36 protein-coding genes and 1 pseudogene are annotated in these 42,289 nt (G+C 70.7%); 30 read left to right on the top strand and 7 right to left on the bottom strand.

All coding sequences use genetic code 11. The features are described 5' to 3' along the window. Positions 1 to 98, top strand: a pseudogene (locus ACLF5H_RS27410) (IS982 family transposase); the annotation flags it as partial. An 86-nt stretch (positions 99 to 184) separates the two neighbouring features. Here ACLF5H_RS27410 and ACLF5H_RS27405 read toward each other — a convergent pair. Beyond that, entirely contained in the window at positions 185 to 1,717 is a 1,533-nt protein-coding gene (locus ACLF5H_RS27405; RefSeq protein ID WP_421678676.1) for an FAD-dependent oxidoreductase, read from the bottom strand. 103 nt (positions 1,718 to 1,820) lie between these two features. Between ACLF5H_RS27405 and ACLF5H_RS27400 the strand changes: the two genes are divergently transcribed. Continuing rightward, the gene (locus ACLF5H_RS27400; RefSeq protein ID WP_421678675.1) at positions 1,821 to 2,441 is read left to right on the top strand and encodes a TetR-like C-terminal domain-containing protein; all 621 of its coding nucleotides are present in this window, start codon (positions 1,821 to 1,823) and stop codon (positions 2,439 to 2,441) included. A gap of 66 nt (positions 2,442 to 2,507) precedes the next feature. On the opposite strand, the gene ACLF5H_RS27395 is transcribed toward ACLF5H_RS27400, so the two are convergent. Next, the gene (locus tag ACLF5H_RS27395; RefSeq protein WP_421678674.1) at positions 2,508 to 3,710 is read right to left on the bottom strand and encodes an amino acid deaminase/aldolase; all 1,203 of its coding nucleotides are present in this window, start codon (positions 3,708 to 3,710) and stop codon (positions 2,508 to 2,510) included. A 196-nt stretch (positions 3,711 to 3,906) separates the two neighbouring features. Between ACLF5H_RS27395 and ACLF5H_RS27390 the strand changes: the two genes are divergently transcribed. Genes ACLF5H_RS27390 through ACLF5H_RS27380 form a run of 3 tightly spaced genes read left to right on the top strand, consistent with a single transcriptional unit; the run spans position 3,907 to position 7,282 of the window. Continuing rightward, the gene (locus ACLF5H_RS27390; RefSeq protein ID WP_421678673.1) at positions 3,907 to 5,337 is read left to right on the top strand and encodes a hypothetical protein; all 1,431 of its coding nucleotides are present in this window, start codon (positions 3,907 to 3,909) and stop codon (positions 5,335 to 5,337) included. After that, a complete protein-coding gene (gene mycP, locus ACLF5H_RS27385; protein ID WP_421678672.1) occupies positions 5,334 to 6,494 on the top strand; it encodes a type VII secretion-associated serine protease mycosin in 1,161 nt (386 codons plus the stop codon). The genes ACLF5H_RS27390 and mycP overlap by 4 nt, the downstream gene beginning before the upstream one ends. A 56-nt stretch (positions 6,495 to 6,550) precedes the next feature. Further along, on the top strand, positions 6,551 to 7,282 hold the full coding sequence (locus ACLF5H_RS27380) for an SseB family protein (protein ID WP_421678671.1): 732 nt from the start codon (positions 6,551 to 6,553) through the stop codon (positions 7,280 to 7,282). A 1-nt stretch (position 7,283) separates the two neighbouring features. Here the strand turns inward: ACLF5H_RS27380 and ACLF5H_RS27375 are convergent, their stop codons facing one another. Further along, on the bottom strand, positions 7,284 to 7,640 hold the full coding sequence (locus ACLF5H_RS27375) for a DUF1844 domain-containing protein (protein WP_421678670.1): 357 nt from the start codon (positions 7,638 to 7,640) through the stop codon (positions 7,284 to 7,286). A 382-nt stretch (positions 7,641 to 8,022) separates the two neighbouring features. Here ACLF5H_RS27375 and infC point away from each other — a divergent pair, with 382 nt between their 5' ends. The 10 genes from infC to ACLF5H_RS27325 all read left to right on the top strand — a co-directional run bounded on the left by infC (position 8,023) and on the right by ACLF5H_RS27325 (position 18,949). After that, positions 8,023 to 8,697, top strand: coding sequence for a translation initiation factor IF-3 (gene infC, locus ACLF5H_RS27370; protein WP_421678679.1), 675 nt, complete (start codon positions 8,023 to 8,025; stop codon positions 8,695 to 8,697). A 114-nt stretch (positions 8,698 to 8,811) separates the two neighbouring features. Then, positions 8,812 to 9,006, top strand: a complete 195-nt coding sequence (gene rpmI, locus ACLF5H_RS27365; protein ID WP_004933563.1) for a 50S ribosomal protein L35 — start codon at positions 8,812 to 8,814, stop codon at positions 9,004 to 9,006. Positions 9,007 to 9,104: 98 nt separating this feature from the next. Beyond that, positions 9,105 to 9,488, top strand: a complete 384-nt coding sequence (gene rplT, locus ACLF5H_RS27360; RefSeq protein WP_037651207.1) for a 50S ribosomal protein L20 — start codon at positions 9,105 to 9,107, stop codon at positions 9,486 to 9,488. A gap of 204 nt (positions 9,489 to 9,692) precedes the next feature. After that, a complete protein-coding gene (locus tag ACLF5H_RS27355; protein WP_421678669.1) occupies positions 9,693 to 10,553 on the top strand; it encodes a TrmH family RNA methyltransferase in 861 nt (286 codons plus the stop codon). A 50-nt stretch (positions 10,554 to 10,603) separates the two neighbouring features. Continuing rightward, positions 10,604 to 11,734: a sensor histidine kinase gene (locus tag ACLF5H_RS27350; protein WP_361680191.1), complete on the top strand. Its 1,131-nt coding sequence runs from the start codon at positions 10,604 to 10,606 to the stop codon at positions 11,732 to 11,734. Positions 11,735 to 11,866: 132 nt separating this feature from the next. Then, complete coding sequence (pheS, locus tag ACLF5H_RS27345) at positions 11,867 to 12,988, top strand: phenylalanine--tRNA ligase subunit alpha (protein ID WP_421678668.1); 1,122 nt, start codon at positions 11,867 to 11,869, stop codon at positions 12,986 to 12,988. Further along, positions 12,988 to 15,504 (top strand): phenylalanine--tRNA ligase subunit beta, encoded by a 2,517-nt coding sequence (pheT, locus tag ACLF5H_RS27340; RefSeq protein WP_421678667.1) that lies wholly within the window; start codon positions 12,988 to 12,990, stop codon positions 15,502 to 15,504. The genes pheS and pheT overlap by 1 nt, the downstream gene beginning before the upstream one ends. A gap of 258 nt (positions 15,505 to 15,762) precedes the next feature. Further along, positions 15,763 to 16,812, top strand: coding sequence for a PP2C family protein-serine/threonine phosphatase (locus ACLF5H_RS27335; RefSeq protein WP_421678666.1), 1,050 nt, complete (start codon positions 15,763 to 15,765; stop codon positions 16,810 to 16,812). 194 nt (positions 16,813 to 17,006) lie between these two features. Continuing rightward, on the top strand, positions 17,007 to 18,347 hold the full coding sequence (locus ACLF5H_RS27330) for a transcriptional regulator (protein ID WP_421678665.1): 1,341 nt from the start codon (positions 17,007 to 17,009) through the stop codon (positions 18,345 to 18,347). Positions 18,348 to 18,412: 65 nt separating this feature from the next. Further along, entirely contained in the window at positions 18,413 to 18,949 is a 537-nt protein-coding gene (locus ACLF5H_RS27325) for an NUDIX hydrolase (protein WP_421678664.1), read from the top strand. Positions 18,950 to 18,975: 26 nt separating this feature from the next. On the opposite strand, the gene ACLF5H_RS27320 is transcribed toward ACLF5H_RS27325, so the two are convergent. Continuing rightward, positions 18,976 to 19,236: a hypothetical protein gene (locus ACLF5H_RS27320; RefSeq protein ID WP_037651194.1), complete on the bottom strand. Its 261-nt coding sequence runs from the start codon at positions 19,234 to 19,236 to the stop codon at positions 18,976 to 18,978. A 536-nt stretch (positions 19,237 to 19,772) separates the two neighbouring features. Between ACLF5H_RS27320 and ACLF5H_RS27315 the strand changes: the two genes are divergently transcribed. From ACLF5H_RS27315 to ACLF5H_RS27305, 3 genes are all read left to right on the top strand, one after another. Beyond that, positions 19,773 to 22,940 carry an amino acid adenylation domain-containing protein gene (locus tag ACLF5H_RS27315; RefSeq protein WP_421678663.1) on the top strand — a complete coding sequence of 1,056 codons (3,168 nt, stop codon included), beginning with the start codon at positions 19,773 to 19,775 and terminating at the stop codon, positions 22,938 to 22,940. Then, complete coding sequence (locus ACLF5H_RS27310) at positions 22,937 to 24,190, top strand: MFS transporter (protein ID WP_421678662.1); 1,254 nt, start codon at positions 22,937 to 22,939, stop codon at positions 24,188 to 24,190. Before ACLF5H_RS27315 ends, ACLF5H_RS27310 begins: the two co-directional genes overlap by 4 nt. A gap of 148 nt (positions 24,191 to 24,338) precedes the next feature. Further along, positions 24,339 to 25,646, top strand: coding sequence for an NtaA/DmoA family FMN-dependent monooxygenase (locus tag ACLF5H_RS27305; RefSeq protein ID WP_421678661.1), 1,308 nt, complete (start codon positions 24,339 to 24,341; stop codon positions 25,644 to 25,646). 130 nt (positions 25,647 to 25,776) lie between these two features. Here ACLF5H_RS27305 and ACLF5H_RS27300 read toward each other — a convergent pair whose 3' ends face one another. Next, on the bottom strand, positions 25,777 to 26,115 hold the full coding sequence (locus ACLF5H_RS27300) for a DUF190 domain-containing protein (RefSeq protein ID WP_421678660.1): 339 nt from the start codon (positions 26,113 to 26,115) through the stop codon (positions 25,777 to 25,779). A gap of 472 nt (positions 26,116 to 26,587) precedes the next feature. Between ACLF5H_RS27300 and ACLF5H_RS27295 the strand changes: the two genes are divergently transcribed. The 8 genes from ACLF5H_RS27295 (at position 26,588) to ACLF5H_RS27260 (ending at position 36,390) form a co-directional block, all read left to right on the top strand. Beyond that, positions 26,588 to 27,343 carry a HalD/BesD family halogenase gene (locus tag ACLF5H_RS27295; RefSeq protein ID WP_421678678.1) on the top strand — a complete coding sequence of 252 codons (756 nt, stop codon included), beginning with the start codon at positions 26,588 to 26,590 and terminating at the stop codon, positions 27,341 to 27,343. 25 nt (positions 27,344 to 27,368) lie between these two features. After that, positions 27,369 to 28,421 (top strand): iron-containing redox enzyme family protein, encoded by a 1,053-nt coding sequence (locus ACLF5H_RS27290; protein ID WP_421678659.1) that lies wholly within the window; start codon positions 27,369 to 27,371, stop codon positions 28,419 to 28,421. Positions 28,422 to 28,449: 28 nt separating this feature from the next. Beyond that, positions 28,450 to 29,961, top strand: a complete 1,512-nt coding sequence (locus ACLF5H_RS27285; RefSeq protein ID WP_421678658.1) for an FAD/NAD(P)-binding protein — start codon at positions 28,450 to 28,452, stop codon at positions 29,959 to 29,961. After that, positions 29,954 to 31,147: an alpha-hydroxy-acid oxidizing protein gene (locus ACLF5H_RS27280; protein WP_421678657.1), complete on the top strand. Its 1,194-nt coding sequence runs from the start codon at positions 29,954 to 29,956 to the stop codon at positions 31,145 to 31,147. Before ACLF5H_RS27285 ends, ACLF5H_RS27280 begins: the two co-directional genes overlap by 8 nt. A 44-nt stretch (positions 31,148 to 31,191) precedes the next feature. Beyond that, positions 31,192 to 32,580, top strand: coding sequence for an NAD(P)/FAD-dependent oxidoreductase (locus ACLF5H_RS27275; RefSeq protein WP_421678656.1), 1,389 nt, complete (start codon positions 31,192 to 31,194; stop codon positions 32,578 to 32,580). A 25-nt stretch (positions 32,581 to 32,605) separates the two neighbouring features. Further along, positions 32,606 to 33,370, top strand: coding sequence for a pyridoxamine 5'-phosphate oxidase family protein (locus tag ACLF5H_RS27270; RefSeq protein WP_421678655.1), 765 nt, complete (start codon positions 32,606 to 32,608; stop codon positions 33,368 to 33,370). A gap of 114 nt (positions 33,371 to 33,484) precedes the next feature. Further along, the gene (locus ACLF5H_RS27265) at positions 33,485 to 35,056 is read left to right on the top strand and encodes an FGGY family carbohydrate kinase (protein WP_421678654.1); all 1,572 of its coding nucleotides are present in this window, start codon (positions 33,485 to 33,487) and stop codon (positions 35,054 to 35,056) included. Next, on the top strand, positions 35,056 to 36,390 hold the full coding sequence (locus ACLF5H_RS27260) for a cation:proton antiporter (protein ID WP_421678653.1): 1,335 nt from the start codon (positions 35,056 to 35,058) through the stop codon (positions 36,388 to 36,390). Before ACLF5H_RS27265 ends, ACLF5H_RS27260 begins: the two co-directional genes overlap by 1 nt. Here the strand turns inward: ACLF5H_RS27260 and ACLF5H_RS27255 are convergent. Continuing rightward, positions 36,338 to 37,402 carry an AraC family transcriptional regulator gene (locus tag ACLF5H_RS27255; protein WP_421678652.1) on the bottom strand — a complete coding sequence of 355 codons (1,065 nt, stop codon included), beginning with the start codon at positions 37,400 to 37,402 and terminating at the stop codon, positions 36,338 to 36,340. The two genes, ACLF5H_RS27260 and ACLF5H_RS27255, sit on opposite strands and share 53 nt — an antisense overlap. Positions 37,403 to 37,910: 508 nt before the next feature. Between ACLF5H_RS27255 and ACLF5H_RS27250 the strand changes: the two genes are divergently transcribed. The 3 genes from ACLF5H_RS27250 to ACLF5H_RS27240 are packed head-to-tail and all read left to right on the top strand — an operon-like array spanning position 37,911 to position 41,079. Next, positions 37,911 to 38,183, top strand: a complete 273-nt coding sequence (locus ACLF5H_RS27250) for a hypothetical protein (protein ID WP_421678651.1) — start codon at positions 37,911 to 37,913, stop codon at positions 38,181 to 38,183. Beyond that, positions 38,180 to 39,556 carry a cation:proton antiporter gene (locus tag ACLF5H_RS27245; protein WP_421678650.1) on the top strand — a complete coding sequence of 459 codons (1,377 nt, stop codon included), beginning with the start codon at positions 38,180 to 38,182 and terminating at the stop codon, positions 39,554 to 39,556. Before ACLF5H_RS27250 ends, ACLF5H_RS27245 begins: the two co-directional genes overlap by 4 nt. A 5-nt stretch (positions 39,557 to 39,561) precedes the next feature. Next, positions 39,562 to 41,079, top strand: a complete 1,518-nt coding sequence (locus ACLF5H_RS27240) for an FGGY family carbohydrate kinase (protein ID WP_421678677.1) — start codon at positions 39,562 to 39,564, stop codon at positions 41,077 to 41,079. A gap of 53 nt (positions 41,080 to 41,132) precedes the next feature. Here ACLF5H_RS27240 and ACLF5H_RS27235 read toward each other — a convergent pair whose 3' ends face one another. Beyond that, positions 41,133 to 41,789 (bottom strand): peroxiredoxin-like family protein, encoded by a 657-nt coding sequence (locus ACLF5H_RS27235; RefSeq protein WP_421678649.1) that lies wholly within the window; start codon positions 41,787 to 41,789, stop codon positions 41,133 to 41,135. A 377-nt stretch (positions 41,790 to 42,166) separates the two neighbouring features. Here ACLF5H_RS27235 and ACLF5H_RS27230 point away from each other — a divergent pair. Next, on the top strand, positions 42,167 to 42,289 hold a 123-nt coding region (locus tag ACLF5H_RS27230), incomplete at its 3' end, for a 1-deoxy-D-xylulose-5-phosphate synthase N-terminal domain-containing protein (RefSeq protein WP_421674429.1).

The following is a 42,289-nucleotide window of genomic DNA, read 5'->3' as shown; positions in this document are numbered from 1 at the left end:
GCACCGGACAACGACTCCTCGCCCTGGCAGCCGGCATCTGGCACAACTGGACCACCGGCGCCAAGATCAAACGATCCCTGATCGCCTACGACCACTGAGAACATCGGACTCACTCATCTAGGCGCATTCGGCGCCGCTCATCGGCCCGGTCCGGCCGGTCGTAGGGCCGGGCCGACCGGGGCGCTCAGCGAACCGGTGCGGCAAAGGGAAGGGCGCCGAAGAGGTCGGCCGCGCGGTCGTGGGGGACACGGGCGGCGATGTGGCCGTCCGGACGGATGAGGACGAGCTCGCCCCGGCTCGGCGCGTATATCCGTCGGTATGCGCCGGCGCCGTCGAGAATCCCGTCGGCGGTGTCGATCCTGTGCACGTGCAGGGGGAAGGATCCGGCACGGTCGGTGAGGGCCGGGTCGTCGTTGTCGAAAGCGATCAGAGTCCACTGCGGGCCGCGGGTGAGGTCGAACAGATCCCCGGAGAAGCCGGGGCCGCGCAGACCGGTGGCGTTTGGTGCCCGGTCTCCGGCGACCGGCCCCTCGGCGCGATCGTCCAAGCGGCTGCCGTAGCGGATGCCGAGGCCGGTCGTCAGGGCGTCGTCGGCGAGTTCTGCGAGGGCCGCGCCCAGCTTGTCGGCGTCGTCGCCGAGCCGCAGGGTCGTCCGGTCCAGCTTGTGCGTGCTCGACGCGAGCACGGTCCGCGCGACGGGCGCCCGCTCGGCGGAATAGGTGTCCAGCAGGTCGGGGTGCGCGCCGCCGAGGACCGCGCCCAGCTTCCAGCCGAGATTGTAGGCGTCCTGGATGCCGGTGTTCATGCCCTGGCCGCCGGCGGGCGTGTGCACATGTGCGGCATCACCCGCGAACAACACCCGTGCCCTGCGGTAGTCGTTGAGCATGCGGATGTTGACGCGGTAGACCGAGAGCCAGGTCGCGCTCGTCAGCGTGACTCCGGCGTTCCGCTCGTCCAGCAGCCGTTGGTAGAGCTCGCGGGTCGGGGTGCCCGGCTGTGTGCCTGCCGGGACGGGGGCTTGCAACTGCCACAGGTCGCTGTGGGGCAGCGGCGTGAGGGCGAGCATCCCCTCGTCGGAGGTCCAGACGTGCATATGGTCGCGGGCCAGGCCGTCGACGGTGACGTCGCCGATGTACCAGCGCTCTGTCTCGCGGGTCTCCCCCTCCAGACGGAGACCGAGCAGCCTGCGGACCGTGCTCTTACCGCCGTCGGCTGCCACGACGTAGCGTGCCCGCAGCCTGCGGGCGCCGTCCGGCGTGCGGAGGGTGGTGGTGACGCCGTCCCGGTCCTGCACGAGGCCGACCGCTTCCGCCCGGTGCTCCACCGAACCGCCCAGTTGGCGCAGTCGTTCGCGCAGCGCGTGCTCGACGTCGAACTGGCCGATCCAGAGCGGATCGGGATAGGGCGTCTGGAAGGAACTCCTGGCGCGGAGTGTGATCGAGGGGCGGTCGACGACACGGCCGGACGAGTCGTGGAAGCGCAGCGGCAGACCGGCGACGCCATGGCGCACGACGTGCTCGACGGCGCCGAGGTCATCGAGCACCTCCAGGGAGCGGGGCTGGATCGTCTTGGCCTTGGACGCGCGGCCGGCGGTCGCCTCCCGCTCGACGATCTCGCAGCTGACGCCGCGTCGAGCGAGGTCGCAGGCCAGCGTGAGGCCCACTGGGCCGGCTCCGACGATGAGGACGTCTGTCCGGAGCGCGCCGTGCTCGTTCATGTCGAGCCTCCCCGAAGTGTCGACGCAGGGCATCGAACGGCTTATTAGATGCAGAGCCGCATCTTCTGAGGGTGAGGCTATGCGCGGCTGTTAAGATGCGCAAGTGCATCCTAAAGAGAATGGGCCGGTCCAGCGTCGGCGCGGCGCGGAGCTGGAGAAGGCACTGCTCACCGCGGCATGGGCGGTGCTGCGTGAACACGGATACGCCGGCTTCACCCTCGAAGCCGTGGCCGGCCGGGCAGCCACCAGCCGACCGGTCATCGCCCGCCGGTGGGCGACCCGCAACGACTTGCTGCGCGCCACCATCACGCACGCCGGCGTGACCCGGCGCACCCCGATGCCGGACACCGGCAGCCTGCGCGGTGACCTCGTCGCCTTCCTGCGTGAGCTCAACCGCTCGCGTCTGGACTTCGCGGTGGTCCTGGGCGTGCAGCTCGGCGGCTACTACCAGGAGACCGGCGAAACCCTGTCCGAGCTGCGCGATGTCCTGCTCAAGGAGCAGGAACCGGTACTCGACCAGATCCTCGCGGCGGCCGCCGAGCGCGGCGAACTCGATCCTGACCGGCTGACCGCGCGTATCCGGTCCCTGCCGGTGGACCTACTGCGCCACCACGCCTTCATGACCTTCCAGGCGATGCCGGACGACGGCATCGAAGAAATCGTCGACACGATCTTCCTGCCCCTCGTCCGTCCCCCTCGGCCCGTGCCGGGCGGCGGCTCGTGACGCGACGGCTTGAGCGGAGTCGTTCCGGGCGCCCTTGACGATTCCGCTGTCGCCCCCGCGTTCCGCTCAGAGGAAGGTGTGCCCCTCGCCCCGGTACGTGGGCACGGTCGCCGTCACCTCGTCGCCCTGGACGAGGTGCAGCGACGCGAACCGTTCGCACAGCTCGCCCGCCTTGGCGTGCCGGAACCACACCCGGTCGCCGATCAGCAGGTCGTCGGCGGGCGAGCCGAGCAGCGGGGTCTGCACCTCGCCCGCGCCCTCCTGCGGGTCGTACGCGAGGCCCTCCGGCAGATACGGCACCGGCGAGCGGTCGGGGCCCGCCGCGCCGGAGGCCGGGTAGCCGCCGCCGAGCACGGTGACGACGCCCACGCCCGGCCGCCGTACCACCGGCAGCGCGAAGAGCGCCGCCGGACGGCCGCTGAAGGACGTGTAGTTGTCGAACAGCCGCGGCACATACAGCCCGGATCCCGCCGCGATCTCGGTGACCGCGGACTCGGCGGCGGTGTGCTGCACACTGCCGGTGCCACCGCCGTTGACGAACTCCAGGTCCGGCGCGACGGCCCGCACCGCGCGCACCGCCGCACCGCGCCGCTCGGCCAGCTCCCGGCGGGCGGCGGCCTGCATCAGCCGGATCGCCCGCGACCGCAGCGGCCGCCCGGCGACGGCGTCACCGACCCCCGCGACATGCCCCTCGTACGCCATCACCCCGACCAGCCGGAACCCGGGGCGTTCGGCCACCACCCGGGCGACCTCGGCGAGTTGGGCGGGGGAGTGCAGCGGGGAGCGGCGGGCGCCGATCCGCACCCGGCCGCCGAACAGCTTCAGGGCGGTGTCCAACTCCAGGCATATCCGCACCACTTCGCGTCCGCCGTCGCGGGCGGCGTCGATCAGGTCGAGCTGGGCGGGGTCGTCCACCATCACGGTGACGGCGGCGGCGAGCTTGGGATCGGCGGTCAGTTCGGCGAATTTGGAGCGGTCGGCGGAGGGGTAGGCGAGCAGGATGTCGTCGAAGCCCGAACGCGCCAGCCACAGCGACTCGGCGAGGGTGAACGACATGATGCCCTGGAAGCCGTCCCTGGCCAGCACCCGCTCCAGCAGGGCACGGCAGCGCACGGACTTGCTCGCGACCCGAACCGGCTTGCCGCCGGAGCGGCGGACCAGATCGGCCGCGTTGGCGTCGAAAGCCTCCAGGTCCACGAGCGCCAGCGGCGCTTCGAGATGGGCGGTGGCCCGGTCGTACCGGGCCCGGTCGGCGGCACGCGCAGTCATGCCGGAAGCCTGCCAGAAGGGATTACCGCAGGGTAGAGGGACGTTCCGGGCAAGTGCCCCGGCCTCCCCCACTGGTTCCGCCCCGGCCCCCGACAACCCGTAGAGTGACGCGCACGTACGACGGACCCGCCCGGGATGGGGGCCCGGTCGTACGGGTACGAGGAGACGGCCCGGGTCGCGAGGAAACGGGGAACGCATGACCACGGAAGCACGCCACTCCTCCCTGCCGCCGGGCCCGTCGCCCTCCTCCGGCCCCCGCGCGGGCGCCGGTTGGAGCGCGGGCAGCGGCATCCCGGCCGGCGTTCCCGGCAGGGCAAGCGCGGACGGTGCCCGGGTCACCGCCGCCGCACCCCTGGGGGACGACCCCGGTGACGAGCCGTCCGTCTTCACCCCGCGCGGCCCGGCCGACGCCGAAAGACCGGCCGACGGCACGTCCCGCGGCCGTACCGTCCCCGAGGCCGTCGACTCCGTGAGCCCGCCGCCACCCCCCGCCTCCGCCCGCTTCCCCGACGCCCCGCCCCGCGCGGCCCGCCCGCGCACGGAGACCGACGCGCCGCGCCCCGCGTACGCCGACGCGAGCGGGGGGAGTACGAGCACGGGGGGTACCGGAAGCGGCCCCGGTGACGGCGGCATCAGCACCGCCAGCACCCAGATCACCCGGATCGACCTGGAGGTTCCGCTCTGGCTCAACGCCTGGCTGGACGCTCCCGCGCGCCCTCCCACGGGCGTGTCGGCGCACGCGACCCGGCCCACCACCCGCTGGCACCCCCAGCCGCCCGCCCCGCACGCCCCCGACCCGGCCCGGACCCGGCAGAGCGCCGCCCGGCCCCATGTCACGTTCGGGGAACCCGACCTGTTCCGGGTGCGCAGGCGGGGGCGGGCCGTCGTCGCCGGGGTCTGCCTGGTGCTCGGGATCGGGCTCATCGGCGGCGCCGCGGCCGGGAGTTGGATCGCGGAGGAGCACGAGGACAGCGCCGCGCAGGGCTTCGCCGCGGCCGTGCCCGCATGGCACAGCGTGCCCGTCGACACCCTGTTCCCGCCCGTCGTACAGGGGGCGGGGGACGGGCCCGGCGGGGCGGACCGGACCTGGACGCGGATCGCCGTCGCCCCGGACGGCGGCTGCGCCGACGGGTTCGACCCGCTGCTGTGGAAGGTCCTCGCCGACGCCGGCTGCCGTCGGCTGCTGCGCGCCACCTACACGGACGCCACCCAGAGCTATGTGACCACCGTCGGCCTGCTGTTCACCAAGGCCGACCCCGCGGGCATGTCCGCGCTCGCCACCCGCTTCCGCACCCAGCACCTCGCCGAACGCCCCGATCTGATGCCCCGCCCGTATGCCGCGCGGAACACCCCCGCGGCCGGTTTCGGCGACGACCAGCGCGCCACCTGGACCATCTCCGTGCGCACCGACGCCCCCGTCGTCGTGTACGCCGTCTCGGGCTGGGCGGACGGCCGGAGCGTGGACACCCCCCAGCCCGCCGCCGACGCCGTACGGGCCGGTGCCACCACCGCGCAGGCCCAGTCCGGTCTCGGCGACGAGGCCCAGGGACTGTCCGGACAGATAGCGCGGCGGCTGCGCCGGACCGTCGGCTCCACCGCCCCGAACGCCACGAAGAGACCCTCATGAAGCGTGCCGCCGGGGCCGCGGTGAGCGCCCTGCTCGCCGGTGCCCTCACCCTGCTGCCCACCGCCGCCGCCCACGCCGACGGCATCCGCGCCCAGCAGTGGGGCCTGTCCGCCCTCCACCTCGACCAGGCCTGGCACACCACCAGGGGCCAGGGCGTCACCGTCGCCGTCCTCGACACCGGCGTCCAGGAGGACCACCCCGACCTCGTCGGCAATGTGCTGCCCGCCAAGGACATGATCGGCTTCGGCGCCCGGCCGGGCGATCGCACCTGGGGGCGGCACGGCACCGCCATGGCCGGGATCATCGCCGGACACGGCCATGGACCCGGCGGCTCCGACGGCGTCATGGGCGTCGCCCCCGAGGCGAAGATCCTTCCCGTACGGGTGATCCTGGAGGACAGCGACCCCGCCCGCGCCAAGGCCCGCACCACCCGCGGCAGCGCCCTCGCCGACGGCATCCGCTGGGCCGCCGACCACGGCGCCGACGTCATCAACCTCTCCCTCGGCGACGACTCCGCCTCCGCCCACCCCGAACCCGGCGAGGACGAGGCCGTGCAGTACGCCCTGAAGAAGGGCGTGGTCGTCGTCGCCTCCGCGGGCAACGGCGGCGACAAGGGCGACCACGTCTCCTACCCGGCGGCCTACCCCGGCGTCGTCGTCGCCACCGCCGTCGACCGCTACGGCACCCGCGCCGCCTTCTCCACCCGCCGCTGGTACGCCGCGGTCAGCGCGCCCGGTGTCGACGTCGTCATCGCCGACCCCGACCACAAGTACTACGAGGGCTGGGGCACCTCGGCCGCCTCCGCCTACGTCTCGGGGGTCGCCGCCCTGATCAAGTCGGCCCACCCGGGGCTGGGCCCGGCCCAGATCAAGACGCTCCTCGAGGACACCGCCGACGCCCCGCCGGCCGGTGGCCGCGACGACTCCCGGGGCTACGGCACGATCGACCCGGTGGCCGCCCTTACCGCCGCCGACCGCCTCAAACCCGAGAAGCTGAGCCCGGCGTCGTACCCCCGTGAGTACTTCGGCCCCGGCCCCGACGCGCCCAGGGCGACCGGATCCGCCGCCGACTGGGCGGCGCCCCTCGCGGGCAGTGTCGGCGGGGTGCTGCTGGTCGTGGGCGTGATCCTGTGGCGCGGCCGCAGACAGCCCTTCTGAGGCGGGCACCGGGCCGCCGCCGAGCCGTGCCGTTTCCCCCGATAGGGTCGGTGACCGTGGCGAACAAGAACATCCCCGACTCCGGCTACTCCGACGACGACGGCTCCGCCGACCCCCGGCTCGGTGCCGCGCTCGCCGCGTGGGCCGAGGACCGCACCGCCGTCGGACCGGTCCTCCAGGCGCTGAAGGGCGCCCGGCTGCTGGTGCCGGTCGTCGCCGTCCTCGGTGAGGTGGAGGAGGACGAGAACGGGCTGCGCCGTGAGAAGACCAGCGACATGGCCGTACCCACCCTCAAGGCCGGTGGTCGTACCGCGCTGCCCGCCTTCACCTCCACCGACTCCCTCGCCCGCTGGGACCCCGCGGCCCGGCCGGTCGCCGTACCCCTGCACCAGGCGCTCCAGGCCGCCGCGCACGAGAAGGCCGACACGGTGGTGCTGGACCTCGCGGGACCGGTGCCGTTCGAGCTGACCGGGCCCGCGCTGCTCGCCCTCGCCGAGGGCCGTACCAGCACCGACCCGCTGGCCGACCCGGCCGTGACCGCGGCCGTGCGCACGGCGGTGGCGGCCGAGCCCGCCGTGCGGCGGGCCCATCTGGTGCCCGGCCCGGCCGACGGCACCCTCGCCCTCGTCCTGGACCCGGCCGCCCCGCCCGCCGAGACCGCCCAGGCGATCGCCGGCCGGCTCGCCGCCGACGAAACACTGAGGGCCCGCCTGGTGCGCGGCCTCGACCTGGCACTGCTGCCGGCCGGGACGACGCCTCCGGGCGAGCCCCTGTACGTGAAGGAGTAGCTCAGCTGTAGATCGGGCCGGTGTACTTCTCGCCCGGCCCCTGGCCCGGCTCGTCCGGGACGATCGAGGCCTCGCGGAAGGCCAGCTGGAGCGACTTCAGGCCGTCGCGCAGCGGGGCCGCGTGGAAGGAGCTGATCTCGGTCGCGCCGCCGTCCAGCAGACCGGCGAGGGCGGTGATCAGCTTGCGCGCCTCGTCCAGGTCCTTGAACGTGTCGCCCTCCTCGCTGAGCCCGAGCTTCACGGCGGCGGCGCTCATCAGGTTGACGGCGACCGTCACGATCACCTCGACGGCGGGGACCTCGGCGATATCGCGGGCCATCGCGTCGAAGTCGGGGTTCTCGGCAGGGGTCTCACTCATGTCCCACACCCTAAGCGGCCCGTCGCCCTCCCGATGACGCCCGCCCGATTAGCCCTTGTCAAGCCATCCTGCTAATCTGGTGGGCGACCGGCCGGACGTAGGTACACACCTATCGCTCGGCCCACAAGTGGAGGCTCCGATCTCCCACCCGCACCGTCCCCCGGGACGGCGGGTCTCCGGTCAGGCGGCCGCCATCGTTCCGTACGGACGATGGAGTCGCCCGATTCGCGCCCCGCGTCCATCGCGGCGGTGCTCCGGTAATCAGGAGCCCCGCCTGTGATCGTCCGGGGCATTTTTTGTGCTTCGGCGCGGTTGGTCTGACGAACACAGACGTTACGCGGCAGTCCGCCAGGCCGTCGCGTGGTGCTATCGAGGAGGATCCATCAGCGCCGAGCCCCGCATCAACGACCGGATTCGCGTTCCCGAGGTGCGACTTGTCGGTCCCAGTGGCGAGCAGGTCGGCATCGTGCCGCTCGCGAAGGCACTGGAGCTTGCGCAGGAGTACGACCTGGACCTGGTCGAGGTGGCGGCGACCGCCCGTCCGCCCGTGTGCAAGCTCATGGACTACGGGAAGTTCAAGTACGAGTCGGCCATGAAGGCCCGTGAGGCGCGCAAGAACCAGGCGCACACGGTCATCAAGGAGATGAAGCTCCGGCCGAAGATCGACCCGCACGACTATGACACCAAGAAGGGTCACGTCGTCCGGTTCCTCAAGCAGGGCGACAAGGTCAAGATCACGATCATGTTCCGTGGTCGCGAGCAGTCCCGGCCCGAGCTGGGCTACCGACTGCTGCAGCGCCTCGCGGAGGACGTCCAGGACCTCGGTTTCGTCGAGTCGAACCCGAAGCAGGACGGCCGAAACATGATCATGGTTCTCGGTCCGCACAAGAAGAAGACCGAGGCGATGGCCGAGGCCCGTCAGGCGCAGGAGGCCCGCAAGGCCGACGCGAAGGCGAACCCCGGCAAGTCGCAGAACCCGGCCGAGGCATCGTCCGAGGAACTCGCCGAGGCCGAGGAGTCGTCCGAGGCATCGTCCGAGGAACCCGCCGAGGCGTGATCCCGGGGAGCCCCACGGCTCCCAAGGATGTAACCGAAACAAGAGCGACGCTCCACCGTGCCCGGTTTTCGCGACCGGGCACCGGAGCGCCACCGACGAGGAGAGAACGGCGCTATGCCGAAGAACAAGTCGCACAGCGGTGCCAGCAAGCGCTTCAAGGTCACCGGCTCCGGCAAGGTGCTCCGCGAGCGCGCCGGCAAGCGCCACCTGCTTGAGCACAAGTCGTCCCGCGTGACGCGTCGCCTCACCGGCAACGCCGAGATGGCCCCGGGCGACGCCGCGAAGATCAAGAAGCTTCTCGGCAAGTGACGCCGCGGCGCTCGTCGAGCGCCGTGCGTCTGGACCGGGACCCAATCGTTTCCGGGTCGTGTGAGGACACCCACGACCCCGCTACAAGGAGTTAACAAGTGGCACGCGTCAAGCGGGCAGTCAACGCCCACAAGAAGCGCCGGGCGATCCTGGAGCAGGCCTCCGGCTACCGTGGTCAGCGTTCGCGCCTGTACCGCAAGGCCAAGGAGCAGGTCACCCACTCGCTGGTCTACAACTACAACGACCGCAAGAAGCGCAAGGGCGACTTCCGTCAGCTGTGGATCCAGCGCATCAACGCCGCTGCCCGCGCCAACGGCATGACCTACAACCGCTTCATCCAGGGTCTGAAGGCCGCGAACGTCGAGGTCGACCGCAAGATCCTGGCCGAGCTGGCCGTCAACGACGTGAACGCGTTCGCCGCGCTCGTCGAGGTCGCGCAGAAGGCGCTGCCGTCGGACGTCAACGCGCCCAAGGCCGCGTGACGCCGCGCTGAGCTTCAGCCGAAATAACACCGGGACCCGCAGGCTGTCGGCTTGCGGGTCTCGCTGTTGAGGTCCCCCGGCGCGTTTTCGGCCGCGGTGCGTCGTGGTTGCTCGCGCCCGCGCGGCGGAGCCGCAGATCAGGCACAGCCCCGCGCCCCTTCGGGGCGCGACACCATCACGTCTCTCCGGAAAGCGAAGAAGAGCATGGTCCCCGTCAGCCCCGAGCTGATCTCTCCCCGTTCCGCCCGTGTCGCCGCAGCTCGGCGGCTCGCCAAGCGGAATTTCCGGGGGAAGGACCGGCTGTTCCTCGCGGAGGGGCCGCAGGCCGTGCGGGAGGCGGCGGCGCACCGGGACGGCGGGCAGGCGACGCTGGTCGAGCTGTTCGCCACGGTCGAGGCCGCGGAGCGGTACGCCGACATCGTCGGTGAGGCCCGTGCCGCAGGCGCCCGGGTGCATCTCGCCGCCGAGGACGTCATCGCCGACATCTCCACCACGGTCACCCCGCAGGGGCTCGTCGGCGTCTGCCGGTTCCTGGACACCCCGTTCGAGGACGTCCTCGCCGCCCGCCCCCGGCTGGTCGCCGTGCTCGCGCACGTGCGCGACCCCGGCAACGCGGGCACCGTGCTGCGCTGCGCGGACGCCGCGGGCGCCGACGCCGTCGTCCTCACCGACGCCTCCGTGGACCTGTACAACCCCAAGGCCGTGCGCGCCTCCGTCGGCTCCCTGTTCCACCTCCCGGTCGCCGTCGGCGTCCCCGTGGAGCAGGCCATCGAGCGGCTCAAGGACGCCGGGGTGCGCATCCTCGCCGCCGACGGCGCGGGCGATCACGACCTGGACGAGGAACTGGACGAGGGCACCATGGGCGGGCCCACCGCCTGGGTGTTCGGCAACGAGGCATGGGGACTGCCGGAGGAGACCCGGGACCTCGCCGACGCCGTCGTACGGGTGCCCATCCACGGCAGGGCCGAGAGCCTGAACCTGGCCACGGCCGCCGCCGTCTGCCTGTACGCCTCGGCTCGCGCGCAGCGCGCCCGCGGAGGGTGCCGTTCCGTCACCCAGAGCTAGTAGGGTGGCCAGCTCGGGGCCCTGCGCCGTATGAGAGGTGGGGTACGGGGATGAGTGTGGCCGGCACGAGCACCGGGCCGGAGGGACGGGACACGCGGGGGGCACCCGCGTCCTCGTGCGGTGCGGGCGGGCTCGATCCCGACCAGCTCCCCGACGGACTGGTGGTCGCCGACGAGCGGGGACGCGTCGTCGGGTTCAACGCGGCCGCGGAGCGCATCACCGCCGTACCCGCCGCCGAGGCCCTCGGACAGCCGCTGGAGAAGGCGCTGCCGTTAGAGGACCTGGAGGGGCGCCGCTGGTGGCAGCTCACCGATCCCTACGGGGGCCTCTCCACCCGGACCCGGCAGCCCGAGCGCAATCTGCTGCTGCCCGGCGGCCGTGAGGTGCTCGTCACCGCCCGGTACGTCCGCACCGCGCCCCTCGGCCCCGTGCACCGTCTGATCATCTGCCTGCGGGACACCGAGGCCCGCCGGCGCACCGAGCGCAGCCACGCCGAGCTGATCGCGACCGTCGCCCATGAGCTGCGCTCCCCGCTGACCTCCGTCAAGGGTTTCACCGCCACGCTGCTCGCCAAGTGGGAGCGGTTCACCGACGACCAGAAGCGGCTGATGCTGGAGACCGTCGACGCGGACGCCGACCGGGTCACCCGGCTCATCGCCGAGCTGCTGGACATCTCCCGGATCGACTCGGGGCGCCTGGAGGTGCGCAGGCAGCCCGTCGACATAGGGGCCGCCGTCTCCCGCCACATCCAGGCGTACGTCGCCGCCGGACAGAGCGCCGGACGCTTCCTGCTGCGCATCGAGCAGCCGCTGCCCGATCTGTGGGCCGACCCCGACAAGATCGACCAGGTGCTCAGCAACCTGCTGGAAAATGCCGTGCGGCACGGCGAGGGAACCGTCACCATTGACATCACGCCCACGGCGTCCCCCCGCGAGGGCGAGGAAGCCGGCACATCGGTCACGGTGAGCGACGAAGGGCCCGGCATCCCGGAGGAGTCCATGAACCGCGTCTTCACCCGCTTCTGGCGGGGCAGCAAGCGCGGTGGCACCGGACTGGGGCTGTATATCGTCAAGGGCATCGTCGAGGCCCACGGCGGCACCATCACGGTCGGCCGCGCCCGCGGCGGCGGCGCCGAGTTCCGATTTACGTTGCCCGTGAGCGCCCCGGCGTATCTCGCCTAGCGGCCCACGGGCTCTTCGTACAGCTCCACCCCGTTAGACTCGGCCTTTGGCACCTTTGCGTCCTGCACACGGCCCTCGCGAGTCGAGTCGGTGACGGGGACCATCCGCCAGCAATCGGAAGCACGGGAAGAGATGTCGGCACCCAATAAGTCGTACGACCCTGTCGAGGTCGAGGCGTTGAAACCGGAAGAGATCGAGCGCATGCGGGACGAGGCGCTCGCCGCCTTCGCCGCCGCGGACTCCCTCGACGCGCTCCACGAGGCGAAGGTCGCCCACACCGGCCCCGCGTCCGCGCTCTCGCTCGCCAACCGCGAGATCGGCGCCCTGCCCCCGCACGCCAAGGCCGAGGCCGGCAAGCGCGTCGGCATGGCCCGCGGCGCCGTCAACAAGGGGCTCGCCGCCCGCCAGACCGAGCTGGAGGCCGAGCGTGACGCCCGGGTGCTCGTCGAGGAGGACGTCGATGTCACGCTGCCGTACGACCGCGTCCCGGCCGGTGCCCGGCACCCGCTGACCACGCTGTCGGAGCGCATCGAGGACATCTTCGTGGCCATGGGCTACGAGGTCGCCGAGGGCCCCCAGGCGGAGGCCGAGTGGTTCAACTTCGACGCCCTGAACATCGGCCCGGACCACCCGGCCCGCGGTGAGGCCGACACGTTCTTCGTCGAGGGCCCGGACGGCGGCGCCGAGTCGGGTGTGGTCATGCGCACCCACACCTCGCCCGTGCAGATCCGCTCGCTGCTCGGCCGTGAGCTGCCGGTCTACGTGATCTGCCCCGGCCGCGTCTACCGCACCGACGAGCTGGACGCCACGCACACGCCCGTCTTCCACCAGGTCGAGCTGCTCGCCGTGGACGAGGGCCTGACCATGGCCGACCTCAAGGGCACCCTGGACCACATGGTCCAGTCCCTGTTCGGCGCGGGCATGAAGACCCGGCTGCGCCCGAACTTCTTCCCCTTCACCGAGCCGAGCGCCGAGATGGACATGCTCTGCTACGTGTGCAAGGGCGAGTCCGTCGGCAACCCCGACCGTCCCTGCCGCACCTGCTCCAGCGAGGGCTGGATCGAGCTGGGCGGCTGCGGCATGGTCAACCCGCGGGTGCTCACCGCCTGCGGCGCCGACCCGGAGAAGTACAGCGGCTTCGCCTTCGGGTTCGGCATCGAGCGGATGCTGATGTTCCGCCACAACGTCGAAGACATGCGAGACATGGTCGAGGGTGACATTCGGTTCACCCGGCCCTTCGGGATGGAGATCTGATGCGGGTCCCGCTTTCTTGGCTGCGGGAGTACGTCGACCTGCCGGCCACCGAGACCGGCCGTGACGTCCAGGCCAAGCTCATCTCCGCCGGTCTCGAGGTCGAGACCGTCGAGCAGCTCGGCGCCGACCTCAAGGGTCCCCTGGTCGTCGGCCAGGTGCTGACCATCGAGGAGCTGGAGGGCTTCAAGAAGCCGATCCGCTTCTGCACGGTCGACGTCGGCCAGGCCAACGGCACCGGCGAGCCCCAGGAGATCGTCTGCGGCGCCCGCAACTTCGCGGTCGGCGACAAGGTCGTCGTGGTGCTGCCCGGCGCCACCCTGCCCGGCGGCTTCTCCATCGCCGCCCGCAAGACCTACGGCCGGGTCTCGCACGGCATGATCTGCTCCAGCGACGAGCTGGGCATGGGCGAGGACAGCACCCACGGCATCATCGTGCTGCCGCCGGAGACCGAGGCGGGCAAGGACGCCATCGAGCTCCTGGAGCTGGTGGACGAGGTCCTGGACATCGCCGTCACCGCCAACCGCGGCGACTGCCTGTCCATCCGCGGTGTCGCCCGCGAGACCGCCATCGCCTACGGCCTGCCGCTGCGCGACCCCGCCCTGATCGACGTGCCCGCGCCCAACGCGTACGGCTACCCGGTCCAGGTCTCCGACCCGTTCGGCTGCGACCGCTTCACCGCGCGCACCGTCACCGGGCTGCGCCCCGAGACCCGCTCCCCGCTCTGGCTCCAGCGCCGGCTCCAGAAGGTCGGCATGCGCCCGATCTCGCTGGCCGTCGACATCACCAACTACGTGATGATGGAGCTGGGCCAGCCGCTGCACGCCTACGACCGCACCTCGGTCCAGGGCACCATCGGGGTGCGCCGCGCCCAGGAGGGCGAGAAGCTCGTCACCCTGGACGGCGTCGAGCGCACGCTGCACGCCGAGGACCTGGTCATCACCGACGAGCGCGGCCCCATCGGCCTCGCCGGTGTGATGGGCGGCGCCAACACCGAGATCGCCGACCACGGCGAGGACGCGGCGAACGCGACCACCGAGGTCGTCATCGAGGCGGCCCACTTCAACGCGATCTCCATCGCGCGCACGGCCCGCCGCCACAAGCTGCTGTCCGAGGCCTCCCGCCGCTTCGAGCGCGGGGTGGACCCGGCCGCCGCGGCCGCCGCCGCACAGCGCACCGTGGACCTGCTGGTGCTGCTCGCGGGCGGCGCCGCCGAGGCGGGCGTCACCGAGGTCATCGCGCCCTCCGCGCCGCACACCATCACCGTCCCGGCGGACCACCCGGACAAGGTCGCGGGTGTCGCCTACGGCCGAGAGACCGTCGTACGCCGCCTCCAGGAGGTCGGCTGCGACGTCTACGGTCAGGACGAGCTGATCGTCACCGTGCCGTCCTGGCGGCCCGACCTGACGGACCCGAACGACCTCGCCGAAGAGGTCATCCGGCTGGAGGGTTACGAGAACCTGCCCGCCACGCTGCCCAAGCCCCCGGCGGGCCGCGGTCTGACCGCCCGCCAGCGGCTGCACCGCCGTATCGGCCGCGCGCTGGCCGGCGCCGGCTATGTCGAGGCGCTGAACTACCCGTTCCTCGGCGAGCAGGTCTTCGACCAGCTCGGGCTGGACGCGGGCGACCCGGTCCGCCGGGTCGTCAGGCTGGTCAACCCGCTCAGCGACGAGGAGCCCGCGCTCCGTACGACGCTGCTGCCGGGCCTGCTGGGCGCGCTGCGGCGCAACACCGGCCGCGGCGGGCACGACCTGGCCCTGTTCGAGACCGGTCTGGTCTTCCACCCGCGCGAGGAGCGCTCGGCCGCCGGGCATCTGCCGGTGGACCGGCGTCCCACCGACGAGGAGATCGCGCGGCTGAACGCCGCGCTGCCCGAGCAGCCGCGGCACGCCGCCGTCGTCCTCACGGGCGCCCGTGAGCAGGCCGGCTGGTGGGGCAAGGGGCGCCCGGCCGACTGGGCCGACGCCGTCGAGGCCGCGCGCACCGTGGCCCACGAGGCCGGTGCCGAACTCGTCGTGCGCAAGGGCCAGTACGGCCCCTGGCACCCGGGCCGCTGCGCCGAGCTGCTCGTCGTCGTGAACGGCGCCGAGCGGGCCGTGGGGCACGCGGGCGAGCTGCACCCGCGCGTCGTCAAGGCGCTGGGCCTGCCGGAGCGCACCTGCGCGATGGAACTGGACCTGGACGTCCTGGAGGAGGCCGGCGACGGCATCCCGAAGGCGCCGAGCATCTCCTCCTTCCCGGTCGCCACGCAGGATGTCGCCCTCGTGGTCGACAAGCCGGTGCCGGCGGCCGAGGTCGAGGACGCGCTGCGCGCCGGTGCCGGTGAACTGCTGGAGTCCATCCGGCTGTTCGACGTCTACGAGAACGCCGAGCAGCTGGGCGAGGGCCGTAAGTCGCTGGCGTACGCGCTGCGCTTCCGCGCCCCCGACCGGACGCTGACGGTGGACGAGGCGTCGGCGGCCCGGGACGCGGCCGTCGCCCTGGCGGGCGAGCGCACCGGAGCCGTGCTGCGCGGCTGACCGCCGTAGCGCGTAGCGCAAGGGGCGCGCCCGGTCACGGACTTCCGTGGCCGGGCGCGCTGCCGTTCCGGCCGAAGGAACGTTTCCGACGTGCCGTCACTTCCTGCATAAATGCACTCCCACCTGCGCTTTCTCACTCGTTCGAGTGGTCATCGGAGGTGATCCAGTCCTCCCGCGCCATGCCGTCGACAGAATCGGACCGGCCTTTCGGGGTCGGTCCGTCTGCTCTGTCAGGGACTCTCCATGGGGGACAGAGGCATGATCCGCATCAAGGCACGGGCACCCACCGCGCGAGGCGCCGTGCTCCCCACGCTCTGGGGCGCGCTCGCGGTCGCCTACAAGTTCGGCTGCCCGCTCGCCACCCAGGAGCGGCTCGGCGCCCGTATCGCCGCCAGCGTCGTGTTCTTCGGCGTGGGCATCGGGCTGCTGGTCCATGTACGGCGCGCTCTGCTGCGGGAGTTGCGGCTCGCCCGGCGGGTGGCGCGGGTCGCGCAGGGCGTCGTGCTGCGGCCGCCGCCCCCGCGGCTCGACGGACTCGGTGTCGCCGCGGCCCAGTTGTCCGCCGACCGGGGCGCGAGCGTCGGCGGCGATCTGTACGAGGCCGTCGCCACCGAGCACGGGGTGCGGGTGGTGATGGGGGACGTACGCGGACACGGTCTGGACGCCCTCGGCACCGTCGCCGCCGTCCTCGGCAGCTTCCGGGAGGCCGCCCACGACGAGGCCCGGCTCGACGGCGTACTGCGCAGACTGGAGCGGGCGCTGGCCCGGCACCTGCGGGAACGGGCCCGCGCCGAGCACCCCTCGACCGGTGGCACCGCCGGCCTCGACCACCCCGTCGCCGAGGAGTTCGTCACCGTCCTGCTCCTGGAGATCGGCCGGGACGGCGCGCTCGGCGTCCTCAACTGCGGGCATCCTTGGCCCTATCGGCTCACCGGCACCGCCGTCGAGCCCCTGACCCGCGCCGAACCACTGCCCCCGCTGGGCCCGTTCCCGCTCCCGGCGGACCTCGCCCCGCACCGCTGCGCGCCGTTGCGGCCCGCCGAGTCGCTGGTCCTGTTCACCGACGGCGCCGAGGACGCCCGGGACGCCCGGGGCCGGTTCTTCGCCCTGCCGGACGCGCTGCGCGCCGCCGTACGGGACCAACCGGCCTCGCCCCAGCGGGTGTTGCGGGCCCTGTTCACCGCGCTGCTGCGGCACACCGGGGGCACCCCCACCGACGACGTGGCCCTGCTGGTGCTGCGCAACGAGCGGGCACCGGCGCCGAGGGCGCGGGAGCCGGCCCGGCCGGCCACCACCACGCACGGCTGAGGGTTCCCGCCAGGCCACCGCTGTAGGAGGGGGAGCCGGTGACCTGGCGGGCCTCTCGAGGAGGACCCTCAGTGAACCGTCCCGGCCACGCTCCGCGACAGCGCGCGCACGCCCCGGATGCGGGCGTTCGGTTCACACCCCGTGTGAAGGCAGAGCCACTACGCTGACGGCATCAGGCACTCGGGGGTCATCCCATGCAGCCCAACACGCTCCTTGACGCCATCCTGGACGAGGCGGGGATCTCGCACGCCGGTCTCGCCGCCCATGTGAACCAGGCGGGGCGCCGTCGGGGCCTCGCGCTCCGCTACGAACACACCGCCGTGGCCCGGTGGTTGAAGGGCCAGCGGCCGCGCGGCCAGGTGCCCGACCTGATCTGCGAGGTACTGGCCGCCCGGCTGCACCGCCCCGTCACCCTGGACGACATCGGACTCGGCGTGCCCGGCCGGCCCGGCACCACCTCCGCCGGCACCCTGTCCGGCTTCGTGGAGCGGGCCACCGCCCTGTGGCGCTCCGACGAACAGCAGCGCCCCCATGTGCTGGGCGCCCCCGCCGTCACCGGCACGCCCGCCGTGATGCCTGTATGGGAGTGGGAGAACCCGCCGGAGGACACCGATGTCTCCCGGGGCGGCAGACACCGGGTCACGGCGGCCGACATCGAGACGCTGCGCGCGGCCCGCGCCCACTACGAGCAGATGTACCGCAAGGCCGGTGGCATCGCGACCCGGGCCCGGATCGTCGGCTTCCTCAACGCCGAGGCGGCACCCCTGCTGCGCGGCAGCTACACCGATGCCACCGGCCGCCAACTGCACCGCGCCACCGGTGGGTTGGTCGCCGTCGCCGGGATCTGCGCGTACGACTCCGACGCGCACGGACTCGCCCAGCGCTACTTCCACCAGGCGCTGCGCCTGGCGAAAGCCAGCGGGGACCGGGGACTTGGCGCCTACGTCATAGCGCTGCTGGTCAACCAGTCCCTGTTCATGCGGGAGTTCCGGCAGGCGGTGGCCTTCGCGGAGGCCGCGCTGCGCACCGCGGGACGGCACATCACCCCCGCGCTCGCCTCCGACCTGTACGCGATGCAGGCGAAGGCGTACGCGCATCTGGGCGACGCGGGCAGCGCGCTCGCCCGCATCCGGCGGGCGGAGAGCGCCGCCGAACGCATCCGGCGCGGCCATGAACCCGACGAGACCGGCTATGTGCAGCCGGGCCTGGTCAATGTGCAGGTCGCCGAGGCACTGCTCAGCCTGGGTGAACTCGCCACCGCCCGGGAGCACGCGGCGGCCGCCGTGGACAACCCCGCGCACGACCGGGGCCGGGTGCACCGGCTGGCCATGCTCAGCACCATCGAACTGCGCCAGGGCAACGCGGAGAAGGCCGTGGTCACCGCCGTGCGGATGGCCGAGCAGGCGCGCGGCATGGAGTCCCAGCGGCTGCGCGACCGGCTGCGCGCGGTGCGCGAACATCTGGCGCGCTGCGGCGCGCCCGGTACCACCGAGGCCGCCGAACTCATCGACGGAGCGCTGCGCGTGCCCCTGTAGACGCCCTGTGGGCGCACGGCCGCTGCTGCGATATTGCCACCTACCCCTCGAAAGGTGGCAGAACCGTGCAGTGGACGAAACAGAACGAACAACCCGTGTATGAAAACCGCTGGTTCAGCGTCAATCTCGCCGATGTCGAGCTGCCCGACGGCCGGCATCTGGACCACTTCCTCATCCGGATGCGCCCGGTGGCCGTCGCCACGGTCGTCAACGAGGCCAACGAGGTCCTGCTGCTGTGGCGGCACCGCTTCATCACCGACAGCTGGGGCTGGGAACTGCCCGCGGGTGTCGTCGAGGACGGCGAGGACATCGCGAGCGCGGCCGCCAGGGAACTGGAGGAGGAGACCGGCTGGCGGCCGGGGCCCCTGCACCACCTGATGACGGTGGAGCCGTCCAACGGCCTCACCGACGCCCGGCACCACATCTACTGGTCCGACCGGGGCGAGTACCTCGGGCACCCCGTGGACGACTTCGAGTCGGACCGCCGGGAGTGGGTGCCCCTCAAGCTCGTCCCCGACCTGATCGCCCGTGGGGAGGTCCCGGCCGCCAACATGGCGGCCGCGTTACTGCTGCTGCATCACCTCAGGCTCGCCGAGGGCTGACGCGCCGAGGGCCGTCCGGCCGAGGGCTAATGGGCGCGCAGGGCCGACCAGACGGTCACCACGAGCGCGCCGAGCGCGGTCAGCGCGGCGAGCGAGGGCAGCGGCCAGCGCGTGTGTTCCAGCGAGACCATGCGGGAGTTCAGCTCGTCCAGCTCCTTGGCGGTCTCCTCGGTGCGGTGACCGAGCAGTGCGAGTCCGCCCTCGACCCGGGCGTAGGCCACGTCCAGTCGGCGCCGTAACTCTGCGAGTTCTCCATGGACCACGGGATGCTCCGGATCGCCGGTCAAGGGTCCACTCCTTTCCGTAGTCGAACGGGGGGTTCCGCACCCCCTTGCATACGCATGAAGAGTGAACTCGCCTGGTGGTCGCATGGGGAGCGTGTGCGATGGGCGTCTGCGGGCCCGGCGCGCACACGGTGTGTGAAAGGAAAGTGCCCGGCACCGAATCCGGCGCCGGGCACGCCTTTTTGGTAGCTGAGCGTGATCAGCCGTGGGTGAGGCGAAGGCGTGCATTTCCGATGCCACGCGCTTTGTCGTCGTTCTCCGGGAAGTTGCCGGAACCCGTACGCGACCTGGGCATACGAACCATGCCAACTGGTATCGATCCGCGGTGAGTTCACTCTCGGGAAAGATATTTTCAGGACTGATGTGTGCGGGTAGATTGGTGAGCGGTGTGATCCAGAGCGGGCGAGGGCACTGCGCGCAGGCCGAACTGCTCGGTCGTACGGGGGAATCGTTGACAAAAATGTTCGTTCCGCCTCATTCAGGCTGTTCTTTTTCAGGGCGGACGCAGCGATGGACCAGACAGGAATCGAGGCCATGTGATGACGCTCACCTCTGCCCCTCCCGACATATACCCATGGACCGGACGGACGCTTCTGGAGGTGTTTTCCGAGGCCGTTCGTGATGCTCCGCACCGAGTTGCCGTGGAATGCGGCGGCACCCGTATGACCCTCGGGGAACTCGATCGCCGCAGCGCGCGGATCGCCGACGAACTCTCCGCGGCCGGTATCGGTCGCAGCGACGTGGTCGCCGTCGTCGTGGACCGCGATGCGCACCTGCCGGCCGCGCTGCTCGCGGTCATGCGCAGCGGCGCCGCCTTCGTACCGGTCGATCCCGACCACCCGGCCCAGCGCCGCGCGTACGTGCATCAGGACGCGGGCGCGCGAGCGACGCTGACCCTGGGCCGGCTGTCCGGCAAGGTGGACGACACGGGCCCGGTCATCCTCGTGGACGAGCCCGGCGCCGAGACCCGGGAGGCGCGGCGGCTTCCCCCTGTCGGCCCCGCCGACCTCGCGTACATCATGTACACCTCGGGCTCCACGGGGCGCCCCAAGGGCGTGGAGATCGACCACCAGTCCTTGCTCAAGGCCCTCCTGGCGACGGCCTCGGTGCTGGAGCTGGGGGACAGCGAGGTCTGGCTGTCGGTCACCTCGCCGTCCTTCGACATCAGCCTGATGGAACTCCTCCTTCCGCTGCTGACCGGGGGACGACTCGTCATCGCGGACAATGACCAGGTCGTCGCGGGCGACGCGTTGCACGCCCTGCTGACCGAGTGCCGCGCCACGGCCATGCAGGCCACCCCGCTTACCTGGCGGATGCTCCTGGAGGCCGGCTGGAACGGGCCGCTGCGCCTCGCGGTGTGCGCCGGCGAAACGATGCACCCGGACCTCGCGAGGTCTCTGGACGAGCGCTGCGGCGACGTGTGGAACGCCTACGGGCCGACCGAGACCACCATCTACGCCACCGTCCATCGGATCGGTCCGCAGGACATCGCGACCGTCCCCGTGGGCCGCCCGTTGCCCGACACCGAGGTCCGCGTCCTCGACGAGGAACTGACGGCCCTGCCGCCGGACGTGGTGGGAGAGGTCTGGATCGGCGGCACCGGGGTCGCTCTCGGCTACCACGGGCGGGAAGACCTGACCGCGGAACGCTTCCGTACGCTGCCCGGTGAACCGCTCGCCGGACGGTTCTACCGAACCGGCGACCTGGGCCGCCGACGCGCGGACGGGACGTTCGAACTGCTCGGCAGGGCAGACGACCAGGTCAAGATCAGAGGGCATCGCATCGAGCCCGGCGAGGTCGAGAACCGGCTCCTTGAGCACAAGGCCGTGGAGAACGCGGTGGTGGTGCCGCACACCCTCCCCGGTGGCGCCGGTGTCCAGCTGGTCGCCTACGTCAGAGCCGCAGGAGACGGCGGGCTCACCACGGGGGAGCTGCTCGGGTTTCTCGGCGACCGGGTACCGAAGTACATGGTGCCGTCCACCGTCGTCCAGGTCACCGAGTGGCCGCGTACCGGCAGCGGCAAGATCGATCGCAACCGGTTGCCGGACCCCGGCGGCGTGGCGGACCGGACCCGGTCCGGTGCCGCTCCGCGGACCCCGACGGAGTCCGCTCTGGCCCGGCTGTGGGAAGAGGTGCTCGACGACGGGCCGGTCTCCCGCGAGGACAACTTCTTCACCCTGGGCGGGCATTCGCTGCTCTCGATGCGACTGATCTCCCGCATCCGCCGGGAGCTGGGCGTGGCGGCGACCGTACAGGACCTCATCAAGGACCCCGTCCTCGCGGACCTGGCCGAGCGTGTCGACCGGACGCCACCGGTATCGGTCACGGCACCGGCACCGGCCGGGAGACCGCATCCGTTCATGCCGGTGTCGCCGGAACAGCACCTCCGCCTGGCCAAGGAGCAGTGGCGGCGCGAACGCGGCCTCGGGCGTGGCACGCACAACGTCCGTATCGCGGCCACCGTCGACGGCCCCTTGCACCTGGACGAGCTGGAGCTGGCCCTGACCGACGTGGTGAGCCGGCACGAGGCTCTGCGGGCCCGGTTCCTCCGGGACGCATCCGGAGTCGTACGACAGGAGATCGCGCCGGTCCGGCCGGTGCGCGTCCGGCGCGAAACCGCGCCCCAGGGGCAGGACATGGCCCTTCTCCCGGCCATCGGCCAGGCGGCCAACGAACCCTTCGATCTCGGTTCCGGCCTGCTGCTGCGGGCGGTGCACTGGGCCCGCGACGACAAGACGGGCGTGCTGCTGCTCGTATGCGACCACTCCGTCTTCGACGGGGTCTCCACGGCCATATTCCTCGACGACCTGCGGCGTGCCTACGCCGCGCGGCTCGCGGACTCGGCGGTGCCCTGGGACGGCCCGGATCCGGCCTACCGGACCTTCCTCCTGGAAGAGGCGGCGTGGCTGGCGTCGCCGGAAGCCGACGAGGCCCTTGAGGCGTGGCGCAGGGAGCTGACGGGTGACGCGCCGTACTGCCTGCTCAAGGGGTTGTCACGGCCCGCGGGGAGAGCCGGGTCGGAGCCCTTGGCCGGGTCGCGGACCGTACGTCTGCCCCGTACCGTCACGGACCCGCTGACGGCCGCGGCCGCCGGACACGGCGCGTCCCTCGCGCATGCCCTGCTGGCACTGGTTGCCATAGCCCTGTACGGAATGACGGGCCAGGAGCGCATCGGGGCGATCGTCCCCATGGCCAACCGTGAAACCGCCGAGTCGGATCGTCTCGTCGCCTACGCCGCACACGGACTGCCGGTGCTTCAGGACGTGGCCCGCGAAAGGCCCTTCACGCACCAGGTCGAGGAGGCGGCGGGGCAGACGATGGAGGTCCTGGCCCGCCAGCGTCTGGCGCTGGCGGAGATCGTGCGCAGACTGGACCCCGAGGCGTTCGGCCTGCCGGTCGCGCAGCCGTACACGATGGTCAACTTCATCTCGGCGGACCTGCTGAACGCCTCGCTCGCGCCCGTACTCGACCAGGTACGCGTGTCCCCCCTGGCGGTGGGGGCCCTCGAGCCGGCGGCTCCGCTCATCGTGACGTTCGAGGAGACCCCGGAGCAGCTCACCGTGAGCATCGTCCACGACCGGAGATTCATCGAGGACGCGGACGCCGGGCGCCTGGCCGATCTCCTGACCGGGCTGGCCGACGCGGCGGCGGCGGGGCCCGAGGCGACCGTCGCCGAACTCCTCGCGGCTCAGGACACCGACACATGACCGCGACGGAGGCCCCGAGCGCGGACGGGCCGTCGCACATACTCCCCCGGGGGCAGGGAGTCGTGTGGTTCGGTGCCTCGGGGTTCGTCAACGCGTTCGGTACCGGGTTCTTCTACCCGTTCGCGCTGCTGTTCTTCACCGAGCTGTCGGGTCTGCCGCTGAGCACGGTGGGGGTGGTGCTCACGATCGCCGCGCTCGCCGTGCTGCCGGGGCTGCCCACCGTCGGCCGGCTCATCGACCGGTTCGGTCCGCGCCGGGTACTCATCGTGTCGGCTCTGCTGCGCGCCGGCTGCTTCGTGGGCTTCGTCGCGACGCGTGGCATCGTGCCGCTGGCCCTGTTCAATATCGTGTTCGCCCTGGGCAACCGCGCCGAACAGGCCGCGATCCCCTCGCTCGCGGTGGAGTTGGCCGGGGAGGGGCAGAGCGCTCGCTGGCTCGCCCTGTCCCGGGTGGTCTTCAACGCGGGTGTCGGATCGGGCGCTCTGGTCGCGGGATTGCTGGTCGTGGACTCGCGCTCGGGATTCACCGTGCTCGGCGTGGCCAACGCGGTCAGCTTCGTGCTGACCGCCGTGCTCTATGTGAAGCTCTCCGCCCGGGGGACCACCGCGCGAACCCGGGCCTCGGCAGCGGCGGGTGCCGTGCGCGGCAGCCCATGGCGCAACACCCCGTTCCTGCGTGTGGCGGGGGCCAACGCCGTCCTGTGGACGTCGACCCTCGTGGTGGAGACCGCGCTGCCGGTGTTCGTCCTCCATGAACTGGCCCTGCCCACATGGACGGTGGGCGTGCTCTTCGTCATCAACACCAGCCTGCTCACCCTGTTGCAACTGCCGGTGAGCCGGTTCCTGGAGCGATTCCGCCCCGGTCCCGTACTGGCCCTCGGCGGCTGCACCTTCGCGGTGCTGTACGTGACGGTGGCGGAGCTGGGATCCGCCTCCCGCTCCGTGCGGCTCGTGGCCCTGCTGGTGGCCATGGCCGTGTACACGCTGGGGGAGATGGCTGTCTCGCAGGCCGGTCTGGTGATGCTGACCAGCCTGCCCCCGCAGCCCGAGCTGGGCGGCTACATGGCCTTCAACCAGCTGTTCGTCGGAGTGGGCGCCGCGCTCGCCCCGTTACTGGCGGCCAGCCTGCTCGACAGCCGGCCGGCCCTGCTCTGGTGGACTCTCACCGTGCTGAGCGTCCTGGCCGGTCTGCTCATCCCCCGCCTCCCTCGGCACGCCACCCCGGAGCCGGGGGGCACTCCCTCCTCGTAGTCGTCCTGTGCGAAGCCCGGAACCACCGGGCGATCGCATCCGGCGTGAACCGACTGTTCCCCAGGCGAGCCGCGGCCTTCCACTCCTGCCGCCGGCTCGGGGACGCACGCCATCGAGTTCCGCAGCACCAGGAATAAGGGGTTGTCCCATGACAGGCAAGCCACGGCACATGCATCTCTTCCTCGTGTCCGGCAACGTCGGCCAGCACCATGGCGCATGGCGCGAACCGGACAGCGGCATCGAACTGGCCGACTCGGTCGACTTCCACGCCGAGGTGGCCCAGCGGGCCGAAGCCGCGAAGCTGGACGCCGTCTTCATCGCCGACCACCTCTCGATGCTGGGCCGGGAGGCGCATGCGCCTGCGCAGCACCTGGAACCAGTGACTCTGCTGTCCGCCCTGAGCATGCGTACGGATTCGATCGGCCTGGTGGGTTCGGCCAGTACGACGTTCAACGAGCCCTTCAACGTGGCGCGCCAGTTCGCCTCACTGGACCACCTCAGCCGGGGCCGGGCCGGCTGGAACATCGTGACCTCGGCGTTCGGCGAGGAGAACTTCGGCTCCGAACCCCTTCCGTCGCACGCGTCCCGCTACGAGCGCGCGGGGGAGTTCGTGGAGGTGACCAAGGCCCTGTGGCGCAGCTGGGACGCCGACGCCCTGGCGCTGGACCGGGTGTCGGGCGTGTACGCCAGGTCGGAGAAGGTCCATCCGATCAACTTCACGGGCAAGCACCTGACGGTCTCCGGGCCGCTGAACATGCCCCGGCCGCCGCAGGTGCACCCCGTGCTGGTGCAGGCAGGCACGTCTGCCGACGGCATGGCCTTCGCATCCCGGCACGCCGAAGTCGTCTTCTCGGCGCACCAGGGACTGGCCGCGGCGAAGCGCTACTACGACGAGATCAAGAACGGGGCGAGGCGTGCGGGCCGCGACCCGGACTCGATCAAGGTCCTGTTCGGTCTGAGCCCGATACTCGGCGACACCAGGAAGGATGCCGAGGAACGGCAGCGCGTCCTGTCCGGCCTCCTCAACGGCGACTACGTCAAACGGCTGGTGGGATTCCAGCTCGGCGGGATCGACCTGAGCCCCTACGACCTCGACGAGAAGCTGCCGTTGGACATCCTGCCGGACCCGGCGACCATCAACCGCAGGCAGGGGCGTTTCGATCTCTACCGTCGGCTGATGGAGGACGGTGAGACCCTGCGGCGGCTGACCGAGATCGAGGCCACGGCGGCGGGTCTCCAGGTGGCCGTCGGCGATGTGCACGACATAGCCGACGAGATGATCACCTACTTCGAGGCCGGGGCGGCCGACGGCTTCATGCTCATCCCGCCCTCCCAGCGGGTGGACGGACGGCGCCTGCTCGGCGAGGTCGTGCCGCTGCTCCAGGAGCGCGGTTACGCACGCACGACCTACCGGGGCACCACCCTGCGGGAGCACCTCGGCCTTGCCCGGCCCTGACCATCACGTCAAAGCCCCGCGCCGGCCCGATGGAGTTGACCATCCTCGGGCCGGCGCGGGGCTCTGGTGCGACCGTGTGAACGTGCGACCATGCGGCCACGATCCGCGGTTCGTCAGCGGACCGCTCGCCTCACTCGGGGTTCGACGCGTACGTGGTCACCTCGACCTCTTCCAGCGTCACCACTCCCGTCTTGAGCAGCTCCGACAACTGAGGAAGGAAACCGCGGACTCGGTCTTCCGTATCGATGACGACCACGAGAAGCGGCAGCGAGTCCGACAGCGAGAGCAGCCTGGACGTGTGCACGAGACCGTCTTCGCCGTAGCCTTCTATGCCGCGCATCACCATTGCTCTGGACATTCCGGCGGCCCGGGCTCTCCGCACGATCTCGTGGTACAGCGGTTTGCGGTTCCAGACCTCGTCATCGTTGGTGAAAACCGTCAGCTTGAGTCCGCGGCTGACAGCAGGCATGGCGCTCCCCCATTCTTTGCGCTATGGCGGTCAACGGTCCAGTTCGGCAGAGCAGGACATCAAGCGCTCTTTGCCGCTCCTTGACGGGCGGCGATCCCGTACACGTGGACATCTGCTGAAGTTGACGATCTCCGCCAAGCTATCAGCGACCGGTGATCATCGCAATGCCCTGGTGTGTGCCCCACGCGGCATGCATAGCAAGTAAGTTGATGTTCCGTCAGTTCGATCGTGCCGAGGTGCGCTTGCCGGCGTACATGTGATCCAGCCGATAGTTTGGCGGCGATGAAGCCCGTGAGTATGGCGATGCGGGAGTGTGCGGAGTCCGCCGGGATCCGTCGTGCGGAAACCGGATAGGGCCCGGTCGTAAATCGGATTGAGGCCGCTTGATCGCGCGGGATAGCGTTCTGGCTAACGGGGGAATTCGTCATGCCCCCGCAGATCTCATCCTCGAGTGAGAGAGGCAGCGATGGCCATGAATGAGCAGGCGCCCGGTATTCGCACGCTCGATCAGGACGCATTCGACCGGCACCTCAAGGAATTCTCCGAGAACGCTCCCGTCCTCGAGTACTCGCAGCAGTTCCGCCGTGAAGGTTATGTGAAGCTGCGCGGTCTGGTGCCGGAGGAGTTGTTCGCCGAGGTCACCGCCGAAGTCAACGGCCTGCTGGACGAGCACGCCAGGCGCATCGACATCGAACTCAAGGAGACCGGGAACTCGCCGCGCAAGATGCACACGGTCAGCGCGCCCGACATCTCCCGCGCCTCCCAGCTCATTCCCGCGATCTACGACTCCGCGAGCATCCGCGACGTGCTGGGCCAGATCGCCCAGGCGGACGTGCTGCCGTGCCCGTGGGAGGGCGAGAAGTACGTCGTCATCCGCCAGGACAAGCCCGGCGACACGCACGGGTGGCACTGGGGAGACTTCAGCTACACCCTGATCTGGATCATCGAGGCGCCGGGTCCCGAGGTCGGCGGGATGCTCCAGTGCGTGCCGCACACCAACTGGGACAAGCAGAACCCGCGGGTGCACGAGTACCTCCAGAGCAACCCGATCCGCACGTACGCCAACGCCACGGGCGACCTGTACTTCCTGCGTTCGGACACCACGCTCCACCGGACGATCCCGCTCAGCAAGCCGGCCACCCGGATCATCCTCAACACCTGCTGGGCCAGTGCCGCCGATGTCGCCCGGCCGACCACGCACGAAACCATGGACGCGATGTTCTCCTGACCGTCGCACAAAGGGGGATTCTCTCTTGAGTACCACTCCTGAACTGCATAGTGACATCGATCTCCGGGAATTGGTCATCTCGCTGCTGGCCGGGGACGAGGACGTGGCCACGGTCAATGCACGGGCGGCCGACATGGGCTACCGGACGGAAATCCGAGCCGCCACAGAGGAGTTGGCCCACGCCGCCTTCGTCCGTGGCGACCGGGCGGCGTTGCACACCGCCCACTGGGTGCTGGGCGACATCTACAACTGGTGTTTCAGCCTCCCGTCCATCGATCAAGTCGACTCGTTGCTCGGCGAGATCCTGGACGACATCCGCAGCGTCCTGGAAAACGCCATGATGGCGGACCTCCGAGCCAGGATCGATCAGCGCGAACTGGCCTCCGCACCCCAGGATCCAGAAGAATTTCTGCCCTGGTACCGGAACTTCATCAGCAACCACAAGGCCAGCAACCACCCGTTCTACCGGGACTTCCTGGAAAATCGCGCCTCGATCGAGGACATCAGGTTCTACCTGGCCCAGGAAACTTCACTGGATCCCCGCTTCGACGACATCCTTTCGCTCTTGACGGTGGGCACCGACGGCTCGGAGAAGATGGAGCTGGTCACCAACCTGTGGGACGAACTCGGCAACGGGAACACGAACGACGTGCACACGTCGGTGTTCGCGAAAACCCTCGCCGACGCGGGCGTCTCGAAGGAGTTCATCGACACCAACATCATGTTGGAGTCGGTGATCTGCGGGAATGTTTCGGCGGCTCTGGCCCTGTCACGGCGGCACTGCTACAAGGCATTCGGCTACTTCGGTGTCACCGAGTATCTGACGCCCCGCCGATTCCGGTCCTACATGGTCGGCTGCAAGCGGCTGGGCATGCCGAAATCGGCCTACGTCTACCACGACCAGCACATCCAGATCGACGCGCGCCACGGGCCGTCCTGGTTCAAGAACATCCTGCTCCCGGCGATTTCCCGGGAACCGCGATGCGCCGTGGACATCGCCCTGGGCACCGTCATGCGGCTGGAGACATCCACCTGGTATCTCGACGCGCTGCAGGCGAAGCTAGAGCCGGCCGGATGAGCCTGCCGAACCGACAGGACCTGAGCGAATGCGGCTAGCCATCATCGGCGGCGGCGCGTCCGCGGTGACGCTGGTGGACGCTCTCGCGCGCAGTGCGCCGAAGGAAAAGATCAGCGTCAGCGTCTTCGAACCCCGGGCCGTGCCCGGGCCCGGCCGGCCCTACGCGGAGGACGCGGACGGCGCCCTGATCAACAGGCCCGCCGACGCGATGTCCATCCGGCACCGCGATCCCCTGGACTTCCGGAACTGGCTGCGGGAGGCACACCGCGGCGGCGAATTCCCGTCCGCCGACCCGGAGGCGCGGTTCCAGCCCAGATGGCTGTTCGGTGTCTATCTGCGCCGACGGCTCGCGTCGGCCGCCGCTCGACTGGCGGCCGACGGGGGCACGGTGGACGTCCATGCCACCGCCGTCGAAGACATCGTGGCCGCCGACGGCCGGCTGCTCACCCGCACCGCGACGGGCGGGACGCAGGCGCACGACCACGTCGTCATGTGCCTGGGCACACCCAGACCGGCCGACATCTACGGACTGGCCGGTCGGCCCGGATTCGTCGCCGATCCCTATCCACTGAGCGAACCACTGCCCACCGGGGAGCCGGTGACCGTGCTGGGCAGCAACCTGTCCGCGGTGGACATCGCGGCCGCGCTTCTGCGCCGCGGGCACACCGCACCGATCCGGCTGATGTCGCGGGGCGGCCTGCTGCCCAGCGTGCGCTGCCGACCGGCGGCGATCGGACCTGCGGAGGCACGGCAGTTGGCCGAAGCGGTCCGTCGTACGCCCCCGGCGGCGCTCTGGACGACCGTCCGCAGGCTGCTGCACGACCGACTGGTCGCGCACGGCGTATCGGCCGACGAGATCTCGCTGGACCTGGCGACGGGTGAGCCGGCCGTACGCCGGCTCGCCCGTCAGCTCGGGCGGACGGAGGCCGCGGACTGCTGGCGGGGGGTGCTGCTGCCCCTGCTGGACCCGGTGGGTGAACTGCTGTGGCAGCGGCTCCCGTTGTCCACGCGGAAGGCGTTCCTGCACCGGAACACCCGGCTCGCCACCGTACTCAACCCGATGCCACCGGCGACGGCGGCGCTGTTGCTGGAGGCACTCGGCAGCGGCGCACTGGAAGTTCACTCGGGGGTCACCGCGGTCACCGCCCGGCCGGGCGGCGGTTTCACGGTGACGGCCGACGGGAAGGACCACCGCGCCGGCGTGCTGCTGAACGCCACGCGGGCGACGCCCTACGACCTGGACGAGCCGGCCGGACGGCTGCTCGGCCGACTGGCCGCGAGCGGACTGGCCCGCCCGCATCCATGCGGTGGCGTGTACATCGACTTCGCCACGAACCGGGTCCTCGGACCGGCCTGCGGCCTGTACGCCCTCGGCCATCCGACGGCGGGCGACCTCTACTACGCCAACGCCGGCTCGCTTCTGGGCATCAGCGCACGGGCCGAACGCATCGTGGCCCGCATCCAGCGCGGCCCGGCCACCGGCACCGCCGCATTGGCCACATCCTCAACGTTGACGATCGGGGGACAGCTCGATGGCTGAGTCCTGGTACACCATGCGCGACGAGATCTTCGCCGACGGACTGCGCGGCCGGGTGCCCAGACTTCCGTCCGATCCGGCCGAGTTGGAACAGCTGGCACGGGAGCACCTGCCCGCCGGTCTGTGGTCGTTCGTCGCGAACGGCGCGGGAGGCGGGCGCACGCTGGCCGCCAACCGGGCCGCCTTCGACAAGTGGGAGATCGTCCCGCGCATGATGCACGCGGACAGGCCGCTGGCGCTGCGCACGGATCTGCTGGGCACCGACCTGGCGGCACCGGTGATGCTGGCCCCGATCGGACTGGCCGGCCTGGCCCATGCCGACGGGGAGGCCGCCGCGGCCCGGGTGGTCGGGGATCTCGGACTGGCCATGGCCCTGTCGAACTCCTCCTCGCTTTCCCTGGAGGAGGTGGCGGACGCGGCGCCCGGAGCGGGCCTGTGGTTCCAGCTGCATCCGCCGAAGGACGACGAGCTGGGCGCGTCGATCGTTCGACGGGCGGAGAAGGCCGGATACCAGGCCATCGTGGTCACCGTCGACTCCTGGACCCGGGGCTGGCGGCCCGCCGACCTCGACCACGGGTACGACCCGTTCCTGCGCGGGCACGGCATGGGCACCTTCCTGGCCGATCCGCTGTTCAGGCGGTCCCTGCCGACGGATGTGCCGGCCGGCAGCGAGCCCTGGCTCGCGGCGGCCGCGGCCCAGTGGCGTGCGGTCTTCGGCCATCCCGGTCTGTCCTACGCGTACTTCGACAAGCTGCGGGAGGCCACCGACCTGCCGATCCTCATCAAGGGCGTGCTCCACCCGGACGACGCGGAACAGGCCATCGCGCACGGTGTGTCCGGTGTCGTGGTGTCCAACCACGGTGGCCGGCAGCTGGACCGGTCGCGGGCCGCGCTCGACGCCTTGCCCGCCGTCGCCCGGCAGGTGGCCGGCCGGGTCCCCGTCCTGTTCGACTCCGGGGTGCGCAGTGGTGCGGACGCCGCCATCGCGCTGGGCCTCGGCGCGGACACGGTGCTGCTGGGCCGGCCTTGGCTGTACGGGCTGGCCGTCGACGGCGCCGACGGAGTGCGGCACGTACTGCGCTGCGTGCTGGCCGAGCTGGAACTGACCATGCTCATGGCCGGCGCCGCGACGGTCGCCGATCTGCGGCACATGGTGTCCCCGGTCCTCGGCCGCGAAGACCGGCACTGAGTCGGGCCATCGATCAACCACACGTACGAGAAGGGGAGAACGACATGCGATCCCAGAGCAAGGTGCTCGTCATCGGTGGCGGCCCTGCCGGGTCCACCGCGGCGACGTTCCTGGCACGCAACGGCGTCGATGTGACGCTGTTGGAGCGGGACACCTTTCCGCGCTACCACGTCGGCGAGTCCCTGTCGCTGTCGGTCGTGCGCATGATGGACCTGCTCGGCGTGTCCGACAAGCTCGACAAGTTCGGCTTCCGGCGCAAGGACGGCTCCTACTACGAGTGGGGCAAGGAGAAGTGGGACCTGCCGTTCACCGATGTGCCCGGCGGCAAGCACAGCTGGCAGGTCACCCGGGCCGACTTCGACAAGATCCTGCTCGACCACGCCCGGGAGAACGGGGTGGAGGCGTTCGAGGGGCACCGGATCCGTGACATCAGGTTCTCCGGGGACCGGGCGGTGGCGGCGCACTGGCAGAACGGCGACGGGCGCGAGGGCGAGATCGAGTTCGACCACGTCATCGACGCCTCCGGCCGCGCCGGGCTGCTCGCCAAGCGCCACTTCGACATGCGGCGGATGCACGACGTGTTCCGCAACGTCGGTGTCTGGACGTACTGGAAGGACGCCAAGGACATCTCCGAGGGTCCGGACGGCGCGATCACGGTGTGCAGCATCCCGGAAGGCTGGATCTGGGTGATCCCGCTGCACAACGGGGTCACGAGCATCGGTCTGGTGACCGACAAGAAGCGGTTCGGCGAGGAGTGCAGTTCCCCGGCCGACGTGGAGGCCCTCTACAACCGGGCCGTGAACGCGCACCCGCTGGTGCGGCGGACCATCGCCGGTGCCGAGCAGGTCTCGAAGATCCGTACCGAGACCGACTACTCCTACGTGGCGGACCGGTTCAGCGGCCCGGGCTATCTGATCTCCGGGGACGCCGCGTGCTTCCTGGACCCGTTGCTGTCCACCGGCGTCCACCTGGCCACGTTCAGCGGCATGCTGGCGGCCGCCTCGGTCACCTCGATGGTGGACGGCACCGTGGCGGAGGAGCGGGCGCTGAACTTCTACGACGTGGCCTACCGCTACTCCTACGAACGGCTGCTGGTCCTGGTCTCGGTGTTCTACGACAGCTACCGGGGCAAGGACGACTACTTCTTCCGCGGTCAGTCCATGACCCGTGCCGAGCAGCAGCGGCTGCACATCCACGAGGCGTTCCTCAGCATCATCGCCGGCGTCGAGGACCTGTCCGACGCGACGACGGTCGACGCCTACCGAGTCATCGAGAAGAGCCTGCACGGAGACGAATCCGGTACGACTCCGCCCACCCGCATGCACAGCCAGTCGCGGGAGTGGACGATCACGCCCAACTCACCGGCGACCGCCATCGAGGGCGTGTACCTGGAGATGGAGCCGAGCGTGCGGCTGCGCGACGCACAGCGTTGACGGACCCCAAGACAAGGAGAAGGCAGTGGCCAACATCGATCGCATCGCCGCGAAGCTCATGGAACAGGCCGACGACGATTCCTACCCGGTGACCCGGCGTACCGTGCCCATCCGTTACCGGGAGCGCGTCCGCTACGACCGCGAGGCGGCGCACGCCATCCTGGACGAGGGGCTCGTGGCGCACCTCGCGTTCAACCGGGAGGACTACCCGGTGGTGCTCCCCGCGGCGTACGCCAGGCGGGGCGAGACCTTGTACTTCCACGGCTCGCGGGCGGGACGGTTCGCCCAACTCGGGGCCGAGAACGCACCGGTGTGTGTGACCGTCACCCTGCTGGACGGTCTGGTGTTCGCCCGTGCCTGGCTGATCCATTCGTTCGCCTACCGGAGTGTCGTGGCCCATGGCCGGCTGCGCCTGATCACCGATGACGAGGAGCGGATGCAGGCACTGGCGACCATCCTGGAGCACATGGCCACCGGCCGCAGCTCGGAGGCCCGGCCGCCGACACGGCAGGAGTTCGCCAGCGTGGCCGTGGTCGCGCTCGACCTGGAGGAGGTGTCGACCAAGGTGCGCCGTGAGGAGCAGAGCAAGTACGAGCCGGCCGACCTCCAGGGCGGCTGCTGGGCCGGGTTCGTGCCGCTGCGTCAGGTCGCGCTCGATCCCCGGTCCGCGCCGGACCTGCCGGAGGACGTGCCGGTACCGGCCCTGGTGGAGAACTACGAGGGGCCCTTCGCGGTGCAGGAAGAGGCCATGGCCAACGTTCCCCACCCGCCGACCAAGCCGGGCGCATAGCCGAACGGGCCGCTGTCCGGCCCCCGCCGGGGCGTCGGGCAGCGGCCCCGGGCAGACACCGATCAGCCGCACGCGGCCCGTCGGGCCACACTGAGACTTTACGGAGCACCTGCCATGGCCGAATTGATCGCATCCCTGCACCAATCCGCGTCCGACACCAGACTCGTCGTCTTCGACCGGAACGGCGAGAAGCTGAGCACGCAGCGGGTGGAGCTGACCCCGTCCGCCTCCGGAGAGGGCACGCTCGAGTACGACCCCCTGGAGATCTGGCGGAACACCGAGGCCGTGATCGGGCAGGCCCTGTCCGAACTGGGCCGTCCGGGTTCCGCGTTGGCGGCCGTCGGTATCGCCGCCCAGCGGGAGACGACCGTCGTGTGGAACAAGCACACCGGACAGCCCTACGCCCCGGCCATAGCCGGTCCTGACCGGCGTGCCGCCGAGCGGATGGCCGCCCTCGCGCGGGACGGCCGGAGCGAACTGATCCACAAGAAGACCGGACTGGTGCCGGACGCGCTGTTCTCCGCCGGCAAGCTGAGCTGGCTCCTGCACAATGTCGAGGGCCTGCGCGCGGACGCGGAGCGGGGCGACGCCCTCTTCGGCACCATGGACTCCTGGCTGGAGTGGAACCTGACCGGCCGGCATGTCACCGATGTGACCAGCGCCAGCCGCACCATGCTGCTGAACCTGGACACCCAGGACTGGGACGACGAGCTGCTGGCGCTGTTCGACGTACCGCCGGCGATGCTGCCCGAGGTGGCGCCCTCGTCCACCCCGGACCGCTTCGGGAGCACGCGGGCGTCCGGGCCGTTCGGCGCGGAGGTACCCGTCTCCGGTGTGCTCGGTGAACACCAGGCGGCCCTCTTCGGCCAGCAGTGCTACCTCCCGGGGCAGGCCCGTTACGGCTTCGAGGGCAGCAGCGCGCTGCTGGTCAACACCGGGACCACGCGGGCGGACGGCGATTCCAAGCTGCTGGGCACCATCGCCTACCAGCTGGGCGACGAGCCGGCGGTGTACGCGCTGGAGGGATTCGTTCCCTACACCGGGGCCACGGTGCAATGGCTGGTGGACGGGCTGGGCATCATCAGGGGCGTCGGGGAGATCGAGGCCATGTCCCGGCGGGCCGACGATCCGGAGGGACTGTACTTCGTACCCGCGTTCACCGGACTCGGGCTGCCGCGTGCCGACCGCGGCGCCCGCGGCGCCATCCTCGGCATGGACACCCACCACAACCAGAACCACGTGGCCCGAGCCACCCTTCAGGCCCTCGCCTACCAGCTGCGCGACCTTGTCGAGACCATGCGGGAGGAGACGGGGTACGCGCCGACCCAGCTGAGGATCGACGGCAACGGCGCTTGGTTCGATATGTGCATGCAAATCCATGCGGACGTGCTGGGCATCCAGCTCCGCCGCCCGTCGGACGTCGCCGACACCGCCGCCCTCGGCGCGGCCTACGCCGCCGGCCTGGCCGTCGGCGTGTGGTCGGACCTGGCCGACGTGGCCGCCACCCGCCGGGAGAGCCACCGCTGGTCCTCGCAGTGGATGCCCGAGGACCGGCAACGCGGTTACGCCGGCTGGCTGGCGGCCGTCGAGCACACCGCGGGCTGGGTCGACGCCGCCGACCTGCCGCAGGGCGACTGGCTGGCCACGGTGACCGCGGCCGAATGGCGCGCGGACGGATCCCGCTGATGCCCGGCCACCCGAGCCTGCTGACCGCGGCCGCTCCTGTGGCGCCGCTGGGCGGTCACCCGTTGGTGCTGATGCTCACCCAGCTCACCCTGCTGGTGGTGTGCGCCTACGTACTCGGGCGGCTGGCCAATCGGGTGGGGCTGCCGGCGGTCGTCGGCGAACTCGGAGTGGGTGTGCTGCTCGGACCGAGCGTGTTCGGGCGGCTCGCCCCGGCGGCGAGCGGCTGGCTGTTCCCCCGTGACGCGGGGCAGTTCCACCTGCTGGACGCCGTCGCCCAGCTCGGTGTACTGCTTCTGGTCGGGGTGACCGGCGTCAGCCTCGACTTCACCCTGGTGCGCCGACGCGGCAGGACCGTGGTCTGGACCAGCCTGCTGGGCCTGGCCATCCCGCTCGGCCTGGGGGTGGCGGTCGCGATGACGCTGCTGCCCGGGACACTGCGCCCCGGCCAGACGCAGCCCATGGTGTTCGCGCTGTTCCTCGGGGTGGCGCTGTGTGTCAGCGCGATCCCGGTGATCGCCAAGACCCTTCTGGACATGGGCCTGATCCACCGCAATGTCGGTCAACTCGTCCTGGCCGCCGGAACCATGGACGATGTCGTCGGCTGGCTGCTGCTGTCCGTGGTGTCCGCCATGGCGGTCGACGGCCTGCACACGGGTACGGTCATCGAGCCGATCCTGTACCTCGCCGGGCTGCTCCTGGTGCTGACCCTGCTGGGACGGCCCCTGGTCCGCGCGGCGATGCGCTGGGCGCAACGCGCCGAATCCTCGGCCGCGGTGGTGGTGACGGCGGTCGCCGTCATCCTGCTCTGTGCGACGGGCACCGCGGCGCTGCAGCTGGAACCGGTGTTCGGCGCGTTTCTCGGCGGCATCCTGATCGGCACCAGCGGCGGCGTCAGTCTCGCCTCCCTCGCACCGCTGAACAACGGACTGTCCGCCGTCCTGGCGCCGGTCTTCTTCGCCACCGCGGGGCTGCGGATGGACCTGGGGGCCCTCGTGCACCCGGCGGTGCTGGCCGGCGCGCTGCTCATCCTGGGGATCGCGATCCTCGGCAAGTTCGCCGGCGCGCTGTTCGGCGGACTGATCGGGCGCCTCAACCGGTGGGAGGTCCTGGCGCTCGGCGCCGGTATGAACGCGCGCGGGGTCGTACAACTCGTCGTGGCCGCGGTCGGGCTCCGGCTGGGTGTGCTGAACACCGAGTCCTACACCATTATCGTGCTCACCGCCGTGATCACTTCGGTAATGGCGCCGCCGCTCCTGAAGTTCGCCACGCGACGGTTGGAAATCACGAGCGAGGAGGAATTGCGTCGTCGGGAGATGGAGCCTCTTCTGAACTGAGGTTCCCCGGTTCGGGGCTGCGCATTTCGCGATGCCTCCGCACTGTTTCCGAAGGGTTCTCGTGATACTTCTTCCGATACTCCTGTGCGAATCGTCCGAAGTGACTGAACCCCCATCGTGCCGCCACTTCGCTCACCGTCTTGTTCGCGGCGTCGGATGCGGTCAGTTCGGCCCGGACCCGCTTCAGCCTGACCTGCCGGAGATATCCGTAAGGCGGCAGGCCGAAGCGGCGGTGGAAGGCCCTTTCCAGGGTGCGCACACTGACTCCGGCGGCCTGTGCGAGCGCGCCCACGGTGTGGTCGGCCTCCGGATAGTTGTTGATCAGTCGCACCGCCGTTTCGATCGGGCCGAACCGCTGCGCCGGCGGGTCGTGGACGAGTGCCGGGCTGTGCGTGTTCGGCTGGGTGACCAACAGACCCGTCATCAGGGCCCGTTCCAGTTCCGTGGCGACCAGCGGGTGGAACAGCTCCTGGTCGGCGGTGTCGGCTTCGGTGGCCCGTTCGGCCAGGAACATCAGGGACTCGTACCAGTTCAGGGCGCCACCCGAGGCGAACCGCATGAGAGGTTCAAAGGCGGGCGCCTCGGCCGAGGAACTGTTCAGCAGGCTCCGTACGTGTGCGGTCAGCACCACCTGGTTGATGTGGACGATCAGCTGCTGGCAGTCCGCCGAACTCCGGGCCACCAGGGGCTCGTCCGGTCCGAGCACCGCCCCGAGCCCGGGGACGACGCGCGTCCGCTGCGTGCCGCGCAGCCACAGGTTCCCGGTCACCGGCACCAGCACCAGGTAACCGGAGCGCGGCCCCGTCAGTTCGAACCGTGCCGTGGTGCCGAGCGACAGATAACTCAGCCGCAACGAACCCAACCGGCAACTCTGAAATCTGATGTCGGGACGTAGGGATGCCGCGACCGATATTTCGTGAGGTCCGAACAGCGGAGTGAGCCATTCACTGATGGCCGCTACATCTTCGGTGTGCCGGACAGCGTGGTTAGTCAGCAGTGATGCTGCAGACATTGATCCCCCTCATGCCAGATCATGGCGAATCGGAGTGGAGTAGTGCTGCCTGTCGGTGGGGTGGGGGTCAGAAGAAGCGCGACATCACAATTTAATAATAATGACTGACCCGTGACTGCAGCACAATGATCATGAAGGGTTTCTTTTTGGTCATTGTCAAAAAAGGCCGAAAGTCGACCAATCGGGAATGTTGTCGACGATCACGGGGGCGTGGATGGCCGTGGCCTCCACGAGACAGGGCAGGTGTCGCGGACGGCCGGGGCCGGAATCCATGGTTTCGGGTGCCTTGTTCCCGCCCCTTCGGATGGCTGAAAAGTGCCGTGTAAATCTCCGATGCAGTCACGTGTCAGTTGCGACCGCAGCGTCGCCTGTCGTGAGCGGTCCTGAACCGTCAAGAGAGATCAAGAGAGAAAGGCCCGCAATGATCGTGAGGTCATGGGGTGCGCGAGCGCCCATCGACAACGAGGCCGCTTTCCTCGAGGTATTCAAAAGCAGCATTTTGCCGCACATGGAAGGCTTCGCCGGATATAACGGCTGCTACCTGCTGTGCCGGAAGGAGGGCGATCAGGTCCACATCCAGTTGCTCAGCCTGTGGGACTCGCTCGCCTCGATCAGGGGGTTCGCGGGAAGCGACGAGTCGACGGCGGTGATCTCACCGGCGGTCGCGGACCTCATGACCGAATACGACACCACGGCCGGGCACGACACCGTGGTCGTCGACACCGTGACCGGCCGTGGCGACGGGGGCCCGGCCACGCCGAACCAGGACACCGGGTCATGACGCTCAAGTCGCCCGACCTCATGCACCTGTTCGTCGCGGTGACGGTCCTGCTGGTCGTCGCGCACAGCGTCGGACATCTCTTCAAGCTGCTGCGCCAGCCGCCGGTCATCGGCGAGATACTCGGCGGGCTGCTGCTCGGCCCGACCGTCCTCGGTCTCTTCGCGCCCCATGCGCAGAAGTGGCTGTTCCCCTCCTCGGGCCCCGCGGCCGCCGGCCTCGGTGTGCTGTACGAGGTGGGGCTGCTCCTGCTGCTGTTCCTGTCCGGCCGGGAGATGGTCGAGCACCGGGGCGGCGGCTGGCGGAAGTCCACCGCCTCGATGGCGCTGATCGGCGTCGTCGTACCGTTCGCCGTCGGCATGCTCGCCACCCGGTTCGTCGACATCGGCGCCCTGTCCGGGCCGCAGGGCACGCGGACCAGCGTGGGCCTCGTCTTCGGCATCGGTGTGGCCGTGACCAGCATCCCGGTGATCTCCCGGATCATGCTCGACCTCGACATCCTGCGGACCGGCTTCGCGCGGGCGGTGCTCTCCATCGCCGTGTTCGAGGACGTGGTGCTCTACGTGATGCTGGCCGTGGTGCTCGGCCTGGCACAGGCCAAGTCCGGTACCCCTTACGGCCTGTGGCAGTTGTTCCACAACAACGGGACCGTACCCAGCACGGTCTACTACGTCGTCGCCAGCCTCGCCTTCTTCGCGGTGTTCCTGCCGTTCGGCCGGCCGCTCTTCCGCCTGCTGGCGGCCGGCCCGGCAAGCTTCATCGAGCGGCGCAGCCCCACCGCGTTCCGGCTGGTGTTCATGCTGCTGATGGCCCTGATCTGCGTCGGGCTCGGCATCAACCCCGTGTTCGGCGCCCTGCTGTCCGGCGCGTGCGCCGCCGGTGCGGACGCCCGGGTGAACGATCCGGAGCGACGGGCCGCGACGGCAGCCGCGTGGGAGGCGCTGAAGAAGTTCTCACTCGCCTTCTTCGTGCCGCTGTACTTCGCCAACGTCGGCGTCCAGCTCGACCTGGCGCACCACTTCCCGCTGTTCTTCTTCCTCGCCTTCCTGATCATGGCCTGCCTGGTCAAGCTGGCCAGTGTCTGGGCGGCGGCCAGGCTGGCGGGGGAGGACCGCGGCGCGGCCACCCACTTCGCGGTCGCCCTGAACGCGCGCGGCGGGCCCGGCATCGTACTGGCCACGGTGACGCTGGCGGCCGGAGTGATCAACGAGGACTTCTACACGGTACTGGCCATGCTGTCGATCATCACCTCGCAGTTCGCCGGTGTGTGGCTGTACGTCCATCGCGGGCAGGTGATCGACCTGGCCAGGCAGACCACGGCTCCCCCCGCGCCGGCGGTATCGAGCGGCGTGGCCTCATCGACGAAGCGGGTGTGAACGAGATGGCGGACTTCATCGGAGTTTTCGACCAGGGCACCTACGGCACCCGGTTCGCGATCCTTGACGCGGAGGGTGTCGAGGTGGCCGCCCGTGCCCGCGAACACGCCCAGCTGCGGCCCGCGGACAAGTGGGTCGAGCACGACGCGGTCGAGATCTGGGCCCACGCCCAGGAGGTCATGGCCGACACGCTCGGCGCCGCTGGGCTGGCCGCCACGGACCTGGCGGCCATCGGCATCACCAACCAGATCGAGACCACCGTGGTCTGGGACCCGCGTACCGGCGAGCCCTACCACCACGCCATCGTCTGGCAGGACACCCGCACCGACGACCTGGCGGCCGCACTGGCCGCGGACGGCCGGGCCGGGACGATCCACCGCAAGGCCGGTCTGGTGAGCAATCCGCACTTCTCCGCGACGAAGATCCAGTGGCTGCTGGAGCATGTGGACGGGCTGCGCGCGGCGGCCGAGCGTGGCGACGCCCTGTTCGGGGGCATGGACACCTGGCTGATCTGGCAGCTGACGGGCGGGGCGGCCGGGGGCCGGCACGTCACCGACGTGACGAACGCCAGTCGTACGATGCTGATGGACCTGACCACGCTGGACTGGGACGACGAACTGCTGGAGTTCTTCGGCGTGCCCCGTGCCATGCTGCCCGAGATCCACCCGTCGGTCACCCCGGACGGCTTCGGCACCACCGCACGGGACGGTGTGCCGATCACCGGCGTGCTCGGAGGACCGCAGGCCGCCCTGTTCGGCAACGGCTGCACGGCCACCGGCGCGGCGTGGTGCAACTACGCCCACCGCAACCTGGTCCTGCTCACCATCGGCGGGGAGCCGGTGCAGTCCGGACACGGCCTGCACACGACGGTTGCCTATCAACTGCCGGGCAGGCCCGCGGCCTACGCCCTGGAGGGGAACATCCCGCACACCGGTGGCGCGGCACGCTGGGTGGTGGACGACCTCGGTTCGCTGCCCAGCCCGGCCGCGTTCGAGAAGGCGGCCTCCTCGGTGTCCGGGAGCGAGGGCCTGTACTTCGTGCCCGCGTTCACCGGTCTCGGGGTGCCCGATCCGAAGCCGGAGGCCCGCGGTGCCCTCATCGGCCTGGCGCCCGGGCACACCAAGGGCCACCTGGCCAGGGCGACCATGGAGTCGACCGGACACCGGATGCGCGAGGTGCTCGCCGCCATGACCGACGATTCCGCGGTGGCGCCGGCCGGGCTGATGGTCGACGGGCCGGCCGCGGCCTCGGACGTGTGCCTGGCGATCCAGGCCGATGTGACCGGGGTACCGGTGACCAGGGCGGCGATCGCCGAGCCGCCCACGCGTGGCGCGGCCTACGCGGCCGGTCTCGGCGCCGGGTACTGGAAGAGCATCGAGGACCTGCCGGTGCACCGGCCGGTTCGGGACCGCTGGGAACCACGCTGGGGGACCGAGCGGCGCCGGGCCGCGGAGACCGACTGGCGCCGGGCGGTGGCCCGCAGTGGTCCGCTGGTCCCGACGGACGGTGAGACGCGTCCGTAGCATCCGGTGCCCGTACCGGCCGGCACGGGCACCGGCATGTTCCCGTACCCGCCTCAGCCGAGGGCGTCGAGGGCGGCGAGGGCGGCGAGGATGTCGGCCGGTTCGGCGCGAACGGTGAAGTCGGTGTCGACGAAGGCCCAACGGACCACGCCGGACCGGTCGATGACGTAGGTGGCGGGTATGGGCAGGACCCGGGCGTGGCCGTCGTTGAACCGTTCCAGTTCGAGCCCCGACCTGGCGTAGTGGGCCGCCAGCTCGTCGGACGTCCGGAAGGCGACACCGTACCGCTGCGCCGTGACCGAGCCGATGTCGCTCAGCACGTCGAAGGCCAGATCGTGCTTCTCGCTCAGGGACAGCGACTCGTCGGGTATCTGCGGGGAGACGGCCACGAGCCGGGCGCCGCGGGCCGTGATGTCCGCGTGGTGCCGCTGGAGGTGCTGGAGCGCGATATTGCAGTACGGGCACCAGGCGCCCCGGTAGAAGGTGAGGACCACGGGTCCGTGGGCGAGCAGGTCCTCCAGCGCGACGGTCCGGCCCGTGGCCGACGGCAGGCTGAAGTGCGGTGCGTGCGCGCCGACGGCCAGGGCGCGCTCCGCCAGACCGGACTCGGCGAGCTCCCGGGCCGCCCGCTGCTTGAGGGCCCAGGACGCGGCGGGGTCCTGACCCCGCTGGAGTTCACGGAACGCGCGCAACTCGTCGTTGAGGCTCATGGTGCCTGACTCTCCTTGACTCGACGGCGGGGGAGACCGGCCGACGGACCGAGGCCGAGCCGGCCGTGCACTGCGCGCGGTCCAACGTAGCGCCTCCCCGGCCGCCGCGAGGCGGAGTCCGGCCCGGTCGGAAGGCCGGCGGACCCGCTGGAGGCCGGCCGGCGGCGGCTTCCCAGGCCCGCCAGGCGGCGTGTATCCGGAGAAATTGATAGCCTGTCACCTCCGCCATCGGCCTCCCATTCCGCCGTGGAGACGAGCCGTTGTCAACGGGCCATGACAATGTGAGGACTCATGGGTCCGAGAGCTGCGAAGCTGTGGATCCAGTGCATGTACCAAAGCGAAATCTCCCTATCAGCAGCGCCGAAGGAGAATGGCATATGGGCGTTCTGGAGTCGATCCACGGGCCGCAGGACCTGAAGAAGCTCGAAGCCGGTGAGCTTGACACGCTGGCCGCGGAAATTCGCGAGTTCCTTGTCGAGGCCGTTTCCCGTACGGGTGGT

This window comes from Streptomyces sp. LaBMicrA B280 (assembly GCF_049222185.1).
Taxonomy (GTDB): Bacteria; Actinomycetota; Actinomycetes; order Streptomycetales; family Streptomycetaceae; genus Streptomyces; species Streptomyces murinus.
This window is presented reverse-complemented; position numbering and strand designations above follow the sequence as displayed.

Excerpts from the sequence above, each read along its gene's own strand:
- ACLF5H_RS27300 (WP_421678660.1), bottom strand. The coding sequence starts at position 26,115 with ATGCCTGCTGTCAGCCGCGGACTCAAGCTGACGGTTTTCACCAACGAT.
- ACLF5H_RS27285 (WP_421678658.1), top strand. The coding sequence starts at position 28,450 with ATGCGGCTAGCCATCATCGGCGGCGGCGCGTCCGCGGTGACGCTGGTG.
- ACLF5H_RS27260 (WP_421678653.1), top strand. The coding sequence starts at position 35,056 with ATGCCCGGCCACCCGAGCCTGCTGACCGCGGCCGCTCCTGTGGCGCCG.
- ACLF5H_RS27250 (WP_421678651.1), top strand. The coding sequence starts at position 37,911 with ATGGAAGGCTTCGCCGGATATAACGGCTGCTACCTGCTGTGCCGGAAG.
- ACLF5H_RS27330 (WP_421678665.1), top strand. The coding sequence starts at position 17,007 with ATGCAGCCCAACACGCTCCTTGACGCCATCCTGGACGAGGCGGGGATC.
- ACLF5H_RS27375 (WP_421678670.1), bottom strand. The coding sequence starts at position 7,640 with ATGAGTGAGACCCCTGCCGAGAACCCCGACTTCGACGCGATGGCCCGC.
- ACLF5H_RS27390 (WP_421678673.1), top strand. The coding sequence starts at position 3,907 with ATGACCACGGAAGCACGCCACTCCTCCCTGCCGCCGGGCCCGTCGCCC.
- ACLF5H_RS27405 (WP_421678676.1), bottom strand. The coding sequence starts at position 1,717 with ATGAACGAGCACGGCGCGCTCCGGACAGACGTCCTCATCGTCGGAGCC.
- ACLF5H_RS27245 (WP_421678650.1), top strand. The coding sequence starts at position 38,180 with ATGACGCTCAAGTCGCCCGACCTCATGCACCTGTTCGTCGCGGTGACG.
- ACLF5H_RS27335 (WP_421678666.1), top strand. The coding sequence starts at position 15,763 with ATGATCCGCATCAAGGCACGGGCACCCACCGCGCGAGGCGCCGTGCTC.
- mycP (WP_421678672.1), top strand. The coding sequence starts at position 5,334 with ATGAAGCGTGCCGCCGGGGCCGCGGTGAGCGCCCTGCTCGCCGGTGCC.
- ACLF5H_RS27305 (WP_421678661.1), top strand. The coding sequence starts at position 24,339 with ATGACAGGCAAGCCACGGCACATGCATCTCTTCCTCGTGTCCGGCAAC.
- ACLF5H_RS27280 (WP_421678657.1), top strand. The coding sequence starts at position 29,954 with ATGGCTGAGTCCTGGTACACCATGCGCGACGAGATCTTCGCCGACGGA.
- ACLF5H_RS27255 (WP_421678652.1), bottom strand. The coding sequence starts at position 37,402 with ATGTCTGCAGCATCACTGCTGACTAACCACGCTGTCCGGCACACCGAA.
- ACLF5H_RS27355 (WP_421678669.1), top strand. The coding sequence starts at position 9,693 with ATGGTCCCCGTCAGCCCCGAGCTGATCTCTCCCCGTTCCGCCCGTGTC.
- ACLF5H_RS27275 (WP_421678656.1), top strand. The coding sequence starts at position 31,192 with ATGCGATCCCAGAGCAAGGTGCTCGTCATCGGTGGCGGCCCTGCCGGG.
- pheT (WP_421678667.1), top strand. The coding sequence starts at position 12,988 with ATGCGGGTCCCGCTTTCTTGGCTGCGGGAGTACGTCGACCTGCCGGCC.
- ACLF5H_RS27295 (WP_421678678.1), top strand. The coding sequence starts at position 26,588 with ATGAATGAGCAGGCGCCCGGTATTCGCACGCTCGATCAGGACGCATTC.
- ACLF5H_RS27315 (WP_421678663.1), top strand. The coding sequence starts at position 19,773 with ATGACGCTCACCTCTGCCCCTCCCGACATATACCCATGGACCGGACGG.
- ACLF5H_RS27395 (WP_421678674.1), bottom strand. The coding sequence starts at position 3,710 with ATGACTGCGCGTGCCGCCGACCGGGCCCGGTACGACCGGGCCACCGCC.
- ACLF5H_RS27310 (WP_421678662.1), top strand. The coding sequence starts at position 22,937 with ATGACCGCGACGGAGGCCCCGAGCGCGGACGGGCCGTCGCACATACTC.
- pheS (WP_421678668.1), top strand. The coding sequence starts at position 11,867 with ATGTCGGCACCCAATAAGTCGTACGACCCTGTCGAGGTCGAGGCGTTG.
- ACLF5H_RS27350 (WP_361680191.1), top strand. The coding sequence starts at position 10,604 with ATGAGTGTGGCCGGCACGAGCACCGGGCCGGAGGGACGGGACACGCGG.
- ACLF5H_RS27235 (WP_421678649.1), bottom strand. The coding sequence starts at position 41,789 with ATGAGCCTCAACGACGAGTTGCGCGCGTTCCGTGAACTCCAGCGGGGT.
- ACLF5H_RS27265 (WP_421678654.1), top strand. The coding sequence starts at position 33,485 with ATGGCCGAATTGATCGCATCCCTGCACCAATCCGCGTCCGACACCAGA.
- rpmI (WP_004933563.1), top strand. The coding sequence starts at position 8,812 with ATGCCGAAGAACAAGTCGCACAGCGGTGCCAGCAAGCGCTTCAAGGTC.
- ACLF5H_RS27240 (WP_421678677.1), top strand. The coding sequence starts at position 39,562 with ATGGCGGACTTCATCGGAGTTTTCGACCAGGGCACCTACGGCACCCGG.